Raw genomic sequence first — 57671 nt, 5'->3', positions numbered from 1 at the left:
CCCCAGCGGTTCAGGCAAAAGTACGCTGCTGAGACTAATCATCGGCCTGCTAAAACCGACTTCAGGTGAGGTCTGGGTCAATGACCGGGAGATTACCCGCATGACTGAGGATGAACTGAATAAGATCAGGTTGGAGATGGGGATGGTTTTCCAGTATTCTGCCTTGTTTGATTCGATGTCAGTAGGAGAAAACGTGGCTTTTGGTCTCAGGCAGCATACCGATATGCCTGAAGAAGAGATTTGGCGGACAGTGCGACGCAAGCTGCGCATGGTAGGCCTTAGGGGGCAGGAAAATTCCATGCCGAACGAACTGTCAGGTGGTATGAAGAAACGGGTCAGTCTGGCCCGGGCCATCGCCATTAACCCGCATCTTGTCCTCTATGATGAGCCTACTGCAGGACTTGATCCCATCATGTCCAATACGATTGACAGGCTTATTGTCAGCACAAGGCGAATGATTGATGCCACCTCAGTGGTCGTTACTCACGACATGCCGAGCGCTTTCCGCATTGCCGACCGGATTGCCATGATTCATAACGGCAGCATTATTGAAATGGGTACACCAGACAGCATTAAACAGTCAGAAAACCCGATTGTGGCTAAGTTTATCCGAGGGGCAACCGCCCTGCCGGAGAGTAAAGGGAGGGCGAGAGCATGAATACCGAGGCAAAAGTCGGAGCCATCACTCTTTCCGGCCTTATTTTACTAGCCGGAATGTTTGTATATTTAAGCGGCATCAGTTTTGGCGATAAGGGCTATCCCATTAAGGCTGTTTTTGCTCAGGTAAGTGGTTTGAAACCCGGCAATATTGTACGCTATGCCGGCGTCGAGATTGGCAAAGTTACCGATGTTCTAGTATTGCCTGATGGGGTATCTGCTGACATTATGCTTAATCCCGGCGTCAAAATACCGGTAGGTTCTACACTGACTATCGGCTCTGACGGCTTGTTGGGTGAAAAGTTCATAAACATTATGCCGCCCCGGGAAATTAAAGGGTTCTTAGCCCCGCACGATAAAGTCTACGGCGATAATCCCCAGGGGCTAGACGAACTGATGGTATCGGCCAACCAGGTGCTTGCTGAGGTAAAGACACTGGTTAAGGCGCTGAATGATGTGCTGGCAGATGAGAAGGTTAGAGCAGCCCTCAAAGAAAGTGCGTTAAATACGCGGGACATAACAGTGAATCTTAACAGATTAACGGCAACGTTAGCCCTCCTGGCTGAACATAATCAGGGCGATGTGACAACTATGGTAGCTAATCTGAAAGCCATGTCAGGCAGCCTTAAAGACACCGCAGCCCGGGTGGATAAGATGATTGCTAATGTCGATAACAATGGTCAGACAGCGAAAGAGTTGCGGGAAACAATTACCGCGCTCAAGCAAACCAGCAGCCGGGTTGAAAAAATGGCCGCCGCGTTAGAGGGCGTTGTAACAGACACTGAAACAGCAAAAAACATTAAAGAAACTTTGAAAAACGCGCGCGATGCCACCGCCAACGCCAACAAAATGCTTAATAAAGTGGCAGATATAAAAACAGATGCCAATGTTGAAGCACTTTATAATACTGATACCCGTAAGTACAAAAGCAACGCCGATGTTTCCATCAGCACTTCGTCCAGCGACTTTACCGTTATTGGCGTTAGTGATATCGGCGAAGACAGTAAGCTAAACCTCCAGCTAGGCAAAAGAGGTCCGGTTTTTAATCAGCGCTTCGGCATTATTGACAGCAAAGCCGGCGTGGGTGTTGATGCCAAACTTAGTAATCAACTACGCATGTCGCTGGACGTATACGACCCGAATGATGTGCGTGTCAAGTTGCGTACTCAATACCAGGTGGCGCCTGACACCTTTATTGTTGGTCAGTCGGAAGACATGAACAAACGGGATGAGATAACAACTTATTTCGGTGTACGGCGGTCCTTCTGATTTTACTTATTCATTGACACCGCTCAGGGTTGGACATATAATTGTAAGTGCCTGACTGAACAGTCAGACCTTGAAAATAGTGATAATCTCAAGGAGGTCATATAATTTTGGCACAATTTAAATTATCTGGCAGCATGGCCAAACGCATGTCGGCCCTGATTACCGGTGGTATACTGGTAGCTGCCGCTCTTCCAGGCTTTGCCGCGCCGGTTGAACTTACACTTGATGAGGCCATCGCCATGGCTCTTAAGAGCAACCCCGCAATAAAAATCTCCGAATCCGATATGGACAAAGCTAACTGGGATGTAAGCATGGCTAAGGCCGGTAAAGCGCCGTCTGTCACCCTTTCTCACAATGCCAGCCGCTCTAAGACTGCTGAATCTAAAATTCTCGGCACGACAATCCCCAGCAGTATTGGGGATAGATATGCCAACAGTGTTGACATGACCCTGCCTTTATACACTGGCGGCAAGGTCGAGGGCACGATCGAAAAGGCCAAACTTGGTCTTAAAGTATCTGATCTGGGTATTGAAAAAGCTCAGCAGCAGGTTAAGCTTGACGCAACAACCGGCTATTACGGCATACTGCAAACCCGTAATCTTGTTAAACTTAGTGAGGAATCCTTAGATCGTCTCAATGCTCACTTAAAAAATGTCGAGGCTCAATATGGCGCCGGCACTGTAGCCAAGTCTGACGTACTGCGTTCGGAAGTGGAAAAGGCCAAAGCCGAACAAAGCCTAATAAAAGCCAAAAACTCCTATGAACTTGCGGTATCAGGCCTTAACAATATCATTGGCCTGCCGCTGGACACCCAGATTGCTCTTAAAGAAGAATTAAACTATGCAAAATATGATAAGACGCTGGAGGAATGTATTAGCGCTGCCCTGGTTAACCGCCCGGATTTAGCGCAAGCAGCCGCCAGCCTGGACATTGCCAAAACCGAAATTAAAGTGGCTGAAAGCGGCAAAAAACTTACGGTAGCCGCGACTGCGTCCGAAAAATGGAATGACAAGGATTTCCCCGGTACGGATAACAACACTTGGGCCATCGGCATTAATGCCAGCTATAACCTCTTTGACGCCGGTGTGACCAAATCCAAGGTCAAAGGCGCCGAAGCCGGACTTGACAAAGCAACTCAGCAGCTGCGCCAAGCCAAAGACAGTGCTCAGCTTGAAGTCCGCCAGGCCTACCTCAACATGCAAGAAGCTGAGAAACGCATCGAGACAAGTAATGTAGCTGTTACCAAAGCGGAAGAAGATTATAAAATCGCTCAGGTGCGCTATAGTGCGGGAGTAGGCACTAATCTTGACGTTATCGATTCCCAGGTTGCCTTAACTTCAGCCAAGACCGATTACGTTCAAGCCCTGTATGACTACAACACCAGCCGGGCTAAGCTTGACAAAGCCATGGGCGTAACAGTAAAGTAATGTAATTGATCAAGGCAGAACTGGGTTTTCCTAGTTCTGCCTTTTTATATGATGGACGTTTATAGATCGTCACCGTGACTAAAATCCCAGGAATAACATAAAGGAAGAGGACAAGACGGTGTCGAAGTACGTGAGTATCTTAAAGGCCAAGGGAGGCAAAATATGCGAACCAAAGCCGCACTTTTAGCTGTGATACTGTTTGTGCTTGGCATAGCTGCCTTTGGCTGGTGGTCTACCCACAGCCAGGCTGTTTTTGCCCAACTTGAAAGCACGCTGACCGCCGAGTTAACCCAGGCACTGGGCACCCAGGTTGACATTGGACAATTACAAGCGGCCGGGTTGACCTCGGCGGTTGTAAATGATGTGACTATATTTGATAAACAAGGCCGGGAACTGGCCGTTATCAAGCAAGTGACAGTAGAGTATAGCTTGATAAGTCTGGCGCGCGGACAAACAGCCATCAATGCCTTGCGCAAGATTACTCTTACCCAGCCTAACGTCATTCTGGCAGAAGCAGCTGACGGCACGTGGAATGTTGAATGCTTAAAACAAGAAACCAAGCCAAATGGACCCACCTTTAATGGCAAAGTTGTTGTTGAACAGGCAACTGTCGATATCAGAGCTCAGCGAGGTACCTGGCAACTCGCTGGTGTTAATGGTTTGCTTGCCATCAAAGACAGTCAGGCTATCGATGTAAAACTGGCAGCAAGCCACAATGATTCACCTGTGAGCATACAGGGTTTTATTAACATTGCCAAGAACAACCTGTCTCTGACAGTCAAAGCTGATAAATTGAATCCGGCAGCTTACGAGAAGCTGCTTCCGGCCGGCTCAGACCTTACATTTTCCGCAGGCTTGCTAAGTAATGTCGAGATTACCGTAGCCAGGAGTTCGACAGGGCTGAGTTATGCAGGTGAATTCTCGCTGGATAATTTAGCAGCCAACACCTCTGGCATAACTGTTGAAAAGGCACAAGGCCGGGTAAGCTTTACCAATAATAATATTTACATACTTGGCAGCAGCGCCCTTGTGGACAGCCAACCGGTTACCGTACGCGGCAAAATTGGCATAGCAGGTGACCAGCCAGTCTTTGACTTGAGCGTAGCCTCGCTGGGCTTCGACTCGGCAGCTGTTAGCCATAAGCTGCCTTTCTCTGGAGTTGTTGCTTTTAATGCTGCCATTACCGGAACACTGAAAAAACCGATTGTTACGGCTGACCTTACTGCCAAAGACAGTGTGGTCTCAGGCTACAGGCTGCAGGATGCCAGTGCCAAAGTCAAATTTGCCGATAAAGTGATAACGATTGATGAGTTTACCACCCAAGTGATTGGCGGTCAGGTACACGGCCAGGGAATATTTGATACAACTACAGAGCGCTATCAAGTGCAGCTTACTGCCAGCAATATCGATACTGCCGCAGTCAGAGACTTACCTGTTGCTCTAAGTGGCAGAGGGGATATCACAGTATCGGCTAGCGGACAAGGCAGCGATTGGAAGGCAATCAATGGATCAGCGGCGATAACACTTGCCGACGGCCAATTGGAGGGTGTGTCCTATACCAAAATGACCGGGCTTGTCGAACGTACCGGCAGCGACACTGAAATTAAACACTATGACATCCTTCTGCCCTCCGGTCTTGTTACGGCAGAAGGGATGATTCAGGATAATAAACTTAATATAAAATTAAATGGCTATGGCATTGAATTAGCAGAACTTCCGTTTGCATCGGTAAAAAATATCAGTTTTGCCGGTAGCGCCGGCTTTGAGGGCGAACTAACCGGTACAATAACCCAGCCTCAGCTCAATCTCAATTTTAACGCTGCCGGTCTTACCATGAATCAGCAACTTTTAGGTCAGGCCAGCGGTGTACTCAAAGCCTCGCCTGGCGCAGTATCTCTCGAACAGGTAGCGCTTACTGACGGGGCTGCCAAACATGAAATTTCTGGAAAGATTATACTTAGTGGCGTCCAACCGGATGTCAGCCTTACACTCGTGACCCGTTCAGCCAGGGCAGAGACCTTTGCGCGGCTGATTATGCCTGACCTTGCATTAACCGGTAATCTTGAACATGAAATGAGGATAAGCGGACCACTGGATAACCTGGCAGTTCAAGGGAGGATGAAGTTATCTGAAGGCAGTCTCGCGGGATATCTTGTTGCGAAAGCTGAGGGTACCTATGAGCGGCACAATGGCGTTACAACGGTAAATAACCTTGCTATAGACTCGCTTAATACCAAGATCAAGCTGTCGGGAACAGTATCTCCTGATAATAACCTTAATTTTGTCGTATCGGCTGAGAATATTGATGCTGCCCGGTTAAAAACAGAATATCCTTATCCTGTGTCCGGTATATTTAATCTAACAGGTCAGGTAACAGGCAGTATATCAAGTCCAGTGGCCAGCGGCCAACTAACTTCAAGCGGAGTCTTGCTGAATGGACAGGAATTAAAAAATATCTATGCCAATCTAAGCTATGAGGATGGCCAGGCCGATATCAAAGAACTGCGTTTTGCTCAAGGGCAGGGCAACTATGTTTTTAACGGGGCTGTTGATACTAGAACCCACGGTGTGGATGGATTACTAAGAGTCGAGGGTGGCGAACTAGCCGGTATATTGGCGATGGCCAACATGCCTGAACGCCGTATTCGTGGCAAACTTAACGGAGAGATTGCTTTAAACGGCAGTATTAGTAACCCTAACATCGTGCTGCGAGGCTCTATAGCAGGTGGAAAAATAAAAGAGTACCTGTTCGATACTATTGACATCGACGCAGAGCTCAATAATAAGGTAATTACCGTCAATAAGCTTATGGCTAAACAAGGTGTTGATGGGGTGCTTGCCGCTAAAGGTCAGGCCAATTTAAACGGAAAGATTGATTTTGAGGTGGGCGGCCGTTCTATCGATACAGGCATCCTGACAGCGCTGTTTGATACAACAGTTGAAACTAAAGGGAAGTTTAGCTTTACTGCCCAAGCGAGCGGCCTTACAGCTGATCCCAATGTGGCTGTGTCAATGGAAGTACAACACGGCAGTGTAGCGAACGCTGAATTTGATAATCTATACGGTCTGTTAATCTATAACAAAGGCAGCATCCATGTGAACCAGCTGTTTGTGGCGCGAGGACCATATAAAGCAAGCGCTTATGGCATAGTGCCATTAAAAGCCTTAAACAGCCAAGGTCGCAGTAAAGCCGATATTACTGATACAATGGACCTTAAACTGCGGCTCGACAATGCCGATCTCAGCATACTGCCTATGCTGACTAAAGATGTTGCTTGGGCTACAGGTCCTACAACAGGCGAGATTGCTATCGGCGGTACACTCTCGCAACCTACTCTGGACGGTCACTTAACGGTAGTGAACGGAACCATTAAACTAAAAGCGCTGAATGACCCTATCCAAAAAGTAGGGATTGATATTCAGTTTAAAGATGATAAAATAAACATAAACGCTTTTGATGGGGAAATGGGCGGCGGTTCCTACTCTATGAGCGGTTCGGCTAAGGTAAACGGTTTAGCGTTTGACGACTATAACATCATGCTTGCATTAAACCGCTTAGGAGTAAAACATAAATACTTTGCCGGTCCTGTAGACGGCGTTTTATCAGTAACGAGCAAAAATTCCAAGCCGTACATTTATGGAAGACTCACTGTCGACAATGCTACTGTCAATATTCCGGCTGTGCCTGACAGCGGTGAAATTGCTTTTGATGCCGGCTTGGATATTGAATTGGTTGTGGGTGATAAAGTCCGGATGTATAACCCATATCTGTATGATTTCCTGGCTGAGGGAAAGGTTAAGTTTTCCGGAACACTGCAAAACCCGTTGGCTTCAGGACGTATTGAAGCACGGCGCGGTACGGTGAGATACCTGACTAACCGCTTTACTATTCTAAATGGCAGTGCTGAGTTCACTCAGTACGGCTCTATTGTACCGATAATCAAGTTACAGGCTGAAGCCAAGCTTGAGCGCACCACAATTAATCTGGCCATTAACGGCCCGGTCACGTCAATGGATCTTAAACTGACATCTGAACCGGCCATGAGTCAGCAGGAAATCATGTCGCTGTTAACCCTGCGCGGCGGCTACTTCTCGAAAAACAATTCTTCCGAGCATAACAGCACTTTTGGGCGCGATGAGTTGGTCAGCCTGCTGGATGCAGGCCTCCAGATGCGGTTTATCGCCGAAGTCGAAAGTGCCCTCCAAGATACTTTAGGGGTTGATGAATTCCGGTTGGTGCGAACATCACTGTTTGATACCAGAAGCAAAGGTGCACGGGATGACCAGTCTGACAGCCAGTTCCAAGGGTATAATATTGAGATTGGTAAATACCTGACAGATAAGTTTTTAATAAGTTATAGCATGGGTCTTGACCAGCATAATAGCAGTATCGGTTTTCGTTACGACTTGACCAGAAGTATTGGGATAGGTGGCTCCTTCGGCGGCACCACGAAAAGTCTGTTTACTGTTGAGACCAGGTTTTCTTTTTGAATAACGTAAAGGGATTGATACAAATGGTACTCAGTCAATATCTGGCTGAATTGAAACATATCCGTATAGTAACGCCCGAAGAAGAAGCAACTCTTTGGCAAGGATATAAAGAGGGCGGCGACCTTGCCTGTCGCCGCCGTCTAATAGAAAGCTATCAGCCATTAGTCTTTAAAACAGCGATGCACTGGCGACTGCCGGAGGCTACTATGCTGGATATGATCCAGGAAGGGACAGTCGGGCTGATCGAAGCTGTCGAAAACTATGACCATACCCGGGGGGTTGCTTTTAGCCTGTTTGCCGTGCACCGCATCCGGGGACGGATTATTAATCACCTAACCCGCGAAGACAATAGTCTGCTGCGGATTGACAGCCCGCTGGCTGCCGACAGCAGCCAGGCGACAATTGCTGATTTACTCATTGACGCACACGCTGAGGTGGCTGCTCAAGCTGAACATAATTACCTTGTTGAGCAGCTAAGAACAGCTATGGAACGTCTTCCTGCTAAGGAGCAGCAAGTCTTAAGCAGTGTTTATCTTGAAGACTGCGAACCCAAGGAAATTGCCGCAACCATGGAATTAAGTGTTTCGCACGTCTACCGCTTGCAAAAGCAAGGAATTCGCCGGTTGCGCGGGATGCTATCCAAACTAATGGGTAACTGGTAGGGAAACTGGCGATAAACGCCCATCTGCTTCGTTGCTCCTGCGGGTTGCTTGCTTGCGTACAAACTACGTACGCGGCGCTGCACAATCCTCGTCGCGCCTCGCATCTGAACATTTCTCGCCAGTTTCCGTAGAGTAAGGTAGCGTGTTTTAACAAACACGCCGAGGTAATCTCAAAAACTTAGCAAAACAGTCAAATCAAGTCGAAATACGTAGCATCAAATGGGCAATCGCGATATTTGCCCGTTTTTGCCTATTTGCTGATGACCAAAATCTGGCCTCTTCCCAGGACTATAATTAATGTTTATAATAGGAGTGGTGAATGTGGCGGATTGTAAACAAAATATTAATAGGCATCTAAACTCGGCTCAGCAGTGGCTTTCAGAGGCTGAAGAGGCTTTTGACAAAGATAGTGATATTCGCGGCGAGCTTAACTTGTTTTTGGCTCAGGCCGAACTTACTCATGCCAAAGAGGTTAACAGGTCCCGGTATTGGCGGCATAGATACCCCGTTCTCCGGCACAGCTTGGCCATCGGCCTGGCAATTGCTATCGCCGCCGGCGGGATGACTGCCAGTTACATGTGGGGAATAAGCCGCCACAACACCCAAAGGCCGCTGCAAGTTGAACAGTCAGTCCCAGGGGTTGAGAATGGACCGACTCAACTCAATGCTATTTCCGGAACAATAACGTCAGCAGCATTGCCTTTGACACTGGCATCTGAATCTAATGTCAATAAGGCTGCAGTCGACAAGGGCCATACTGCTGCCTCACAGCAGCAGCCTGCGCTGCCGGCAGCGGATGAACAATCGAGATCATCTTCAGCGGCAGATCAAACCAAAGAGGTACCGCTGACGCCTGATGAGATTAACAAACTTATCCGCTTAGCCGGAAAATCGTTGCGTGGACAGTAACAAATAGATAAGGAGGTAATGCATGAAGAACATTAAATGTTGTAAGATTTTTATTGCGGCAGCAATTGTTTTAAGCATGGCCGTAGGGTTGGTTTTGCCTGTTTACGCGGCCGACGTTGAAGGCAAAACGGCTACAGCTGTAACAGTTACCGGCATTAGCCAAGTTGCTGAGAGCACTGTTATGGGCGTGGTAAAAACCCGGCCGGGTGATACTCTGACGGCTGAAAAAATAAAACAAGACATGCAGGCTATTTACGATTTGGGGTACTTTTTTGACGTTGTTGCCAACTTTACTGAAGTGCCTGAAGGCGTGAAAGTAATATACACCGTCATGGAAAACCCGAAGTTAACCGACATTGTTGTCAAGGGCAACAGTAAACTGTCTGCCGATAAAATTAAAGAATTAGTGACTACAGGCAAGGATGGTGTCTTAAACACTAGGACACTGAACACCAACGTCCGTGCTATTGAAGCGTACTATCATGACAAAGGCTATATCTTGGCCAAAGTAAGTGATGTGGCGATGTCGCCGGGCGGGGTGCTGACCCTGACGATTAACGAGGGCTCGCTGGAAGGCATTGTCGTCAAAGGCAATGAGAAGACCAAGACCAATGTTATCACCCGTGAAATGAAGGTTAAGCCTGGTGAACCTTTCAACGTAAAGGACGCTCGTCGCAGTATGCAAAAAGTGTACAACCTTGGCTATTTTGAAGATGTTAACATGAAGCTCAACCCAGGCAAGGATCCTAACGCTGTTGTTCTTGAGACCAGCGTTGTTGAGCAGAAGACCGGTACTTTCTCAATCGGCGGCGGTTATAGCAAGGCCGATGGCCTGGTAGGTATTATTGAACTGGGCGACAATAACTTTAATGGCAAGGGTGATAAAGTTAAGCTCCACTGGGAGTTTGGCGGCGCCAGCAACAAAAACTATGAGGTAAGCTATACACGTCCATGGCTTGACAGCAAACAGACTTCGCTGAGCTTTAGCCTATACAACATGACCAACGAGTATAGCAATTATGACAACAACGGTGACCGGGAATCAAGCTTTGACAAAAACCGAAAAGGCTTTGATGTTACTCTGGGCCGTCCGCAAGGTGAATATGTTCAAAACTATATCACTTTCAAAAACCGCAAAGACACATATGTCGAGCATGTTGAAGGTCCTATAGATTATTCGAAGGATCCTGTATATCTCAAAGACAATTTTGGTTTGACCCGCAGCGTCACCCTGATGCGCGTATTTGATTCGCGGGACAACGTATTTAGTCCTACCGAAGGAACCCGGGTATCGCTTTCGGCTGAATTTGCCGGCAAAGTATTCGGCGGCGATTTCGACTACAACAAGTATACTGCTGAAGGCCGCAAGTACTACAAAGTAGGCCGTGACCACGTAATCGCAGCTCGTCTTACTGCCGGTTATGCTGATGGCAAGATGCCTGAGGCCGGTCAGTTTTCTGTCGGTGGTGCTGATAATTTGCGCGGCTACAAAGATAATGAATTCAAAGGTGACAAAATGCTGGCAGGATCTGTTGAATACCGCTTCCCAGTAGCCAATAAAGTGCAGGGGGTAGTTTTCTCCGATATCGGCAACGCTTGGGACGGCGAAGGGTACAAGCTTGACGATCTCAAAGCCAGTGTCGGTGTAGGTATTCGTGTAACCACACCGATAGGACCGATTCGTATCGACTATGCAAAAGGCGACCAGGGTGCTCGTACCCACTTTAGCTTTGGCGGTCAGTTCTAAATAGTTGCAGCTAACGAGTCAGGCCTGTGGCCTGGCTCGTTTACTAGGAGGAGGTGCGCGTTATTACTGTAAAATACCCGCGTCACATTCTGTATCTAAGCCTTGTGGTACTGATGCTGCTTGTTCTATTGCCGGGCACCGGGCTGGCTGCGTCGGAAACAGTGGATAAAATCACAGTGACGATTACAGCTGCTGAGCCGCCGCCAGACAGAGTGGCCAAACGGATGACAGCCAGTGTTACGACAGTTGGCGAGCAGATGCTTGTTGGACGAACCATCGGCGATGTAGCGACAAATCAGAGTAGTTATGAAAAACTGGTGCGGGAGATATTTGACCGGGTTCTTGTCGGCTATACAGTTGATCAGGTCAGTATTACGCCAGGCACTACCACCCGTATTTTGGTGGCTGTGATGCCATGGGGTGATGTTGTGCGCGACGTTTCTCTTGAAATTGACCTTAGTGGTCTGTCACCGGATGTAGTGCAGTTAATAAAAAAAGACATGGGTAAAGTGGAAGACCAGGTTGCCAGTGTTTTGATAGGCCTGCCTGTAGACTCGGTAGAATGGGCTGGCGGGGTATCGAAGGCTGTTATCCGGGAATTATTAGCAAACCAGTTGCCGGAATTCCGGAGTAATCTGGAGATTGCTGCCGGCCAGAAAACGAATATTAAACTTTCACTGGTTCCCATCGGACCGGTGATTGATAATGTCCACATCGCCTTGCGATCACGTACTATACCAAACGTCCTGCTGGCAGAGGCCAGCCCCTCTGTCAGGGGGGCGGCAGGGATGTTGCGTGGTTTGCCGGTAGCTTTTGTTGAGAGACATAAAGACTATTTTTCTGCTGAAATAACTTCGGTTGCTGCAAGGCATCCGGTAGCCAGTCAATATGGTTTAAAATTGACTCCGGTTGTTCATCCGGGAACAGATACAGAGATCATTCTTAATGCGGAAACCACCAAATACCGGGTTACTCTGGAAGGAAGCCTGGATATGGGCCGGCTGGAAGATAACACCTCGGCAAAACTTCACTTTGGTAAATTCACTGGCAGCCGGGATGAGGCTTTCTTGGAAGTCAAATTTCTGCCTGATAACCTGACCTGGGAGTTTGAACCAGGGTGGGGTCATAAATTTACTGAAAATACATTGGCCGGTATAAGGTATAACTTCTCTGATAAAGAAAGTACACTATGGGTCAATCACTACGTTGGTTCTAACTGGACTATCCGTTTTGAGCACATGCCTAAGTCAGAGTATAACGAACTGGGTGTAAGGTACAAACTGCATGATTTCCTCAGTGCCGAGTATGTTATTACTGAAAAAGAAAACTGGCTGAGACTTGTGGCTAACCTATAAGACTTGCTGAATAAAGAGCTGCCTGTTATAATTGTTACAGTAGAGGAGAATTTATTGCCAAGTGGCAGGAAAGAAGGGTCAAAAGTGTTTAAAGACAAAAAAGTGGCCAAATTTGTGGCTGTAGCCGTAGTTGCAGTATTTCTGCTAGGTGTATTCGGTATGGCAATCTCACAAAGCTCCATAGGTCATGCTGCCGGTGCAGGCACTGCATCCAATGTTGGTAAAGTGAATTATCAGCGATTGATTAATGAAACCCCGGAACTGGCTAAATTCAAAGAGACCATGCAAAATGAAGTTACCCAGGCACAAAAAGATTTCGACGAAAAATCTAAAAACATGAACGATAAAGAAAAACAGGATTACAGCAATCAGCTCCGCGAACGTCTGTCGCTTAAAGAGCAAGAGCTTAAAGCCCCGATTTTCAGCCAGATTGACGCTGCTGTTAAAGCAGTCGCTGATACCAAAGGGCTTGCCGTAGTACTTGATGTTAACAACATCGTATATGGTGGTCAGGATATCACCGACGAGGTAGTGAAGAAACTTAGCGGTAAATAATTAAACAATCCCGGTTGTTTTGAGCCGAGCCGGTTTAGCCTGTGCTCGGCTCTCCACTACTTTACTATAATTAAGAATTGTTATAAATGCGCAGATAGGCGTTTAGACGATTCGTCTAGAGAGGGTGATTTGGTGTGAAACTAACAACACCAATAAGGTTTCTGGCAACCCTGATCCTTGGTGCCGTTCTCCTAACAGGCTGCGCCCGCTCGATACCTGAAACCAAGTCGCCCGAAGCGCCTCAGGTTGGCGTTATTGACATGGATAAAGCCATTAAGGCTCATCCCAAACACCAGGAATGGCAAAAACTTAAAGAGCAGGCTGCCACCCTGAATCAGCAACTGGCCGCGGAGGCCGGTAGGACTGCTGGTGTTACCCCTCAGTTGCCGGCTATGAATCTGCCGGGGAGTGCCGAGAGCGGGCTTAGGGCAGCTGCTGAGCAGGAATTTAACGCGAAAATGGCGGCGAAGCAGCAGGAACTTCAAACTCGCCTTGCCGACAAGGCGAATAAAATCCATGGCGAACTCTCCTCTACGCTTAAGACCTATGCTGAGCAACTTGATAAGGAATATCAGCCGCAGCTGTTTAACTTGCAGTTGAAACTGCAGACTGTCCGTATGGATGAAAAAGAATCTGCAGAAGTTAAGAAAGCACTTGACGGCGTCAAGGCCGAGCAAGCCAATAAACTGGCTGTGCGAGAAAAGGAACTGGTTCAGAAGATGGATGCTGCCCTGACTCCTGACAAAGCCGCTATCGAGCAGGAACTTGCGGCCTATGCCAAAGAGTTGAACTCTGAAATCAGCAATAAAATGGCCGCACAGACAGCCAACATGGCTGGCCAGAGTGCGCAGTCAACTATACCGCCGGCAACATCTGCCAGTGTCAGCGCCCTTGAACAGCAGTTTACCAGGAAACAGCAGGAGATTAGTGCGATTGAGGAATATATCCTAAATGATATCCGGGATAAAGCGGCCAAAGTGGCAACTGAGCGCAGCCTTGATGTTGTATTGACAGGTCAGAGAGTAAATGTGAGCGCAGTAGATATTACCGATGCGGTTATTGCCGCGATTAAGAAATAATCAGCCTGCGTATACTATGAGCAATGTTGAAATACTGAGAGAGCGGCGATCCCCATCGCCTGCTTTTAAGGTTCCGAAGGAGGATTTTGTGATGAACAAGCAAATTAGAATGGCGTTAGTATTAGTACTGGTCTTTGTCGCTGCGTTAGCATTGGCTGGATGTAACACCGGCCAAGCGACGATTGGTGTCCTTGACGTAAATAAGGTAATGTCTGACAGCCCCAAAGTAAAACAACTCCAGGAGCAGCTTAATGTCAAAGGTAAAGAATTGAGCGATCAGCTAGAAAAAGAAAAAGCCGGTATCAGCGCTGAAGAATTCCAAAAGCGTCAGGAAACCGCTTATGGTGAATTCCTCAAGGTTAAGCAAGACCTGGAAACTCAGATTGATAACAGCATCAAACAAGCCATTGATCAAGTGAGCAAAGATAAAAAACTTGGTGTAGTGCTTTACAAAAACAGTGTGGCGCAAGGCGGCACTGATATAACCGATGCTGTAATTCAGAAAATGCAATAAGCAGGGGGCCGTTTTGTGAAAAAGACGTTAGTTGAGATTGCCGCCCTGCTTAACGGTACCGCCGCCAATGCTGGCGGCGTAGAAATCACGGGTGTCACCAATATTGATGATGCCGGTCCCGGTGATATTACCTTTGCTGTGCCGCCGCATATTGATAAAGCAGGAAAATGTGCTGCAGCAGCCGTAATCATTCCAGATACCGTCGAATCATTTTCCAAACCGGCTATCCGGGTGGCTAACCCCCGGATAGCCTTTACCACGTTACTGAGCCTATTCACACCTAAGCCTAATGTACCTCCCGGCATTCACCCTGCTGCGGTAGTAAGCGCCACAGCTAAACTGGGAACTAATGTGGCTGTTATGGCCCATGTTGTCATTGACGATAACGCGGTGATCGGTGATAACACGATTCTGTATCCTCATACCTATATTGGACAAGATGTTACTGTCGGCAGTGATGCATTGATCTACCCGAATGTTACAATTCGGGAACATTGCCAGGTGGGCAGTCGGGTTATTATTCAGAGTGGTGCTGTAATCGGCAGTGATGGCTTTGGTTTTGTCACCGTAGGTGGCAGACACCAAAAAGTACCGCAAGTGGGCAATGTAATTATTGAAGACGATGTCGAAATTGGTGCTAATACCTGCCTTGACCGGGCTACTACCGGCAGCACTGTTGTTAAACAAGGCACTAAAATCGATAATTTAGTGCACTTAGCACATAATGTAGTAGTTGGTGAAAACTGTTTCTTTGTCGCTCAAACAGGGATTGCCGGCAGCGCCAAAATAGGGAATAATGTAACCTTTGCCGGCCAGTCAGGCAGTGCCGGACATTTGACTATCGGCGATAATTGTGTCTTTGCCGCCAGATCGGCGCCGATCAATGATATACCTGCCAATTCCTTTTACGCCGGTTTCCCAGCCCGCCCTCATAAAGAGTGGCTGCGTTCTGAAGCAGCCATTGGCCGGTTGCCTGATCTGATCAAGAAAATTCGTGAGCTTGAACAGCGTCTGGCTGAAATTGAAAAGAAATAATATTACTGAGGTATACGCCGCCACGTATACCTCGTTTTTTTTGCCCACAAATTGGCGGGAGCCGATTAGCAGGATTTTTACGCTTGACAGGGAATTAATATAGATTGATAGCACACCATACAATTTTAGTGAGGAGAACAATTATGAAAAAAACAATTTTGGCAGCTGTAGCTTTGCTTTTGGCAGCGGCTCCCGTATATGCCGCCCCATCCATTAATGGCTCGACAGGTATTATCAATACTCCCTCGGCTGATGTGTTGCAGGAGGGCCAGTTTTCACTGGGATATTATCACCTGAAAGAGGGCGGTGTTGGTAGTTTTAACATCAGCCTGGCAAATAAGCTGGAAGTGGGTGTAGCCGGATTCCGCTATGACAGTGATAGCAACAAAGAAAATCAAACCTACTTTAATGCCAAATATGGTCTTGTGCCAGAGACCGTTCTTACCCCAGGCTTAGCTATTGGTATAGAGGACGCTGGTAATCGTGACAAGCGAACTTATTATGCCGCAGCCAGCAAAGCGTTGCCGTTCGGTTTCCGCATCCATGCCGGTGTTGGTGATGGGCGTTACAACGGTGTATTTGCCGCTGTTGAAAAGACCATTAACCCTGTCGGCATTATTACCGGCAGCAACGCATTTCCGGCTACGACCCTCATTGCCGAGTGGGATGGCGACCGCATGAACTATGGCGCACGCATGTCAATCGTTCCCGGTCTTAAAATCGATGCCGGCTGGCGCCACAGCGAAACTTACTTTGGGTTAAGCTACACTTATTAGGAGTAGCGATATGCAATATCATTTTGTGAAGTGCCTAAGCAGACTGGTATGCCTGCTGCCAGCTAAATTGAGGCGGGGTCTAGGCTGCCTGATAGGCAGGTTATGCTGGCCGCTGGTTCCTGCCAAAAGGCGTAAAATGGCTATTGACAACATCTGTCACAGTCTTGACGTGGATGAGCGCCAGGCATACGCGCTTGCCAAAGCCAGCGCGGTGCGGTTTGGCCCTATGTTTATGGAAGTCCTCTATATGCCTTGCCTGACCAAGGATAACATCGGGCAGTATGTCAAACTTAGCGGACGTGAACACCTTGAAGCAGCCTTAAAAATGGGGCGTGGGGCAGTACTAGCCACAGCCCACAGCGGTAACTGGGAATTGCTAGGGGCTTCACTTGCTATGCATGGTTTCCCCCTGGTTGCTGTTGTTCAGCGTCAAACAAACCCTGCAATGGACAGTTTTATCAATGAATATCGTACGAAAGCCGGAATGCATGTGACCTATAAACAAGGAGTACGGGAAATGGTTAAACTGCTTTGTTCAGGTAAAATTATCGGGCTTCTCATGGATCAGGACAATCACCAAGATGGCGTGTTTGTCGAGTTTTTTTCCCGGCTTGCGTCTACGCCTCAGGGAGCCGCGGCGTTAGGCAGGCTGAATAACGCTCCGATAGTCCCGGCCTTTATTACCGCTAACCCGGACGGCACTCACACGGCAATCATTCATCCCCACATAGTAGTGGAAAAAACAGCAGATCGTGACTATGATATTCGTATTACCACGCAGCGCTTGACACAGATTATTGAAAACCATGTCAGACAATATCCGCATGAATGGTTTTGGCTCCATAACCGCTGGAAGACGCGGCCGCCTGCGATGTAACAGCTAAGAGTAGTATAAATGAGTGAGTAAAGAGATTGCGCTATATTAGCCGCAATCTCTTTTTTATTTTTTTTACAATATATACAAAAACGTAATTATTGATATACTTATGGACAATAAAATGATATACGTGATATAATATACACCAGAAATGAGGTGACTGAATCCATGCTGACACAAAAAAATAAAAAGTTTAATTTCATTAAAAGATTGTTCAAAGATTCAATTCAACGCGATATTCTGACGCTACTCATTGTTAGCGTACTCATAGGCTCACTGTTGGCTGGTTCGGTCTCGATGGCCGCGAATACCTATTTTTCAAAAACCCTGTCCAATCTTGTGGGCGACTATGGTGAATATGACGTTATTGTTCAAGTCAGAGAAGAAAATCGCCAAGATGCGGCTGTTCACATTGAAAAGATAGTAAATGAGGTGTTTCCAGGCGGTAAAGTTAAAGAAGGTCCGACCATTACCGGTAAGACGCCGTTCTTTGTTGCTTTGCCTGACCAGTATAAAACTAAAAAAGTGTACGAAGATCTGGCGAAAAGCTTCGGTAGTACCCCTGGCGGCGGCAGTGTCGGCGTTATGACTGAGCCGCGTTTGACTGTGCGTGGTGTGCCGGAAGGGGCAAGAAATATGCTTATGGAGCGCATCATGCAGATGGATGGCGTCCGCTTTGCTTTCCGTGATGGGTCATCTGTAGGCGTAATATTAAGCTCGCTTGACAAATCGTCCTCTGTCAACGCTGCTATTAAGTCTGTTTTAAAAGACTATCAGGTAATCGAAATCAGCTTTCCGGTAGGCAGCGAGCCTTCCAATCCAGTGCGACTGGGAGAAGCGATTGCCGGGGCAATGCAGAAAGATCTCCGGCTTGAATATGCCGAGAACGTGTCTGTCGATGGCAAGAATGACGACATGACATACATGGTCAGCACCATGCTGGAGCTTAAGCGTTTCCTGCAGGCGTATGCATCTCAGGTAACAGTCACCCCAGGCGCCGGTACTGAACTGGCAAAAGGGGATATTGTTGTCTTTCAGGGAACGGCTAATACAGCTCCGCAAGCTGGCAATGCACCAGCAAAAGGCAATGTTGTTGTAGAAATTACAGCAACCGTTGCTAACGGTACAGCCGAAGGCCGTATCACCGAAGGAGATGCCGCCTGGTTTACCAGCCCGGCAGGAAAAATCCAAGGTTACAAACTAGAAAAAAATGTTGTAGGCGGGCACCTAGTAACAGCCTCCTACAAAAACCCGCGTCAGGAATTGGGTAATGCTCTTACAGAAACAGGAAAACTTGTTGCTCAAATCCCCGGTTTTGCCCAGGATACTAAGAGTCTCAGCTCAATTGCCCTTGGCGCTCTTGATAACTATGGCAGCGGCGTTGCTGCCTTAGATCAGACGCTGTCCAGCCTACAGGTGGCTGGCGGCACGATTCAGGCAGCTACCAGCGGGCTTGCCGGCATCGATACCAGCAGTATCCGCAGCCAGATTGACAATTCATCCCGTTCGATCGGCGGCCTGGCCGGTACCTTGCAAGTACTGCGTATTGTCAATGGTGATGTTGGCTCAACGATCGCTACGCTTAGTGGAGCTCAGCAAAACCTGAGCAGCTTAAGTTCCAATCTGGCCCAGTTGGATAGTGTGGCGGCTAACGCCCGTCGGGCCAAATCAACGATAGATAACATTGTTAACAATGGACAAAATACGATTGCCACCCTGAGAGCCTTCGACGTTGCCGGCGCTAAAACAAGCCTCACAAGTGCCAATACCCGCCTGGGGGCACTGCAGGAGCTTAATGTACCAATGGTTACTGCCCAGGTACAATACCTGGCCAGCGCTGTGCCGAACCTTAAAGACGAGGAGATTAACCACTCAATCAACTTGTTGGATAAATTTATTGCCGGACAAGTAATTCCCGGTGCGCGAATTCAGATTCTGACTACCAGCAGTATTGACGTTAACGCTGTGACGCCTGTTGTGTATAAGCAGGCAGGCCATAATAACGTATCGCTGTATTCGACAGCGCTGGGGGTAATCGAACCTGACCCGCGCGGCGAGCTGTATCAGGTGCTTACTGAAGTCAAGAGCATTCTGGCCGGTATGACAGCCACAATTGTTACCATCTTGTTTCTGGGGCTTGACCACACTGCGATTATGACAGTAATACGCCGTAAGCGGTTGAGTAAAAAGATACCTGCTACCGGTTGGCGCAGAGCAGTGGAACGGCTGACAATTACTTTCAGCGCCCCTGAACGCCTCTATGGTATGGGCGTGGGCGCGGTAATGCTGACAGCTATGTTTATTCTAGCTGGTGGCGGCATTCCATATCTGCCGTGGATTGGCGTGCCTTTACTGGGCGCAATGCTCGGTCTGTTGGTTGCCTGCTATACTGAAAAAATCAGCCCGATTGCCGGTGAAGAAGTCATGGCCGGCGAGGCATTAGGCTTGTCAATGGACGAGGTTATGCGGGAGATTGTTATCCCGAGCGGTCGTCCTGGTTTAATGCAAAAACTAAACCAACGTAAAGTAAAATTTAAATAAAGAGGGGGTGAGCTGTGTGCTTAACATCCAAAACCTATATAAACAGTTTGGCAGCATTGTAGCTGTGAACAACTTGGATCTGTCGGTAGCTCCAGGAGAAACAGTAGTGATCATGGGACCATCTGGCTGTGGTAAGTCAACAACGATCCGGATGATCAACAGGCTGATAGAACCTGATAAAGGTTCTATCCTGTTTGACGGAGAGGATATTATCCAACTAGATGATAATATCCTAAGAAACATGCGTAAACGCATTGGCTATGTCTTTCAGCATTTCAATCTGATCAATCGCCTCAGTGCCGTGGAGAATGTCATGCTGGGCTTAGTCATGGGAGGCCAGTCTAAGGAGGAAGCCTATGATAAAGCGATTGCGGCATTAAGCAAAGTCGGTATGGAGCAATGGATCGATCAAAAGCCCGGGCAGTTATCCGGCGGTCAGCAGCAGCGAGTGGGTATCGCCCGCGCTCTGGCCTTCGAGCCTGAGCTTATGCTGTGGGACGAGCCCACAGCCTCGCTTGACCCCATGTTGGTTAGAGAAGTGCTAATCGTCATGGAAGAACTGGCTAAGTACCGGGCCGCCACTATGCTGGTGGTTACCCACGAAATTGCCTTTGCCCTGCATGTCGCTGACCGCATTGTTCTCATGGAAAAGGGAGCTATAGTTGAGTCAGGGTTACCCAGTCAGGTATTTGTAAATCCGGCTTCCCACGTTGGCCGCCAGTATAAGGAACTTATTGAGTATCAGCTGAGCACCAGCGCCAGCACACTGGCCGGCAAACGTATAGCATAATAAAGTAGACTTAGCTTCAGATGGGGTTTTAACCCCACCTGAAGGTTAGTCGCCCTTATCCAGGGACTTAGCCGCTCGCCTGTGCCCTTTGGGTATAACTCCCACTTGTAGAAGAGGGAGTCTTAGAGCGGGTTAGTCATCGGATAGACCTCCAAACAAAATCTAGTACTTGCACAAAGCTGCAAATTCCTGTAGAATAAATTGGAATTAGACAACTCAGGAGGAACCTTAATGAATCGCCAAACCACAGTAGCTTCGCGCGTAACCTATACCGGCATTGGCCTGCACTCTGGTCGGGACGTGACCATCGCCCTGAATCCGGCCCCTGCTGGCAGCGGCATTGTGTTTGTCCGTACTGACCTTGCAGGCTTGCCGCGAGTATCAGCCCAAGCAGCCAATGTAACAAATACCATGCGGGCTACTACCCTAGAGCAAGGAGAAGCCAAAGTTTTTACAGTGGAACACCTATTGGCTGCTTTTTATGCAATGGGGATTGATAATTGCCTGGTGGAAATATCATCTGTTGAACCGCCGGTCGCTGATGGCAGCTCCCTGCCTTTCCTTACACTAATTGAGTCAGCAGGTATTGCCTGTCTGGAGGAACTACGACAGCCGCCTATTGTCATTAAAGAAGCCCTAGCAGTGCGTCATCCTGATAAATTTATCGCCATCTTACCCTATGACGGATTTCGCATTACGTTTACCTCGATAAACCCGCATCCCTTACTGGGGGTTCAGTTTGGCGACTACGAAATTACTCCTGAAGTTTTTGCCCGGGAACTGGCTCCGGCCCGTACCATCGGCTTTATGCACGAAGTCGAGGCGCTCAAAGCCCAAGGCTTAGCGCTGGGGGGAAGCCTGGAAAATGCAGTAGTATATGATGACAGTAAATGTTTAACGCCGCTTAGGTTCCCTGATGAACTGGTACGGCATAAAATTTTAGATGTAATTGGCGATTTAGCGCTGGCTGGCCGGATTAATGGTCATGTCATCGCGGTAAAGTCAAGCCATGCACTTAATACTACGCTGGCAAAACACATTATTAAAGTATAGACCGTTTAGGCGAGGCTATATCAACGGTCTAAGCAAGTACGTGATTGATATGAGGAGGCGCTTTCCACATGATTCTGACCGCAGCCGAGATTCAAGAGATTATTCCGCATCGTTACCCGATGCTGCTAGTTGATCGTATCGTTGAGCTTGAGCCAATGAAACGGGCGGTAGGTATAAAAAACGTAACCATTAACGAACATTTTTTTATGGGACATTTCCCTGAGAAACCTGTCATGCCAGGAGTGCTTATTTTGGAGGCAATGGCGCAGGTTGGTGGTGTGGCCATGCTGTACCCCGAAGAATACAGAGGTAAACTGGCTTTTTTCGCCAGTATGGATAGGGTTAAGTTCAGAAGACCTGTTACGCCTGGCGATCAACTCTATATGGTGGCCGAAATCATCAAGCTTCGCGGTTTAGCGGGTAAACTATGGGCGGAGGCTTTTGTTGATGGTCAAGTTGTGGCTGAAGCTGAATTTATGTTTGCTCTCTCATCCAGATAATGCTCGTAATACTGATATAAATACTGAAAATCGCTTGATAAACGGTAGTAATGCACGTATTTAGGTAATTTAGGCTAAATATGCCTATATTTAGCATGTCGTTTTTCGACTGCTCAGTCGGAATATATATAACAATAAACGACATACGATACCTGCTTGTATAGTTCTAATTTAGTGGGGAGTTGATTTTGATATGAAACCCGAATCGGTTGTAATACCGTTACGTAAAATACATGAAACTGCAGTTGTCCACCCCAACGCCCGTATCGGCAAAGATGTAGAAATCGGGCCATATGCTGTTATTGGTGAACATGTGCTCATCGGAGATGGGACGCAAATTGGTGCTCATGTGGTTATTGACGGCTGGACCAGTATTGGCCGGAATTGCGTTATCTTCCCGAGCGCGTCCATCGGCGGTGAGCCGCAAGATCTGAAATTCCGTGGCGAAAAAAGCTACGTGTTTATTGGAGATAATACTAAAATCCGCGAGTTTGCGACAATTAACCGCGCTACCGGCGAAGGAGAAGAGACCCGGGTCGGTTCTAACTGCCTCCTGATGGCTTACACCCATGTTGCCCACAATTGTGTTGTTGGCAACCATGTAGTTATGTCCAATGCGGCAACACTGGCAGGCCATGTGGTAGTAGAAGACCGTGCTGTAATCGGCGGTTTAGCCGGTGTGCACCAATTCGTAAAAATTGGCCGTAATACCATGGTCGGCGGTGCCTCCAAAGTGGTTCAGGACATTCCGCCGTTTGTTATTGTTGACGGTCATCCGGCTAAAGTGTGCGGGTTAAACAGCGTAGGTATCTCCCGCGCCGGTGTGAGCGATGTTGCCCGCCGCAATCTTAAGAAAGCCTACAAGATTCTTTACCGTTCAGGGCTCAGTCTGGCACAAGCCATTGCTGTTATGGAACAGGATCTTGAATCCTGTGAGGAAGTTGAGCATATGCTGAGGTTCCTACGCAACGCTGAACGTGGTATTTGCCGCGGACGCAAGGACCTTAACGATTAAGGTATATGTAGGCGCTGCTCAGCAAAACCTATAGGCAAACGACTTAATAACTATAGTATAGTGCAGGACGCGGTCAGGCCGCGTCTGCTACATAAGGTGGGAACCAGGATGAATACCATAGGACTTATTGCCGGTGTTGGCCGGTTGCCGGTTGAATTTGCCCGTGCCGCTCGCGGCATGGGTTTTGCCGTGATAGCTATAGCTGTAGCGCCCGGTGTAGATAGTGAGTTAGCCAAAGTAGCTGATAAATTCTACACAGTTGGCCTGGGTGAATTAGACACGCTGCTTAAGATCGTAAAACAAGAATCGGTGCAGAAGATTACCATGTTAGGTAAGGTAACTAAAGAGCACCTTTTCAGCGGCGCAGCGCGGCCTGATGCCCGAATGCAGAAACTTCTCGCCGGGCTTAACGATTTGAACGACGACACTGTAATGTTGGCTTTAGTGCGGGAGTTTGCAGGAGAAGGCATCGGTGTTCTTGATCAGACAGAACTCATCCGCCAATTGATGCCGCCAGCAGGTGTACTTACCAAGCGTCAGCCTGCTCCTGAAGAGCAAGCCGACATGGAGTTTGGCCTGACAATGGCCAGACAGATTGGTGGCTTGGACATTGGACAAACAGTCGTTGTGAAAAACCGGGCGGTACTGGCTGTTGAGGCCATTGAAGGAACTGATGCCTGTATTCGACGTGGCGGTCAGTTAGGCCGGGGCGGTGTTATTGTAGCCAAGGCCGCAAAACCTAACCAAGACATGCGCTTTGATGTTCCCAGCGTGGGGCCTGATACTCTTAAAGCCATGATCGAAACAGGCGCAGTTGCACTGGTTATTGAGGCAGGGAAAACGCTTTTAGTGGATCAACAGCAGGTTGTAGCCTTAGCAGATCATAATGGCATTACCATAACAGCCATGTAGTAGATACAGCAGGAGGAAATCCATGAAAATTATGCTCTCAGTTGGCGAAGCGTCTGGCGATTTGCATGGTGCCAGTGTAGCCAATGCCCTGAAACTTTTACAGCCGGATATTGAACTTTTTGGGATGGGCGGTAAGGCAATGCAGGCCGCCGGGGTTAATGTTATTTATGACATAGCCGGCCTGGGAGTTATTGGTTTTGTTGAGGTAATTAAAAATCTGGGCAAACTGTTTGAGTTGAGAGATAACCTTGCCGCGCTAATGGACAAAGAGCGACCGGACGTGCTTGTCATTATTGACTATCCGGATTTTAATATGAGGCTCGCAAAAATTGCAAAGGCAAAAGGGATTCCGGTAGTGTCGTATATTAGCCCGTCAGCATGGGCGTGGCGGCGCGGCCGGGCTAAAGAGGTGGCCAAGACAGTAAACAAGGTTGCGGCCATTTTTCCCTTTGAAGCCGATGTCTACCGTGAGGCTGGCGCTGATGTCACCTTCGTTGGTCATCCCCTGGCAGATATCGTAAAACCAGCGCTTAGCAAAGAAGAAGCGTACCGGTACTTTGGTGCCCGCCCTGACCGGCCGGTAGTTTTGCTAATGCCAGGCAGCCGTGAGCAGGAAATCAGCAAACTTTTGCCGGTAATGCTGGAGGCAGGTGAGTTAATTGTCGAAAAGTTGCCCGACTGCCAGTTTTTTTTACCCGTTGCCTCGACAATTTCCCGGGAAATGCTACAAAATATCATTGATAGCCATAATGTGAACGTTACCCTGACAACTGAATACACCTATGACTTAATGGGCCTGTCTGATGCTGTCATTGCTGCGTCAGGAACCGCTACCCTGGAAACCTCGTTAATGGGAGCACCCACTGTCATTATCTACAAGATAGCGGCTCTCACATATTTTCTGGGGAAATTTTTAATTAAGATACCAAATATTGGTTTGCCGAACATCGTTGCCGGGCGGAGGATTGTGCCGGAATTGCTGCAAGATGCCGTCAATCCTGGCTCGATTGCAGCTGAGACTGTAAAACTTATTGCCGATACGGCAGTCAGGGAACAAGCATTAGCAGACTTGGCCGAGGTAAAAGCGAAGCTTGGACAAACCGGTGCGGTAAAAAGAGTCGCTGAGGTCATACTAGAAGTAGCGTCCCTATCAAACCGTGAGGTAACTAAATGAAACTCTACTTACGTCTGTTAAGTTATATTAGGCCATATATGACCCGGTTTGTAGTTGCGGTAATCTGCATTCTGGTAGCGTCTGCCGCAAATCTGTTTATCCCCTGGATTATTCAAAATGTGATTGACGATGTGTTGGCTGCCAAAGACATGAAAATGCTTAATACGATTGCCGTTGGCATTGTGGTAGTGTTCTTACTGCGTGGTTTTTTCTTTTTTGGACAGACCTATTTAATGTCATATATTGGACAAAAAGTAGTTATTGATATTCGTGAGGCGGTATATCGCCATTTACAGCGCCTATCCCTATCGTATTATGAGAAACGTCAGACCGGCAGTATTATGAGCTATATAACCAACGATGTGGCAGCCCTGCAAAACGCGCTTGTCGAAAGCGTAATTGAAGCTGTAACAGAATCAGCGGTGCTTATTGGCTCTATGGGGGCCATGTTCTACATCCATTGGAAATTATCCTTGCTGACATTTATTACGCTGCCGCTGGTGGCCCAAGCTATCAGTATTTTTGGTAAACGACTGAGAAGTGCCAGCCGCGTAATGCAGGAGCGAGCTGCGGATATCACATCGATTCTGCAAGAGACCATCTCGGCCGTGAGGGTGATTAAGTCTTTTGTCCGGGAAGACTATGAAATCAGTCGTTTTAGCCGGGAGAATTACTCAAATTTCCGGGCTCAGATGAAGACTGCTCAGCTTGGTGCTACACTAACGCCGATTGTTGAGTTTTTGGGTGCCATCGGTGTTACGATTATCATCTGGTATGGCGGACGCGAAGTCATTAATGGCAGCCTGACTGCTGGTTCACTGATTGCTTTTTTGATTTATGTTGTAAACATTACCAACCCGATTAAACGCTTGAGTCGGGTCTACGGCAATATCCAGCGGGCGCTTGCCGCAGCTCAACGGGTGTTTGAGGTATTGGATACCGAACCTGAGATCAAAGATATGCCTGGTGCTGTGGATTTACCGCCGATTACCGGACGGTTAGCCTTTGAACATGTTAACTTTTCCTATAAACCGGGAGAAGTGGCGATTGCTGACGTATCGTTGGTTGCCGAACCGGGGCAAATGATTGCCATCGTTGGACCAAGCGGTGCAGGCAAAACGACGATTGCCAACCTTATTCCACGTTTTTATGACCCCGAAAGCGGCTGTATAACCATTGATGGCTATGATATTAAATCAGTCACACTAAAATCCCTGCGTGAGCAGATTGGGATTGTTCCCCAGGAAACGGTCCTATTTAACGGCTCGGTATATGATAATATATTGTATGGCGATCTTGATGCAGAAAAAGAGCAGGTTATTGCTGCCGCTAAAGCCGCTAACGCCCATAATTTTATCATGGCGATGCCTGATGGTTATAACACCCATATCGGCGAACGCGGTTCCAAGCTGTCAGGCGGGCAACGCCAGCGCATCGCGATTGCCAGGGCTATTCTAAAAGACCCTCGTGTGCTTATTTTTGATGAAGCGACTTCGGCACTGGATACCGAAAGCGAGAAACTTGTACAAGAAGCGCTTGACAAACTTATGGTTGGCCGCACATCCTTCGTTATCGCCCACCGCCTGTCAACAGTACAACGTGCAGATATCATCCTTGTCATGGAAAAAGGACGCATCATTGAACGCGGCTCCCACACTGAGCTAGTTGTAGCAGGCGGTATGTACAGTAAGTTGTACCAAGTGCAGTTTTCTAATCAGTAAAAATCCGTTTTCACCGATGTTTTTTGTGGAATTCCAATAAAGAGGTAGCGACATGTATCTTATTTACAACATCCTGGCCGTACTATTGGTAATCCTGGCATTACCGGTATTTGCCGTAAGGATTATTCATGAGAAAGGCTTTGCCGAACGCTTGAAACAGAGTCTCGGCTGGCTGCCTGAAGCGACAATGGTCCAGGTGGCCGGTAAAGACGTCATCTGGCTACATGCTGCCTCAGTTGGCGAAATTGTGGCTGCCAGTCCGATTGTTAAGGAGATTCGCCGTGAACTTCCGGGGATGCCTATCCTGATATCGGTAGTTACAGCGGCTGGCTATGACATGGCAAAGCGGATCATCCCTGAGGCTGACGGTATCATCTTTTTCCCCTTGGATCTCCCCTTTCTCAGTCGTGCGGTTATTACTAAGATTCGTCCGCGGGTGTTTTTACTTGTCGAAACCGAGTTGTGGCCTAATTTCCTGAAAGCGGCCAGAGATTTGCGTATACCTGTCATGATGGTCAATGGGCGGATTAGCGAAAAGAGCCTGGGCCGTTACTCCTATTTCAGAAGCGTTCTTAAAGATATGCTTGATACTATAGTAAAATTCTGCATGCAATCTGCTATTGATGCCCAGTATATTACCCGGCTTGGAGCCAACTCTGACCGGGTAGTAGTAACAGGCAATACTAAATTTGACCAGTGCTATACAAAACTGGTCGAAGCAGAGAAAACTGCGTTATATCATGCCTTACATTTGAGACGGTCAGGGGCCATTATTGTGGCAGGCAGTACCCATAAAGGGGAAGAAGACCTGCTGTTTACAGCTTTTAACCAGGTAATTGCAGAATTTCCGGACACGCAGTTCATTGTCGCTCCCCGTGATATTTTACGGTCAGGCGAGCTTGTGGAGCTTGCGGCCAGACATAAGTTTACGTCTGTCAGGCGGACAAAGCTGGCAGAAGGAGAAACTTCAGATCAATATAATATGATTATTATCGACACCATTGGGGAATTGGGGAAGATCTACGGTGTCGCCGATATAGTTTACATTGGTGGCAGCCTTGTTCCCCGCGGCGGGCATAATATTCTTGAGCCTGCTGCTCATGGCAAACCGATTCTGATCGGACCGCACATGTTCAACTTTAAAGACACATATGCCATGCTGTCCGAACGGGATGCCTGCATCACAGTCAGTGACAGCTCCAGCTTGGCCCAGACAATACTTAGTCTTTTGAACAATCCTGCAGAGGCTAAGAAAATGGGCAATGAGGCGCTAGCAATTATCGAAGAAAACCAGGGCGCTTCCCGGAAAAGCGCTTTACATCTAAAAGAAGTATTACAAACTAATGGGTTATTGCAAACCAACTAAGAACAGGTGAAAAGGCGGAACACCATATGATGCATCAGCGTGAAGCGCTACAAGTATATCTATATAAATTAGTGCACGGCGAAAAGCACGGTTTTTTGGCAGCCGTGCTTCTTGTCGTGCTCCGCGCCATGTCGTTCATTTATGGCCTAGGAGTCTCAATAAAACTAGGGATGTGCCGGTTAGGAATCTTAGAATGCAACAGACTGCCTTGTAAAGTAATCAGTTTGGGCAACATCACAGTAGGCGGCACAGGCAAAACCCCTACTGCGCAACGCCTGGCGGCAATCATCCGGGATATGGGATATCGGGTGGCCATTCTAAACCGAGGTTACCGCTCTGGCTGGAAAGGTCAGGTCGGGGTAGTATCTGACGGCAGTAAAATCTATATGACAGTGACGGAGGCCGGGGATGAAGCCTACCTGCTTGCCAAAAACCTGCCCGGAGTACCGGTAATTATTGGCCGCAACCGTTATGTTACCGGTAGCTATGCGGTCAATAACCTTAACGCCGAGGTTATTATCATGGATGATGCCTATCAGCATTGGCAGCTCCAGCGTGACCTTGATATTGTGCTTATAGATACCCTAAACGTTTTTGGCAACAACTTCCTGCTGCCGCGCGGCACGCTGCGTGAGCCGCTCAAAAACTTAGACAGGGCTCACGCGTTTCTCTTAACAAAAGTTGATCAGGCGGCAGACAATGCGCGGGAGACCATCAGGGAAACGTTAGCCAGGTACAATGATCAGGCGCTGGTTGTTGAAAGTACCCATACACCACGGTGTTTTATCGAAATCGAAGAGTGGTATAAGGGTGTCCGGCCGGAAACAGTACCGCTAGACACCATTAAAGGCCACTCTATTTTGCCGTTCTCAGCCATAGGCAACCCGTCTTCCTTTGAAAAGACAATTACCGATTTGGGGGGCATCGTTGTTGGTGCTGTGCAATTTCCTGACCACCACGACTATACCATGGCTGAGATGCAGTGGATTATGCAAAAAGCCGTTGATAACAATGTACGGGCACTGATTACTACCGACAAAGACGCTGTCAAAATTCCTTCAGAGTTTATCCATTCTGAACGTCCGCTGCCGGTGTTTGTGCTATCAATAGAAGTCAGGTTTCATGACGGTTATGCCGAACTCATGGAACTAATAAAAAATGTCACAAAACTTGGTTCCTAATTGGGGGTATTCTGATGAAAATACTGTGTGTAATCCCGGCACGCTACTCGTCAACGCGGCTGCCAGGCAAGCCGCTGGCAATGATTGCCGGTAAACCCATGATCCAGCATGTGTACGAACGGGCAAAGCAGGCTAAACGGCCGGAGACTGTGCTGGTCGCGACAGACCATGAACTGGTCTATAGCGTTGTTAAGGAGTTTGGCGGCGATGTAGTACTGACTTCACCTGATCACCCGACAGGGACTGACCGCTTGGCTGAAGTCGCCGCTAAATATCCTGATATAGATATCATTATCAATGTTCAGGGTGATGAGCCGCTCATAGAGCCGGAAATCATTGACCTTTTGGCCAGTGCCTTTGATGGTAGCCCAGAACTGAATATGGCAACCCTCATGACTGAAATGGATAAAGATGAATACAACCTGGCCAGCGCTGTCAAGGTCGTGGCAAGTTTGGACGGTTATGCACTCTATTTTTCGCGTTCCTTGATACCTTATCCACGGAGTAACAAGCTGCCTGACGGTCCACTGCCAGTCTATAAACATATCGGTATTTACGCATACCGGCGTGACTTCCTCCTTAACTATGCCGCCTTGCAGCCAACGCCGCTTGAACTAACTGAGTCTTTAGAACAGCTTAGAGCACTTGAGCATGGCTACAAAATAAAAGTACTTAAGACAGGTTTTAAATCGATTGGTGTTGATACTCCGGAAGAGCTGGAGAAAGTCAACGCGTATTTCAAAAAGCACCAACTATAAAGGAGGCCGACTCTATGAATACAGTACAAATTCAAAACATTACCGTAGGTGCGCAAAACCCCATTACCCTGATTGCCGGACCATGTGTGATTGAAGAGCCTGAACGTACCCTTAAGATTGGCCGGGCTATCAAAGAAATTGCCGATCGACTGAACATCCCTTATATCTTTAAAGCATCTTACGACAAAGCCAACCGTTCGTCATATAACTCTTTCCGTGGGCCTGGCCTTAAGGAAGGCTTAAGCATTCTGGCTCATATCAAAAAAGAACTGGGAGTGCCGGTTGTAAGCGACATCCATTGCGTGACTCAGATTGAAGCGGCAGCCGAGGTGCTCGATATCCTGCAGATCCCGGCTTTTCTGTGCCGGCAGACTGATCTTGTATATCAAGCAGCCCGGACAGGTAAGGTCATCAATGTAAAAAAAGGCCAGTTCTTAGCGCCGCTTGATATGAAGAATGTCATCGCTAAGATTGAAGAAGCCGGTAATCACAATATCTTGCTGACAGAACGCGGTGCAACCTTTGGTTATAACAATCTGGTGGTGGATTTCCGGGCACTGCCGATTATGCGGTCACTGGGTTATCCTGTCGTATTTGATGCCACCCATAGTGTTCAATTGCCTGGTGGCGCCGGAACCAGTTCAAGCGGCCAGCGCGAGTTTGTCCCCTACCTGACAAGATCGGCAGTAGCCGCCGGGATTGATATGCTGTTTATGGAAGTCCATGACAATCCGCCTGAAGGTAAGTCTGATGCCTGTAATATGCTGTATGTAGACAAGCTGGAAGAGCTATTGAAAGATGTTTTGGCAATCGACAGTGTTACGAGAAAATATAAGTAGAGCCATTATCCTTCAAGGGAGGTATTACTATGCCTATTGAACAAGCACGGGCCTGCTTAGAGCTTGAAGCCGATGCTATCCGCGCGTTGATTCCGCGCATTAATGATCAGTTTGTTGCTGCAATGAACATGATTTTGCAATGCTCAGGCCGGGTAGTTGTTACCGGTATGGGCAAATCTGGGCTTATCGGCAAAAAAATAGCTGCAACCTTGGCCAGCACTGGTACGCCGGCCTTTTTTCTTCATCCGGCCGAAGGCATTCACGGCGACCTGGGTATGGTTACAGCCACTGATATCGTCTTAGCCATCTCTAACAGTGGTGAAACAACGGAGCTCATCAGTATTTTGCCTGCGTTAAAACGTATCGGCGCCCCCATCATTGCGATGACCGGTCGCGAGCAATCTACCCTTGTGCAAAATGCCGATGCTTTTCTTAATGTTGCTGTAGAGAAAGAGGCCTGCCCGCTAGGTCTGGCTCCTACGGCCAGCACAACGGCAGCGCTCGCCATGGGGGATGCACTGGCAGTAGCGCTGCTGTCGGCCCGTAATTTTACGCCTGAGGAATTTGCTTTATATCATCCGGGCGGTGCACTGGGGCGAAAACTATTGCTGACTGTGGAAAACGTGATGCACGGCGGCGAAGACCTGCCGGTGGTAACACCTGATAAAACAGTAAAAGAAGCCTTATTTGCCATTACCGCTCAAGGGCTTGGTGCTGTACTTGTAGTTGAGTCGCTTGAAAGTATGCAGCTGGTGGGGCTCTTAACTGACGGCGATATCCGCCGCAGCCTGGAAAAGGGTCATGAATTCCTGGATAAGCCGGTAGGTGAGCTTATGACCAAAAATCCGCGCACAATTGCTAAAGATAAGCTTGCCGGCCATGCCTTAAACATCATGGAAAAAAATAAACCGCGTCCAATCACCCTGCTTCCAGTAGTTGACAGCCAGTTTCGGGCGATTGGCATTATTCACCTTACTGACTTATTACGTCAAGGAGTGGTATAATGGATAGTGTCTCATGCGCAAAAAAAGTCAAACTACTCATTTTCGATGTTGATGGTGTTCTGACCGGAGGGCATATCATATTTGGCAAAGAAGGCGAAGCTGTAAAGGAATTCTATGCCCAAGACGGACTGGGCATATCCTTGGCTCATAAAGCCGGACTTAAGACCGCGATCATTACCGGACGCGAAAGTGAAATGGTGCGGCGGCGTGGGGCCGAACTCAAAATCGGGGACGTATATCAGGGTGCCATGGATAAGGTGACTGCCCTGCAGGAACTTGTGACAAAACACTCGATTGCCTTAGACCAAATCGCCTATGTCGGCGATGACATCAACGACCTGCCTGTTATGATTCAGATTGGCCTGCCCTGCGCGGTTGCCAATGCTGTGCCTGAAGTGAAGGCTGTAGCTAAATATGTTACCAGCCGTCAGGGCGGTAACGGAGCCGTCCGTGATGTCATTGAGCATATCTTAAAGGCCCAAGGCCTCTGGGATGGCCTTATCGCGGACTATATGAAACCAGAACGATTTAATATAAACCAGTAATACAACGGAAGAGAATTAGAGTTTAGTAGGGGGTGGAGGCTGGGTATATGTCAAATGAATGGCAATATTATATTTGGAAAGCAGCCAGCCGCTTCGCCTGCCTGCTGCCGCATTCAGTGATACTTTTTGCTGGCAAACTGCTCGGTCGCCTCTACTACCGGGTTGCCAGGAAGCAGCGTAACCGCGCCCTTAAGCAGATTAAAGAGCGTCTCAATCTTTCTCAAATCGCTGCTGAATCCATTATCAAAAGCTCATTCCTCAAGCTGGGGCAGACTTTTTTGGAAGTCCTTCAGATGCCGGCTTTGACTAAAGAAAAAGTCAAACACTATGTTACCTTTGAAAATAAGCACTACCTTACCGACACGCTGGCACAGCAAAAAGGCGTAGTATTTTTGACAGGCCATCTTGGCAACTGGGAATGGTTTGGCGCGGCGCTTGCTTTGGAGGGCTTTCCAGTGGCAGACATCGTGAAACGTCAGCCAAATGACCAGCATACCCGCATATTAAACGAACACCGGCAAATGTTCGGCATCGAGATATTTGCCAGCGGCACCAGTGAAATATTAGGGGCCGCCAAAGCGTTAAAAAAAGGGAAGCTGTTGGCATTTTTCGCTGACCAGGATGCTGGCAATGAAGGCGTATTTATTGATTTTTTGGGTAAACCTGCAGCAACTCATCTTGGTCCTGCTGTTTTTGCCCGCAAGTTTAAGGCGCCTGTTGTCCCGGGCTTTATTGTCCGGAACCCTGATGGTACTCACCGTATCCTACTGCAGCCGCCTATTTACTATGAAGATACCGGCAACCCGGATGCCGATTTATATAACCTGACTGAACGCATGACCAAAATCATTGAATTAGCAGTCAAGACCTATCCTGATGAATGGTTGTGGTTTAAAAAGCGCTGGAATACGGAGGTGAAGTCTCCTTGACGAAAAAAACATATTTGGGTATTGCCTTTGCAGTACTCATCCTAGCCGGGGGACTCTACTATCTCTTCTGGGGGGGAACCGCCGGAGACTCATCAACTGATCCCCAGGCAGCCCCGGCTCAGGCCGCTTCTAACCTTACCTTTGCCGGCAGCTCCATTGTTGAGGAGCAGGATGGGAAAAAATTATGGGAACTAAGTGCCGACACCATTGAGGCTGAACCTACTGGAAAAGTAGTCTATCTAAACAACCTAAAAGGTGTGTTTTATCAGGAAAACGGCAATAAAATTGAGATCATTGCCAAGCGGGCAATCCTGGATTCCAAGACGCATGACATTTCTATGCAGGGAGATATCAAGGCCACCGCCAGCGACGGAGCGGTATTTACTGCTGCTGAAGCCCGTTGGTCCGGCGACCTCAAGAGCTTTACCGGCACCGGCGGTGTCACACTGACTCGAAACGGCACCATTATTACCGGTGATAATATCCTGACAGACGCCAATATGGAAAAAGTCAAAGTATACGGCAGGGCCAAGGTAATCACAGGAGGGAAGACTGAGTGAAAAAAATAAAAAAAGTTTCATCGACGGCTGTAATTGCCATGACATTAGCGTTTAACTTAGGAGCAGGCAGCCTGCTTGCCTTGGCGGCACCGCAGCCTACAGCCAAAACCCCTGTTGAGATTGCGGCCGACTCGATTGACTACGACTCAGCCAGCGGCATTATGCTTGCTACCGGTGGTGTCCGTATTACTCAAGGCCAAGCCGTAATGACAGGCGCGAAAGCCGAGTACAATACCAAAAGCCAAGAAGGTCATCTTACCGGCGGCGTTAATGCCGTTAATCAGGATGCCACTCTGACTGCTGCTGAAGTAAAGACATATAAAAACAACACTCATCTGATTGCTATGGGTGATGCTGTACTGACGAAAGGTGATCAGCGGCTTACCGGTCCTAAGATTGAGTATTTCTCAGAGACTCAATACGCATTGGTGCCCGAAAATGGAAAAATTGAAATGCCTGACGGGACAATGACTGCAGATAAAATTGAAGCCTTCATCCCTGAAAACAGCGCTACCGGTACCGGGTCTGTTCATATCGTTAGTCCGGCGCGCAAGCTTGATGCCACCTCAAATACAGCAACCTACTATGGTGATCCCAAAGGCCAAAGCAAAGTAATTCTAAACGGTAACGCCCGTGCCATCCAGGACGGCAATATTCTGACAGGTGAAACTCTGACACTGCGTCTTGATGAAAAAGCCATGGATGCTCAGGGACGTACCAAACTGATCATAACCCCGCAGCAATAAGGTGCAATTGGGGTTTAAACTCTTAATAGTAGCGAGGATGTTTGCGATATGTATATCGAAACCCGCGATTTAGTAAAAACTTTTAAAACCCGTAATGTGGTAAATGGTGTCAGCCTGCGTGTCGAGCAGGGACAAATCGTCGGCCTCCTCGGGGCGAACGGCGCTGGTAAGACAACTACGTTCTATATGATTGTCGGCCTGGAGCGTCCCAACAGCGGCCAGATTTTTATTAACGGCGAAGAAATAACCCACATGCCGATGTATAAGCGCTCACGGTATGGCATAGGCTATCTGCCGCAGGAGGCCTCTATCTTCCGCAAACTCACAGTGGAAGATAACCTTATGGCCATCTTAGAAACAACTAAGCTTACCAAGAGCGAAGCCAATGCCAAGATGGAAAGTTTGTTGGACGAATTTCATGTTACCCATGTTCGCAAACGCCAAGGCTCTGAACTGTCAGGCGGTGAACGCCGCCGTGTGGAGATTGCCCGGGCGCTGGCTACAGATCCTGCCTTTATTCTTTTAGATGAACCATTTGCCGGCGTTGACCCGATCGCTGTATCTGATATTCAGGCCATTATCAGCTATCTGAAGGAACGCGGCATCGGTGTGCTCATCACCGACCATAATGTCAGGGAAACACTCAGCATTGTCGATAAAGCCTATATTCTTAACGAAGGTCAAATCCTGATCGATGGCGACAGTGAGACGATTGCTAACAGCGAAGTCGCGAAAAAGTATTACCTTGGCCACAACTTCAGCTTGTAAGGAGAATTTCATGCGTATACTTGACAAATACATCCTAAAAGAGCTGCTGGGGCCATTTTTTTTCGGTATAGCCGCATTTTCCAGTGTCTTTATTGGCACCAGCACGCTGTTTAGAATTGCTCAATATGTAACTAAATACGGTGCATCAATCCCCACCGTAATCAAGCTGTTCTTATACAGCCTGCCGGGGATCATTGTCCTAACGTTTCCCATGTCCATGCTGTTAGCCGCACTCTTATCTTTCGGACGTCTGTCCGGTTCAAGCGAAGTAACTGCTATGAAATCAGGGGGACTTAGCTTTTACCGGCTGGCTGTTCCGGTTATGATCACTGCTTTTGTGGTCAGCCTTGCAGCCATCGTTCTCAACGAAGAAGTCGTGCCGGCTGCCAATGCCGGCTATAGTAACATTGTGCGCTATGAGATAGAAAAAAATACCCGGCCTAAATCACAAGAGCATATTATTGTCAAAGACGTTAAAGCAGGGCAGATTGAACGTCTGACCTATGCGCAGAACTTTATGGCAGATACCAACACTATGAGTAAAGTATCTGTCCAGGAATTCGAAGCCGGACGCATGGTCAGGATCGAAAATGCCGAGAGCGCGGTATGGGCGGCTGACCGCTGGATCATGTATAATGGTACCATCACTGATCTTGCAACAGATGGCAGAGTGAGCCGAACCCTTAAATTTACCGAACAGGTAATGCCGATTGATAAAAAACCCACTGATATTTCGCGGGAACAAAAAAAGCCTGATGAAATGTCGATGAAGGAACTCAAACAGACTATTGAAGTTTTGAAAAAAGAATACGCAAAAACAAGCAACTATGAAGTCGAACTTTACCAGCGGGTAGCTATTCCGATGGCGAGTTTTGTCTTTGCCCTAATTGGTACGCCCCTGGGGCTGTCCCCGAACCGGTCAAGTTCTTCCATTGGTCTTGGCCTGAGTATTATCATCATCTTCATGTATTATGCAGTATTGACAGTCTCAACCGCCCTAGGACAAGGCGGGGCTATTGCGCCCCTGGCCGCTGCCTGGATACCTAACATAGTTGGTACACTGGCAGGCATCTATTTGATCTATAAGGCCTCACGCTAACGATAGTCTCATTACCTGTAGAGAGGAGGGATATCTATGTACGGTGTAGTGCTAATTGCCATAATTGCTGTTATGGGCGGCGCCATCGCGTATATTGGCGATAAACTAGGTACCAAAGTAGGCAAGAAGAAACTCAGTATCTTTGGTCTCAGACCCAAACATACCTCGATTATTGTAACCATAGTCACAGGTATTCTCATATCGGCGATTACGCTGGGTTTCATGACTGCCGTATCCTGGGACGTCCGAACCGCATTATTTGGCATGGAAGAGCTTAAGGCTGAACTGGTATCCCTAAACAATGAAGTGGATTCTAAATCGAATGAGCTTGAACGCAGCCGCGCTGCCCTTGAAACCAAAACGACGGAATATGTGGCGATAAGTGCAAAGGTCAAAGATACCGCCGAACGCCTGGCGCAGATTATGGTAGAGCTTGATGAAGTCGCTGCCGAGCGTGACAAGGCAGCTGATGCCTTAAGCCTGCTGCAATCAGATTACTCCCTGGCACAGCGTGACTTAGCCAAATACCAAGGAGATATTAAGAATCTCCAGGCAATAAAAAAAGAACTAGACAGCCGTATTGCCGGTCTTAACACAAAGATGAACGAATTAAATACGGCCAAGACAGCTCTCCAGAGTGACGTTGACCGCCTGAACGATTTGACTGTCAGCCTTAAAAAGGGTCTCCAGAGTGTCCGTGAAGGCACCGTAGTATTCCGAACCGGTGAAGTGCTCTCTACCTCAGTTGTGGCCGGAGGTAAGTCGCTGGAGGCTACGACCAGCTCACTGGGTGAGGCAGTATATAAAACCAATGCGCAAATTCTGGATAAACTTGGCGTATCTGACAAAAAACTTGAAGTTCTATGGATTGCCCGTTCTGAGTTCGACCAGGCGGCCGCCTTGATTGCTGAAACTAATCAACCAGTCATTGTCCGTATCTCAACAGTGGGCAATACTGTATATGGTGAACCGGTAATAGGACGGCTTGAACTGTTCCCTAATCACCTGGTGTATAACAAAGGCGCGGTTGTTTACAGTGAAGTCGCTGATGCTTCAGGTAATGCACAGCAGGCAGAGGAAACCGTCATGGTCTTCCTGCAAAAAGTGAATGCCGCCGCTGTTAATCAGGGCATCCTGCCTGATCCCATCCAGGGTACAGTAGGCAGCATGAGCGGCTCACAGCTATTTGAGATTGTTAACAGAGTCAAGCGTTACAGTGGCAAGGTAGAGCTCACTGCTGCGGCCAAGACCGACACCTATACAGCCGGTCCGCTGCAAATCGAAATACGCATTAAAAGCGCACTCTAAATAATTGACAGAATATACCGGGTAAGAATCCTGCTTAGCAAGCAGGATTCTTTGTTTTTTTGCAGAATATATATCAACATGAAGTTTAGTTATGTAAAGTTCATAACTACTTCAAGATGCAGTTGCTGTATTTGATAAATGCTTATAAATCAAGAGTTTTACCAAAAACTACATGTAGTTAGTAAGGAGGAATTCTTGCAACTGTGTCGAAATTATGTTAACATAAAACCTGCGGAATGCGGCAGGTGCATATCGAGAATAAGCCCTGCGGAGAGGAAGGAAAGATTGAGGAAACGTGGATACTCATTCGAAGCCATCCCCCCTGAACGGGTAGACCTCCCGGTATGTCGGTGGCAACACCCGCAAATTTAAAATATATTAAATTTCAAGGGGGATATCTCGAATGAACAAGAAACTTCTTAAAGTAGCTGTTACAACTGCTCTTACCGTAGCCTTTGCCGTTCCGGCTTTCGCTAACCCGTTCTCCGACGTACCTGCGAAACACTGGGCCTATGACGCTGTAAACAAACTGGCTAAAGCCGGTGTAGTAACTGGTTACGGCGATGGCACCTTCAAAGGTGACAAAACTGTTAGCCGTTACGAAATGGCTTCCATGATTGCTACTGCCATGCAAAAGAACCTCAACAACGACCAAAAAGAAATCGTTGACCAACTGTCCAAAGAGTTCGCTACCGAGCTTAACAGCATGGGCGTAAAAGTAGAAGCCCTTGACAAAAAAGTGGACAACATGGTTAAAATCTCCGGTGACGCCCGTGTTCGTTACGCAGCTCTTGAAAATAATAGTGATGACACCGATTTCCGCGCTCGTGTAAGCTTCGACGGTAAAATTAATGACAACATGAAGTTTAATGCCCGTGTTACTACTGGTGACGTTAAGTACGATGATGCTTTCACTACTAAGAGCTCAATTAATCTTGACACTGCCAACGTAACCTTCAACGCTCTTGGCCTGACCAACACCATCGGCCGTCAAGACATTAAACTTGGCAACGGCTCCCTGATGGACACTCAAATGACAGGTTTATCTTCTAACCTGGGCGGACTGAAAGTGTTTGCCGGTAACATGAAAGACCAAAACCGCATTTATGTCGGCGAATATGGTCTCAACATTGCCGGTGCCAAAATTACTGCCGACTATGTTAAAAACGATACCACGGGTGACGACACTTATGGTGCTAACGCCAGCTTCAAACTGACCAACGGTGTAGCTGCCCTTGGTGAATTCTACAAAACTGACGGTACTGCCGTTAACGCGAATGCTGCCGCTTACGGCCTGAAGTTCAACAAACTTGGCCTGACAGCTCTATACCGTGACGTAGAAGCCGGTGCCCTGCCGCTGTACTCTAACATGCGCATTGATCTGACTCCGGTAGCGAACAACAACGGCTTTAAAGGTCTGGAAGTTCAATACGACAGAGCCCTCGCTAAAAACACCACCCTCAATGTTAAGTACCAAGACTTCGAAGATCAAAACGGCATTGAGCTTGGTGCCCGCACCGCTGCTACCGTTAACGTTAAATTCTAATAAGCATTCCGCAACAAAAGGACGCCCTCGTGGCGTCCTTTTTGTTTTATATGCATATATGTGATATCATCAAAGCGGAAACATTTACAAGGCTAAAGTATGTAGTTATGGAGGGAATGTTTAGTGCCCACAGACATAGTCTTATCCATCGACCCAGGCCGGGAAAAATGCGGAATTGCCGTAGTACATAAGGAGCACGGCGTCATTTATAAAAACGTTATTACCACTGCTGAACTGATTACGACAGTGACTACCCTGGCTGCAACCTATAATCTAACAACCACAGTCATCGGTGACGGTACTACATCTCATACCGCTCAAACAGCCCTTGCAACTATTAAAACTAACGGTCATAAGCTTAATATAATACCTGTCGATGAACACCGCTCTACTGACGAGGCGCGTACGCTCTACTGGACAGATAATCCGCCCAAAGGCCTAAAACGCCTGCTTCCAACTACCATGCAAGTTCCGCCAGTACCGGTAGATGACTACGTTGCTGTCATATTGGCTGAGCGTTATTTTAGAGAACGATAATATAATTATTGTAAACATTTTTGTGGAGTGCAAAAAATCAATACTTTTTTTTGTAAAATTTTCTTAACAAACAAGCAGGAATATATTCTATCATGTAGAATAACTCAAATATAGGAATAATTTCCATGTCCTATATTTAACTGGGTCTTCACGCCGATCTAAGAATTTGGCGTTAAGATATGAGCCATAAAACCGAAAGAAGAGACATTGAGGAAACATGGACACTCAACAGCCCTCTTCTTAGGTAAGTGCTCAACAAAAAAACAAGAAACCTAAGGAGGCAAACAAAAAATGAAAAAACAAACTGCTCTGGCTTTGGCTGCCGTATTCTCCCTGAGCGTAGCCGGTACCGCGTTGGCCGCTCCTGCTAACCCTTTCGTGGACGTTCCTGCGAAACATTGGGCTTATGACTCTATTAACAAACTCGCTAAATCCGGCGTAATCTCCGGTTACGGCGATGGTACCTTCAAAGGCGACAAAACCCTTACCCGTTATGAAATCGCCGTTATCGTAGGCAAAGCGTTGGCCAACAGCGACAAAGCCGATGCTGAAACCAAGAAAGCGCTGGAAGCTCTGAAAACTGAATTCGGCGTAGAACTGAACAACCTTGGTGTACGGGTTGATAATTTGGAGAAAAACGCTTCCAAGGTTAAGTTCACTGGTGAAGTTCGTGAACGTTATGATTATCAAGAAGACTATGGCAATAAAATGCAAACTCGTCTTCGTTTGAAGATGACTGCTCAAGTAGATGAGAATGTAACTTTCAATGGTCGTTTAGCCAGTCAATCTACATGGGGTAATGCAGATTCAGCAAATCAAGTAAAACTGGATCAAGCGTATATCAGTGGCAAAGCAGCAGGTTTAGATTATAGCTTCGGTCGTCAGCCGATCTTCTTAGGCCAAGGCCTACTCGCTGATGTTAGCGATAACAATGATGGTTTAGTATTAAGCGGTGGTAAAGATGTAAAAGTTACCACAGGTTCTTTTAAGAGAGGCAAGTCTAATTTCGTTGCTGCCAACATAGACGCTAAGGTTGCTGATGACCTCAATGTAACCGTTTCTTACATCAAAGATAAGGATGCTACTAAGGCGTATAAGAGTACTGCAGCAGGCTTAAGCTATACTGGTTTCGGTAAATTCGCAATAAGTGGCGAGTATGGTAAAAACGACGCTAAAAATATCGATGCTAAAGCGTGGATGGCTAAAGTAAAATACGGCAACGCTGGTGCGGTTAATACTGCTGGCGTTTGGATTGGCTACAGAAATGCTGACAAAGATTTCGATCCTGCAGGTTTAAACACGCTTGATTATGGTATCTTGGACGGCAGCATTGGTGTAGTTGACAATGTTAAAGGTTTAGAGTACGGTGTTGAGTATACCGTATTCAAAAACGGTGTATTGACTTTTCAGTACAATGACCTGGAACAAAAAAATACCAAAATTGATAAGAAAAACATCTGCGCTCACCTAGTCTATAGCTTCTAAGATTGAAATTTCTAAAACCGCTAACTTTTGTTAGCGGTTTGTTTTTTTTGAAAATTATTTTTTTGACAATGAAGGAATATAATACATATTGTAGAATATATTACATCAGGCAAATAATGAGAGAACTATGAGGAAACATGGACACTCATATTGATCTCTCCTTAGAAGCTTAAAAAAATTCGTAAAATCTAAGGAGGCAAACACACATGAAAAGACAAACAGCTATGGCTCTTGCAGCAGTATTTGCAATGAGCGTAGCAGGAACTGCCCTTGCTGCTCCTGCTAACCCTTTCACCGACGTTCCTGCAAAACACTGGGCTTATGACTCCATCAACAAGCTTGCTAAATCCGGCGTAATCTCCGGCTATGGCGATGGCACCTTCAAAGGCGACAAAACCCTTACCCGTTATGAAATCGCCGTTATCGTCGGCAAAGCGTTGGCAAACAGCGACAAAGCCGATGCTGACACCAAGAAAACTCTTGAAGCTCTGAAAGCCGAATTCGGCGCAGAACTCAACAACCTCGGCGTTCGTGTTGATAACCTTGAGAAAAACGCCAGCAAAGTTAAGTTCACTGGTGAAGTTCGTGCACGTTATGAGTATTCCGACGATTCAACTACAAACAAGAAAAACTACGAAAAAACCCGTGTACGTCTCTCCATGACTGCACCTATTGATGAAAACGTAACCTTTAAAGGCCGTTTCCACAGCGAATCCTCATGGGGTGTCTCCGGCACTGGTATTGGCCCTGCTCCTGACACTAACAATACAGTTCTTGACCAAGCTTATATCACTGGTAAAATCTTCGATGGCGCTGTGACCTATAACTTTGGTCGTCAACCTAGTTACCTGGGCCAAGGCTTACTGTATGATAACAGCCAAAACAATGATGGTTTAGTAGTAACTGCTGGTAAGGATGTTAAAGTTACCGCAGGTGCTTTCAAGTACTCAACATGGAATTTTGTTGTTGGCAATATTGATTTCAAGCTTAATGACAAACTTAATCTTACCGCTTCTTACCTCGCAGACGATGCAGACGGTGCAGTTGCTACTGGCAATCTGTATAAGAGCACTGCTGCTGGTTTGAAATACACTGGTTTGAAAAATTTCACTGTAAGTGGTGAGTATGCTCAAAACGACTCTGACTGGGCTAATTTAAAAAACGCGGGCGACGCAGCAAAAGCCTGGGCAGGCAAGATCAAATACCGTGGCGCTAAAGCTAGCGAAGCTAAATCCTACGGCGTATGGGTTGGCTATAGAAAAGCTGATGAAAACTTTGACAAAAAAAATGTAGGTACTCTTGATATGGCCAATGGTATGGACGCCGTCTACCTGCTTGAAAACGACAATGTTAAAGGTCTGGAATACGGTTTTGACTACGCTGTGTTCAAGAATGGCATCCTGACCATTCAGTACAACGATCTGGAAGAAAATAAAGGTACTCGCGACAAGAGAAACCTGATTGCCCAACTTGTTTATAGCTTCTAATTAGAAGCAACGAAAACCCGCTAATTTTGTTAGCGGGTTTTTTCTTCTTGGGGGTCATACGGGGGTCAGGCTTGCGTTATTTAAAAGATTGTGCTATTTGTTTCCGTGTTAGGTTTTGCTCTTGATGTCGCTGGAGACAGTTCTTTTTGATAATATGACCTTATAGTGTCCTCAAGAATATTATTTTTCAGCCTATAATAGTGTTTATAAAATATATCTTCCTAATATCCTGCTAGTGTCTGGCAGGATTATTTGCGTATCGTGCCGAAATATGCTAATAAAATACTTCGAAGGAGGAATTTGGTTTGCTTAAAAATAGGTTAGTAGCAACTATTACTCTCACATTGCTGCTGATTTCACTATTAGCAGCTCCGGTATCAGCTCAAGCAGCAGGCGAACTTACTGTTATCGGCAAACTGGCGACAGTTGAAAGAACCATATACGGCGCTACTCAAACGGGAGCATTAATCGATCGGGTAAACAAACTAGAACAGGACATATATGGACAAGAAGCACACACTGCGGTACTGCCACGTGTGGATAAATTGTATAACCATGCTTTTGAAACAACAGAGCAGTCGTCATCGCTTATTACCAAGCTAAACGCGGTGGAGTGGACACTTACCCATAGTGTCAGCAATAGCCCAATAAAGATACGAATTGAGAATCTTGAGAAAACTATGAACGGCAGTCCCACTACAGGGTCTCTGGACGAACGTACCGATAAACTGCTTCGCCTTGCCTATACTGGCGGCCAATTTGAGGTTAATTCCGTGACGATAGCCAAGGATACATTGGTTAAAATCAAAACACTATCTACCTTGAACAGCAAAAAAAGCCGAGCTGGCGATAATGTCGCATTAGCTGTAGCCGACGATGTTTTTATTGACGGTGTACTGGTACTTCCCAAAGGGGCAACCGGTATCGGTAAAGTGGTAAAAGTCCAGCAAGCCGGAAACTTTGGCCGGGATGCCAAGCTTGAAATAACCTTTGATAATCTTGAAGCGGTTGACGGCAGTAAAGTTAATACCTTTCTAGGTGATAAAGCCAAAGAACAGACCAAATCTTTAACCAAAGCAGCCGGTGCCAGCGTAGCCGGTATGATTATCTTAGGACCTGTTGGTATCATTGGCGGTGCTTTTGTAAGTGGCCAAGATGCTAACATTCCTATCGGCAGCCAGATGTACATTCAGACTAAAGATAACGTTGAAGTTTATGGGATTAAAGTAAAATAGTCGGTAAATCCAGTGAAAAAGTCGCCTAATAGCGGCTTTTTCTACATATTACCGGACAAAGCATGAAGGAATGGCGATGGATTTGTCGAATAGATTGTAGAATACACGCCTGTTACCCATAATCTTTTACTAGTAGGAGAATATTAAGCGCTATGGCTAATAATAAAAAAATTATCCTCGGACTATTGGCTTTCATTATAGTTGCTGGCGCTGCTAATCAAAGCCAGGCTCAAGAAACAAAAGCCAAGCAAGCGGCAACCAGTCAAGTTCCGATTGTCATTGAGGCTAATGATTTGTCCTTTAGTGATGAAACAGGAGACATCCAAGCCACAGGCAATGTTGTTATTACTAACGCAGGCCAGCGCATGGAAGCTGCACAAATTAACGGCAATACCAAACTAAGCAAAGTCTGGGTGAAAGACAAAGCCGTACTTTCTCAACAAGGCACAACGATTACAGGTACAAATACCATTTATAATTACAAGCTCAAAACAGGCAGCATGGAAATGGCTAAAGGCCAAGTTGAAAGTAAATATATTTCTGGCAACAATATCAGCATGTTCCCAGATAAATTAACCATTAACAACGGTACAGCCACCACTTGCCCAGCCAAAGTACCTGATTACCATATCAGCGCAGATAAAATCGAAATTTGGCCTGGTGATAAGATGATTGCTTATAATGCCAAATTTTGGATTGGAAATATGGTGATTTTTACTCTTCCTAAATACCAACAATCCTTGAAACCGAATGAGGGGAGCGGAGTGTTTCCTCGCTTAGGTTACGATAGTGATGACGGTGCTTTCATAAAGCAACGCCTAGAATATCCTCTTGGCAACACGGTATCAGCCTATGCTAATCTTGACTACTACTCACGGGCCAATTTTAAACCAAACTATGGACTGATCCATCGCGAAAAAGACTATACCTTTGGTATTGCCCAAGGCCATTTTAGAGATGTTGATAGCAATTGGATAAAGAAAGAACCAGAATTTAAATTTTCCTACAATCCGCATCGTTTGGGCAATCTGCCTATAAGCTACACCTTTACTGCTGCTTATGGTAAATGGAGTGATTCAGCAAAAACAAGCTGGCATCAGGATTATAGTCTTTATCTTAAGCATGACCCGATTAAAATTGGTAGCAGTGCCAACCTCAATTTAGGAACCGGGATTCAGCATGTAAGGGAAAGCTATGATGATTCTACGCAAAATATTTGGAAGTTTGACGCTACCATGGATAAAAAATGGTCTGAGCGCCTCAGTACTTGGGTTGGATATCATTATACCCAGAATAATGACACGCTGTTTGAGTATGATAAAACTGATTTGAGCCGTGAACTGAAATCTGGCTTTACCTATAAAATCGACAAAATGAATGCTATTGGCATCAGTCACAGCTATGATCTGGATAACCACAAGGTTGCCGACGTAGACTATAGCTGGTATCGCAATCTGCATTGCTGGGAAGCCAAAATAACTTATCGTGCTGAACGCGATCAACTTAGATTTGATATTAATACTAGCAAATGGTAATACTCTTTCCTCGTAACTCTGAAAGGAGCCATTCCACTCATGTCTCAGCATCTTGTGAACTATATCGATAAACTCCAAAACCAAAAAATCATGATTATCGGTGACATGGTAGCCGATGTTTATCTTGAAGGTAAGATTTCGCGTATCTCCAGGGAGGCGCCTGTTTTGATTCTTGAACACTCATGTGAGACAGTCGTTCCCGGCGGTGCGGCTAACGCCGTCCATAATGCCGCGACTTTGGGGGGGCAAGTGTATGCTGTTGGCGTGATAGGCGACGACAATGCCGGCCAGCAACTCACCCAAGTGCTGACAAAAAAAAATGTCAACACACAAGGCTTTATCGTTGATTCCTCACGCCCAACAATAACTAAAACGCGGGTTATGGCAGGAGGGCAGGCTACCGTACGCCAGCAGATTGTACGTATCGATCGGGAAAGCAGACAAGCTCTTGTTACTAATATTGAAAATCAACTTCTCAGCTATGTTGAAGAAAATATCAGGAACATGGATGCCGTAGTTATGAGTGACTACGGCAGTTTCACCGTTTCGTCGGCGGTTAGAGAATTTGTCATTGAAGCTTGTAGCAAGGCGGGTATACCCTCGATGGTGGATTCCCGTTACAACGTTATGGCTTATAAAGGTATTAAACTTGTCAAGCAAAACGAGTCTGAAGCTGCCAACGCATTAGGTTTCCGGGTTCTTGACCAGAACTCGTTAATACAAGTAGGTCAGGAAATGCTTGAACGACTAGATTCTGAAGCGGTCTTAATTACCCAAGGACCTGAAGGCATGACCCTATTTGAGCGTTGTGGCTCTATTTCTCACATTCCTGTCAGCAATAAGAGTGAAGTGTATGATGTTACTGGTGCCGGGGACACAGTTGTTGTCACTATGATGCTGGCACTTGCCGCCGGGGCATCGTATTATGACGCCGCGTGTTTAGCTAATTTTGCTGCCGGAGTAGTTGTTCGCAAGCCTGGAACGGCTACAGCTTCCCCGGTTGAACTAAAACGGGCGATTGGAGAGCATCAACCATGACAATTGTCTGCCGTGCTGATATTAGCGCTGTTGCTGCCAATTTAAAAGCCGCTGGTAAAACTGTTGTTTTTACCAACGGCTGCTTTGATATATTACACGCTGGTCATGTCCGGTATCTGAATGGTGCCCGGGCGATGGGGGATTGCCTTATTGTTGGTCTGAATAGTGATGACTCTGTGCGCAGCCTAAAAGGCCCCACCCGTCCGGTTAACAGCCAGGATGACCGGGCCGAAGTATTGGCGGCGCTTAGAGCCGTGGATTATGTGGTAATTTTTCAAGAAAAAACAGCTGAAAACATCGTTGCTGAAGTAAAACCAGATGTTTATGCCAAGGGTGGAGACTATAGCATAAAAGATTTACCTGAAAGCTGCATAGTGGAAGCCTATGGTGGACGTATTGTGCTGATACCTGAAGTGCAGGGACGGTCTTCAAGTAATATCATCAAGAAGATTAGCGGCCAAGAAGTTTAAATGACTAAACTACAGGAGGCAGTCTCTTGACTTATAAAAATATTCTTATCGTTAAACTCAGTGCTATAGGCGATGTGATTCATGCTCTACCGGTTGCACCCGCTTTAAAAAAATGCTTTCCGCAAGCGAGAATAACATGGGTTGTGGAACAACCGGCCTATGACCTTTTGACAAACAACCCGTATATTGACGAGATAATTACTTTTGAAAAGGCAAAGTTTAAGTCTTTCACAGGATTTTGTCAGTACGCACCAGGATTTATTAGTGCTCTGAGGCAACGTCGATTCGATCTGGCGCTGGATTTACAAGGATTATTTAAGAGTGCCGCTATATCTTTTCTTAGTGGAGCACCCCAACGGTTGGTATACTGCAATGCCAGAGAGTATAGTGACGTAATTGGCAAAAAAACATGTGGGCCAAACCAAAACGGTCACATTGTTGAACGATGCTTAGACGTTGTAAGAGAATTAGGCTGCAAAATTGATGAGCCGGAATTTATGATAAATATAAGCGCAAAAGAAGCGGAGTTGGCTTGTGCAATCTCGAAACAAGCAGGACTAGATATAAATAGGCGGTACGTTGTGTTGATACCTGGAACGAATTGGCCTAATAAATGCTGGTCTACGGATAACTTTGCTAAACTAGCAGATAAGGTATTCGAACATGAAATAATTCCGGTTTTCGTCGGTGGAGGCGCCGATAGACTGGCAGTAGATGAAATTATCAGCAAAAGTACTGTTGTGCCGATAGATCTAGTGGGGAAAACATCTCTTAAACAATTAGCTTATATTATAAGAAACTCATGCGCTGTTGTTGCCGGTGATACAGGACCAATGCACCTGGCGGCAGCCTTGAACACCCCGGTGATTGCCTTGTTCGGTCCGACCGATCCAAGTCGCAATGGGCCCTATGGTACACAGCATATCGTTCTAACGGCAAACCGCTCGTGTCAAGGTTGTTGGCATCGCAAATGCCCAAAAGAGATAGACTGCTTGTCAGATATTAATGCAGAGCTAGTATATCAAGAACTGTTAAAAATTGTTGGTTAAGTTTCTGAAAGTAGGTTGTAGATATAAGATGAGTCTTAGTGTATTAATATTAGCCAAAAATGAAGAACAAAGAATTGCCGATTGTATAAAGAGTGCTAGTTTCGCAGATGAAATAATAGTTATAGACGATTACAGCACAGATAATACTGTAACAATAGCAACCGAACTTGGTGCTCGGGTAGTTCAGCGGGGCTTGGATGGCAATTGGGGCGAACAGCAGACCTTTGCAATTCTGCAAGCAACCACTGATTGGATTTTTTTCCTTGATGCTGATGAACGGATTAACCTACCGCTTCGCGAAGAGATCGAGAAGGCCGTGGCTCTGAATGAGCGCGTCGCCTACCGGACTCCACGTTTGAATCATCTTATGGGATATCCACTGCGGCATGGTGGCTGGTATCCAGATTATGTTCCGCGCCTTTTTCCGAGAGACAGCGTTCGGTTTGAGGGGCTGGTGCATCCGGCTCCTGTATATAGTTTGGCACTTAAAACCTGTAAGTCTCCGATTATCCATTATACCTATAGTAGTTGGGAACAATACTTTAACAAACTGAATGTGTATACCAAACTAGCTGCTGAGAAAAATGCCCTGAAAGGAAAACAGGTGAATTTTCTCGGTGATATTGTGCTTCGTCCAATGTTTGCATTTATTAAGCTGTATATTCTTCGCGCAGGCTGGCGGGATGGAAAAGCCGGTTTCATCCTGGCAGTTTTTCACTATTTCTACACCATGGCTAAATACGTGAAGTTATACTATATACAAAATCCAGGGAGTTCAGAGCGTGAAAATCGGAATATTTGAGTCAATAATGACACCGGCTGGGCATGAAATAGATTTTGATAGAATGCTGGTTAATGAACTGGTAGGAATAGGACATGACGTTAGTTTGTATGTCCCCCAAAATTATGTTTTTAAATATGACTACGGAGTGCCGGTACACTTTTTACCCGGTCAGGGTGTAAGCTACGAAGGTGTCTCCGGTCTTAAGAAAGCATGGTTATCTGCTAAGCGGGAGTTTAACCGTCAAAGATGGTTTAAAACGTTATACGAGTATGCTTGTAACGGTCAAGTCGACGCCATCATCGTACCAACAGCAACCTATCGGTATCTGCGGGCGGTGAATATAAATGCAATTCGCAAGTCGCCTATTCCTGTAATATTTGTCATGCACGGCATTAATCCCAAAGAGGCGCCTAAGTTTTTCAAGGAGATGGAAAAACTACAAGAGTGCCCCAATATTAATGCTGCGGCACTGCTATTTACTGAAGATGTTTTTGGAAAGAAACTATCCAAAGTTCATTGTATAAAGCCACCGGTATTTACTCCACGTGACATTGAGCATGAGCGTACTGCGAATGATAGTTCAACCGCAAAGCTAACGCTTGGGTTTTTTGGGCAATACCGCAAAGAAAAAAACTTAGATGTTTTTCTAGATACTTTGTTATCGTGCAATATCGATACCGAGTATGAGATGATTATCCAGGGAGCTACCGTCAAACCAGAAGACGCTGCTGACTTTGCCCGCATTGAACAAAAATACAAAGCAAACTTGCAACTCGAATTTTGGCACAAAGCCCTTATTGGCCAGGAGTGGCAGCAGGCTATAGCCAGTGTAGACGCACTTATCATGCCTTATTCTGCTACGCGCTACCGCTACCATTGGTCAGCTATGTTGTTCACAGCCATAGGCTTTAATAAACCGGTAGTAGCAGCTGCGGATATTAATCCTGAAGTATTCGAGAAATATGCCATTGGATTGACTTTTCCCGCGAGTGATAATAAGGCTTTACAAAATACATTAGAGCAGTTTATCAATACCTACAATGAGCGGAAAACAACGTACGCTTCTGAGTTGGCTAGAGCAAATCAAGAATACTCGCCGCGGATGTTTGCTCAGAAGCTTGTTGAAATTGCATCTAATGTTCAGTAAACAGAGATTAGTGTGAACGAGGTATAACAGTGTATCAAAAAATTTTAATCATCAATCTTATGTATATAGGCGATTTGCTGTTTACAACGCCGCTTATCCAGAGCTTGCGCACTAATTTTCCAGCGGCACATATCGCGATGTTAGCAGATGCCAAGAATGCAGATGTTATAAAAAATAACCCCAATTTATCAGAAGTGATTGCCATAGATAAAAAAGGGTATCATAATAAGCTAGTTAATTATATTGGTCTTATATCAGATATTCGTAAGCAAAAATATGATTTGGTAGTCAACCTTCACGCCAATGAACGAGCTACGGCTATTGCGGCATTTAGCGGTGCTAAGAACATTGTTGGCTTTGCCGCTAAAGGGTTTGGTATGTTCTTCAACCAGGTTGTTGAAGAACGAAAGGATATCCACCAGGCAGATGCTTATCTGGAAGTTTGTAAGGCAATAGGTGTAAGGATATTTGATGCCCACGGCTTAGCGCTATGGGTAGATGACCAGTCGCAAGCTAAAGCAGATGACCTATGGCATACAGCGTTTGGCAGGGATACAACAGCAAAACCGGTAATCGGATTGAATTCAGGTGGTAGTTGGCCGACAAAACGTTGGACTAAAAGTGGGTTTGCCGCATTAGCTGATAAACTACTGAGTGAAGGATTTGGAGTCATCTTTTTCGGCGGCCCCATGGATGTTGAAGATGTTACAGAAATACGCCAACAGATGTCTAACCGCAACCACAAGCGTTTAGTCACAGTTACCGGAAAAACAACCCTGTTAGAGATGGCGGCGCTAGTAAAAAAATGCGCCGCATTTGTCAGTGGTGATTCAGGTCCTATGCACATTGCCGTCTCGCAGAAAGTTCCGGTAGTTGCTATTTTTGGTCCATCAGACCCGCGTCGATATTCACCATACCACCAGCCTGATGCAGTTATATTATCAAATAAAGACTGTCTTGGTTGTGGCGAGCATAGTTGTGTTGAGCATGGGTGTATGGTCGATATAACAGTGAATGAGGTTTGGCAAAAGTTAGTTAAAAAGCTATAGTAGCCTTTACATATTTTTTTGCGGGTTTAGGGATTCAGCTAAAGGGGTGTTTGACTATAACGACTGTAAAAAGAAAGCTATCTATAATCGAAATGATTTCGATAAGTAAAGAGTGGGGCGGTATCGAACAGCATGTCCGGGATGTTAGCCAGTCGTTAACAGCAAACGGACATAAGGTTAATATAGTAACTCGCCCTGTAGAATTATTAGTACAGGAGTTTTCTAAGGTCTGTCCGGTTAACGTTCTACCTATACGCAGCGCTATTGATATTGAAACCATTTGGAAGCTAGCTGGATTGATCAAGAAAGAGCAAGTAGACATTATTCATACTCATACAAGCAGAGATTCCTGGCTTGCCGTTTTTGCCGTACGTTTAGCCGGTAGAGGTAAAGTTGTTACTACCCGGCATATGCCGTTTCCGGCCAAGACCGACGCTATTCATATATCGCTTTTCAGACGGATTTCGGCTGTAATTTGTGTATCAAATTTTGTGAAACAACGTTTTCTCGCTAATAAGCCAGCGCTTGATCTGAACAAAGTGCAAGTTGTTTATCCGGGTATTGATATTGAGCGGTTTTCTACCTGCCAGACAGTCGATATCCGTGCTCAACTAAACCTCACGCCAAGTGAATTTGTTGTTGGTTTCGCTGGGCGTTTAACCAAAGAAAAGGGAGTCCATGTCTTAATTGAAGCAATAGCTAAGATTAACAACCAGGGTAAGTACTGCCGTCTACTAGTTGCAGGCGGGGTAAATCCTAACACTCCGGACTATCTTAACCAGTTACGCAGTCAAGCAGACAACCTAGGAATCAGTCACCTCGTCGATTTTTATGGATTTACCACCGACATTGTCAGTGTAATGCGGAGTATCAACGTCTTAGTATTGCCTTCTGTTATTCCTGAGACTTTCGGACTTGTTTTGGCTGAAGCCATGCTTGCTGGTCGTCCCGCCATATCAACTCGCACAGGAGCGCAGCAAGAGGTAATTCAAGACGAACAAACCGGCTTTATTATACCGCCTGAATCAGTAGACGCTTTGGCTGAGGCAATCATTAGGCTGATAGACAATCCGAAGCAGGCTGAAGACATGGGAAATAGCGGTAGAGAATATGTGATAAGCCACTTTAGCAAGAATGCGATGAGAGATAATTTGGAAGACGTCTTTTTACAATTGCTATAAGGGAGAACTCATGAACGATTTAGTTTCAATAGTTATGCCGGCTTATAATGTACAAAACTACATAGGGAAAAGCATTGAATCGATACTTCTTCAAGGTTATAAGAACTGGGAATTGATTTTGATTGATGATGGTTCAAGTGACGAGACCTTAAAAGTTGTTGAATCGTTTGCCTGCGATGACAATCGAATTCATATATATCGGCAATTAAATTCAGGCGTATCAAAAACCCGCAATCGTGGCCTCGATTTGGCAAAAGGACGATATATTGCTTTTCTTGACGGCGATGATTTTTGGGAAAGTTCTTTTCTTGAAGAAATGATCGCCAGAATAGATCAGTCTAGAGCTCCGATGGTCTACTGTGGTTGTGTTAGTTTATATCGAAACGGTAGCAAAAAGTTACATAGCAAACGATTTAGCTACGCTAAAGGAAATATCTTGCCAGATGTACTGTTGGGGCGTGTTTCTATTGCGAATGGGGCGGCCTTGTTTATAAAAGACTTTCTTATCGATAATAATCTTAAATTTGCAGAGGGTTGCCGAAGTGGAGAAGATTTCGAGTTTTATATAAGAGTTATCTGTTTAACTCATGTGGATGTTGTTGAGAAAGATTTAATGGTGTATGTACAACGCTCTAATTCAGCATGCAATTTGCCTTGGAATTGGAATTTGATTGATAAATACTACTCACTACAACGAGTTAAGTATTTTATTACCGGTAATTACAACAAAAATGATAAGCAGATTGTTATGCATGCTTTGGATTTACAAACCGGCCAATGGATATATCGTTTTTTATGGAAAGCGATTAAATATGGCTATAAAAAAGAAGTAATAGAGTTGCTTAAGGACGAATTATGGTATAATCCGCTGAAGCAAATCTCTCTAGAAGAGTCGCGATATAAGGATAAATTAAAAATTAAGATTATATTATCAAAAAACGAACGTATATGGAGTCTAATTAGTTGTTTTAGATAGTTGATATAGAATCAAAATAGGCGGTGCACATGAAAGTATTAGTAATTGGGCCGGATTATTTTAATTACACATCAAGTGTAACTTGGGCTTTAAACAAACTAGGACATAACGCTATTGAAAAGACCTGGGTTGGTTTTTATGGAAATTGTAATTATATAGCCAAGAAGCTTAGTAAACTGGGAATTAGTTCATTCAAGAGACAATATTACCGTGACTGGAATGAAAAACTTATTGATCATTGTAAAAGCTACAACCCTGATATCTGTTTCATTATCAATGGAGAATGGATTTTTGATGAAACAATGGCAATGTTTAAACAAAAAGGTATCAAGTTAATCCTATATCTTATAGACAGTATTATTCGACTGCCGGAAAACGAAAGTAAGTTATATTTTTATGATAGGATTTTCTCTTTCGAACCCAAAGATCAAGATTATATAGCTAATAAGTTCTCACTAACTTGCTCCTATTTGCCGGTTGGGTATGATCCCCGATTTTATTATCAGGATAATAGTGTGAAACAAGATATTGATATTTCATTTATTGGGGCTAATACCCCTAATCGTCTTTCACTTTTGCGTGAAGTTGCAAATCATGCAAAGAACAATGGACTGAAGCTTGCCGTTTATGGACATTACTGGAGTGATAAATATTGGTGGAAGAAAGAAAAAATTGTTAAGAAAATTGATCCATTACATCTTTTTATTGAGAATAGAAAAATACCCCCAAGTATAGTTGGGAGTGTATATAGACGTTCAAAAATTTGCTTAAATATTCATATACCTGAGCATGAAGGAGTAAATCCACGCACTTTCGAGATTTTAGCCTGTGGCGCCTTTCAATTAATTGACACCAGAAAGGATATGAAAAAATTTCTTAACAATAATGAGCACTTAGTGTCTTATCTCAATAGCCGGGAACTAATAGAGAAAATTGAGTATTATCTTAATAATTACAATGAAAGAAAAGTTATTGCCAGCCAAGGTTGTAATTATGTTGAAAATAATTATTCAGTAATATCTACCATAGCACGAATCATGGAGCAAGTTTAGAAAATTAGAAGGAGTGTCTAAATGAAGGATAACTATTATTGCTGGGGGAGAGCGGAAGTGCTCGACTTAGTACCCAATACACCGCAGAATGTTTTGGAGTTAGGTTGCGGTGAAGGGATATTTGGTTATTTAATTAAAGAAAAGTATGGCTCTTTTGTAACTGGGATTGAGTTGTGCCCAGAAGCAGCAAAAAAGGCTGAGAATAGGTTAGATATTGTACATAACACAACTATTGAGAATTTCGATTTTACTACAGATGGTAAATACGATCTAATTGTTGCCAATGATTTGCTGGAACATCTTACAGATCCATGGAGTTTAGTTAATAAATTAAGAGACAATCTTAATGATGATGGATATTTTCTTGCTAGTATACCAAATATTAGGCATCACAAGATATTTACCGAATTGTTTATTCAGGGTAACTGGCAATATGTTGAGAGTGGATTGCTAGATAGAACTCACCTTCGCTTTTTCACCAAGAAAACAATGATTGATCTTTTCCAAAATAACAACTATGTAGTTAACTCTGTTCATCCTATCAATATTGATCGTATTAAAAACAAACATTTTTTGAAGAAGATTTTAAAAGTTTGGTTACCTGACTTATACACATTACAATTCGTGATTATTGCCCAAAAGTTGAAATAAGGAGCACCTTTAATGACCGCATTGGCACTGGCTCAGAGTATTTTGGTTACCGGCGGGTCAGCTTTATTGGCAGCCATAAGTTAGGGCATGTGTTTCCTCTTTAAATATTGAAATACCCTACTGTAGCAGAACTTACAGTAGGGTATTTTTATTGAATAAATGCTCCTGTACTAATTCTCCACCAGGCTAACCCTCGCATGGCATCAATAGCTTGCCTTTGTTCGGCAAAATCCGGCTTTGACAAGGAATTTTTATTATTCACTGCCAATGTCTCAGTGTTTTCAGAATCAATCTCACCTATAGCTGTATCTGAGATCCAGAAGGCATAATTGGAGCCAAACCGGCTTCCCTTTGTCAGACTTTCACCCACTGAATGATATACAAAGTCTTTCGGAGCTATCAGCTCGATGAGAGTAGGTTCGATGTCGATATGAGATCCAGCAACGTGAGCGGCAAATAGATTCTTGTGAATTCCTGGTCCATATAAAATGAAGGGAATGGCATAACGTTCAAACATCGAAGGGGTTGGTGTAATGTTTACCCGGTCGGCATGGTCTCCTGTAACGACAAACAAACTTTGTGGATACTTTTGGCGCATGTCTTCGATAAATTTGGACAAGTATTTATCAGCGTACCAGAAATGACCTAGCTTAGTAATTAGATCGTTGTCTGTTTTGGCTGAACCGCTTAAACCCGGGGTAACTATACTATCACTAAAACCTTCTGATTGAATATTTACTGTGTACGGTGGGTGGTTAGAGCTTGTCAGAATAACATTGAAACTAGGCTGCTCACCTTTAAACAGGTTATTGAACCCTTCAATGAAATATTTATCTTCGCTTCCCCATGAATTGCCGGAAGCATATGTAAAATCACTGCAGGAATAAAAATCATCAAACCCCTGAGCTAATGTAAATTCCTTGATGCGCTGCCATGAAGCAAAACCGGCATACCAAAAACGGGTTTTGTACCCCAACTTCTTCATTTGGGCGGCAAGCGAAGTAGCATAAACAGTCTTATATGACTCTTGCTGATAGTTAGGATAAAGGTTAACCTCTGGGAAGCCGGTAATAATTCCGTTAATTCCAGCCATCGTACCTGTACCTGTCGGCAAAAAAGGTTTTACAAGTACAGCATTATCTTTATCGAGAATACTCTTCATTCCGTTGGCGATGTTCAAATCTTTGAACTCTGGCAGCAGCGGCCACTCAGCGTAACTCTCACCAATAATCAAAAAGATATGAGGTGGCTTAGGGATTATTGCCCCTTGAGCTTCTTTCCTGAAATAATCCTCAACATTTGTTGTGTCAATATCTTTACCTGCCAATAGTGTGCCATATTTCTTTACTTGTTTTGGATCAATATTTAGTTTCGCGGCTTTCTTCAGTGTCTCATGGGCAGAGTATGCGCGGTAAAGTGCTTGAATGTCATCTAAAATAGCTTCGTTAAGAAAATTATCTTTGGTAACAACGGCATTCTCCCAGTGAACAGAATTTGTGTAGGTCAAACTGCCGCCAAAACGGGTGAAGATCATAAAAAAAACTATTCCCGCTACTAAGGCAATCCGGAAGGCAATATTTAATGAACGGTTTGATAATTGCGGTAAAGCGAAGGTTTGAGTTTGCAATAATCTCTTTAACAGTTTGCAAAGAATAAGCGAGATGCATATGATAGAGAAAAAACGTAGCGGTAAGTTATACTCATGCATAATGGTAACAAATAAGGCGACTGCATCATCTTTGAAGGTATTAAAGAGAAACTGGTTAAATGCCACATGGAATACTTCGTAATAAGGAATCCTTATGTGTAGTAATAGTGTTAGAATAAATATATAGAAATAACCTAAAGTGGATCTTATTTTCTCAAGTTTGTCATTTTTCGATATGACAACTAAGACTGTGCTAAACAGAAACGACAGCAAGACTACGACACCGGCGCTTTTTAAACTGATGCGAAAGCCGTAGATCAGGGCAAGCCAGATATCATATATAGCGGTTGCCGAATCTAAATATTTATTGAGATACAAAATAAAACTCACACGGAATAAGCAGAAAACAGCAAGTATAAATACATATAACTTAAAATCTTGCTGAATCTGCTTAAAGAAAGTTTCCCATCTTGACATGTGTCTCAAACCCTTCCTTTTATTAGGCGATCATAATGAATGCTCCTAATAACAATATATCATAAAATCTTTTTAGATTTTAACATTATTTTAACATTGACATAACAAATGCCTTTATTTCATCTGTTTGCATTTAAATATGACAAAATAGTCCTCTAGTAG

Annotated in this window: 51 protein-coding genes (1 of these 51 running past the window's edge); 50 read left to right on the top strand and 1 reads right to left on the bottom strand. The window is 45.7% G+C overall.

Annotation, left to right across the window (positions count from 1 at the left end; genetic code table 11):
- From VN447_RS14770 to VN447_RS14525, 50 genes are all read left to right on the top strand, one after another.
- A protein-coding gene (locus VN447_RS14770) for an ABC transporter ATP-binding protein (RefSeq protein ID WP_325526110.1) crosses the window boundary here: on the top strand, positions 1-658 show its 3' portion. It extends 101 nt beyond the left edge of the window; 658 of the gene's 759 nt are visible here — the last part of the coding sequence; its start codon lies off the left edge, out of view; it ends in the stop codon at positions 656-658.
- Entirely contained in the window at positions 655-1926 is a 1272-nt protein-coding gene (locus tag VN447_RS14765; protein WP_325526109.1) for an MlaD family protein, read from the top strand. The genes VN447_RS14770 and VN447_RS14765 overlap by 4 nt, the downstream gene beginning before the upstream one ends.
- 107 nt (positions 1927-2033) lie before the next feature.
- Entirely contained in the window at positions 2034-3353 is a 1320-nt protein-coding gene (locus VN447_RS14760; protein ID WP_325526108.1) for a TolC family protein, read from the top strand.
- 162 nt (positions 3354-3515) lie between these two features.
- Positions 3516-7844 carry a translocation/assembly module TamB domain-containing protein gene (locus VN447_RS14755; RefSeq protein WP_325526107.1) on the top strand — a complete coding sequence of 1443 codons (4329 nt, stop codon included), beginning with the start codon at positions 3516-3518 and terminating at the stop codon, positions 7842-7844.
- A 23-nt stretch (positions 7845-7867) separates the two neighbouring features.
- Complete coding sequence (locus VN447_RS14750; protein ID WP_325526106.1) at positions 7868-8506, top strand: sigma-70 family RNA polymerase sigma factor; 639 nt, start codon at positions 7868-7870, stop codon at positions 8504-8506.
- Between the two features lie 321 nt (positions 8507-8827).
- Positions 8828-9415, top strand: coding sequence for a hypothetical protein (locus VN447_RS14745; RefSeq protein ID WP_325526105.1), 588 nt, complete (start codon positions 8828-8830; stop codon positions 9413-9415).
- A 22-nt stretch (positions 9416-9437) separates the two neighbouring features.
- Entirely contained in the window at positions 9438-11162 is a 1725-nt protein-coding gene (locus tag VN447_RS14740; protein WP_325526104.1) for a BamA/OMP85 family outer membrane protein, read from the top strand.
- 53 nt (positions 11163-11215) lie between these two features.
- Positions 11216-12517: a hypothetical protein gene (locus VN447_RS14735; RefSeq protein ID WP_325526103.1), complete on the top strand. Its 1302-nt coding sequence runs from the start codon at positions 11216-11218 to the stop codon at positions 12515-12517.
- Between the two features lie 84 nt (positions 12518-12601).
- Positions 12602-13072, top strand: coding sequence for an OmpH family outer membrane protein (locus VN447_RS14730; RefSeq protein ID WP_325526102.1), 471 nt, complete (start codon positions 12602-12604; stop codon positions 13070-13072).
- A gap of 134 nt (positions 13073-13206) precedes the next feature.
- Positions 13207-14151: a molecular chaperone Skp gene (locus tag VN447_RS14725; protein ID WP_325526101.1), complete on the top strand. Its 945-nt coding sequence runs from the start codon at positions 13207-13209 to the stop codon at positions 14149-14151.
- A gap of 91 nt (positions 14152-14242) precedes the next feature.
- On the top strand, positions 14243-14665 hold the full coding sequence (locus tag VN447_RS14720) for an OmpH family outer membrane protein (RefSeq protein WP_325526100.1): 423 nt from the start codon (positions 14243-14245) through the stop codon (positions 14663-14665).
- Positions 14666-14680: 15 nt separating this feature from the next.
- A complete protein-coding gene (gene lpxD, locus VN447_RS14715; RefSeq protein WP_325526099.1) occupies positions 14681-15700 on the top strand; it encodes a UDP-3-O-(3-hydroxymyristoyl)glucosamine N-acyltransferase in 1020 nt (339 codons plus the stop codon).
- A 143-nt stretch (positions 15701-15843) separates the two neighbouring features.
- Positions 15844-16476 carry a YjbH domain-containing protein gene (locus VN447_RS14710; protein ID WP_325526098.1) on the top strand — a complete coding sequence of 211 codons (633 nt, stop codon included), beginning with the start codon at positions 15844-15846 and terminating at the stop codon, positions 16474-16476.
- Positions 16477-16486: 10 nt separating this feature from the next.
- A complete protein-coding gene (locus VN447_RS14705; RefSeq protein ID WP_325526097.1) occupies positions 16487-17353 on the top strand; it encodes a lysophospholipid acyltransferase family protein in 867 nt (288 codons plus the stop codon).
- A 168-nt stretch (positions 17354-17521) separates the two neighbouring features.
- Complete coding sequence (locus VN447_RS14700) at positions 17522-19894, top strand: hypothetical protein (RefSeq protein ID WP_325526096.1); 2373 nt, start codon at positions 17522-17524, stop codon at positions 19892-19894.
- Positions 19895-19910: 16 nt separating this feature from the next.
- Positions 19911-20684, top strand: a complete 774-nt coding sequence (locus VN447_RS14695) for an amino acid ABC transporter ATP-binding protein (RefSeq protein WP_325526095.1) — start codon at positions 19911-19913, stop codon at positions 20682-20684.
- A gap of 231 nt (positions 20685-20915) precedes the next feature.
- Positions 20916-21737: a UDP-3-O-acyl-N-acetylglucosamine deacetylase gene (gene lpxC, locus VN447_RS14690; protein WP_325526094.1), complete on the top strand. Its 822-nt coding sequence runs from the start codon at positions 20916-20918 to the stop codon at positions 21735-21737.
- A 68-nt stretch (positions 21738-21805) separates the two neighbouring features.
- Complete coding sequence (gene fabZ / locus VN447_RS14685) at positions 21806-22237, top strand: 3-hydroxyacyl-ACP dehydratase FabZ (protein WP_414714916.1); 432 nt, start codon at positions 21806-21808, stop codon at positions 22235-22237.
- A gap of 193 nt (positions 22238-22430) precedes the next feature.
- Positions 22431-23252, top strand: coding sequence for an acyl-ACP--UDP-N-acetylglucosamine O-acyltransferase (gene lpxA, locus VN447_RS14680; protein WP_325526093.1), 822 nt, complete (start codon positions 22431-22433; stop codon positions 23250-23252).
- A 108-nt stretch (positions 23253-23360) separates the two neighbouring features.
- Entirely contained in the window at positions 23361-24164 is an 804-nt protein-coding gene (locus VN447_RS14675) for an LpxI family protein (protein WP_325526092.1), read from the top strand.
- A 22-nt stretch (positions 24165-24186) separates the two neighbouring features.
- Entirely contained in the window at positions 24187-25338 is a 1152-nt protein-coding gene (lpxB, locus tag VN447_RS14670; protein WP_325526091.1) for a lipid-A-disaccharide synthase, read from the top strand.
- Positions 25335-27059, top strand: a complete 1725-nt coding sequence (msbA, locus tag VN447_RS14665; protein WP_325526090.1) for a lipid A export permease/ATP-binding protein MsbA — start codon at positions 25335-25337, stop codon at positions 27057-27059. The genes lpxB and msbA overlap by 4 nt, the downstream gene beginning before the upstream one ends.
- 52 nt (positions 27060-27111) lie before the next feature.
- A complete protein-coding gene (locus VN447_RS14660; protein WP_325526089.1) occupies positions 27112-28425 on the top strand; it encodes a 3-deoxy-D-manno-octulosonic acid transferase in 1314 nt (437 codons plus the stop codon).
- A gap of 26 nt (positions 28426-28451) precedes the next feature.
- Positions 28452-29606, top strand: a complete 1155-nt coding sequence (lpxK, locus tag VN447_RS14655) for a tetraacyldisaccharide 4'-kinase (protein ID WP_325526088.1) — start codon at positions 28452-28454, stop codon at positions 29604-29606.
- 14 nt (positions 29607-29620) lie between these two features.
- Positions 29621-30364: a 3-deoxy-manno-octulosonate cytidylyltransferase gene (gene kdsB, locus VN447_RS14650; protein ID WP_325526087.1), complete on the top strand. Its 744-nt coding sequence runs from the start codon at positions 29621-29623 to the stop codon at positions 30362-30364.
- A gap of 14 nt (positions 30365-30378) precedes the next feature.
- Positions 30379-31203 carry a 3-deoxy-8-phosphooctulonate synthase gene (gene kdsA / locus VN447_RS14645; RefSeq protein WP_325526086.1) on the top strand — a complete coding sequence of 275 codons (825 nt, stop codon included), beginning with the start codon at positions 30379-30381 and terminating at the stop codon, positions 31201-31203.
- A gap of 29 nt (positions 31204-31232) precedes the next feature.
- The gene (locus VN447_RS14640) at positions 31233-32207 is read left to right on the top strand and encodes a KpsF/GutQ family sugar-phosphate isomerase (protein ID WP_325526085.1); all 975 of its coding nucleotides are present in this window, start codon (positions 31233-31235) and stop codon (positions 32205-32207) included.
- Complete coding sequence (locus VN447_RS14635; RefSeq protein ID WP_325526084.1) at positions 32207-32752, top strand: KdsC family phosphatase; 546 nt, start codon at positions 32207-32209, stop codon at positions 32750-32752. Before VN447_RS14640 ends, VN447_RS14635 begins: the two co-directional genes overlap by 1 nt.
- 47 nt (positions 32753-32799) lie before the next feature.
- Positions 32800-33681 (top strand): lysophospholipid acyltransferase family protein, encoded by an 882-nt coding sequence (locus VN447_RS14630; protein ID WP_325526083.1) that lies wholly within the window; start codon positions 32800-32802, stop codon positions 33679-33681.
- Positions 33678-34241, top strand: coding sequence for an LPS export ABC transporter periplasmic protein LptC (lptC, locus tag VN447_RS14625; protein WP_325526082.1), 564 nt, complete (start codon positions 33678-33680; stop codon positions 34239-34241). Before VN447_RS14630 ends, lptC begins: the two co-directional genes overlap by 4 nt.
- Positions 34238-34987: an LptA/OstA family protein gene (locus VN447_RS14620; protein WP_325526081.1), complete on the top strand. Its 750-nt coding sequence runs from the start codon at positions 34238-34240 to the stop codon at positions 34985-34987. The genes lptC and VN447_RS14620 overlap by 4 nt, the downstream gene beginning before the upstream one ends.
- 48 nt (positions 34988-35035) lie before the next feature.
- On the top strand, positions 35036-35755 hold the full coding sequence (lptB, locus tag VN447_RS14615) for an LPS export ABC transporter ATP-binding protein (RefSeq protein ID WP_325526080.1): 720 nt from the start codon (positions 35036-35038) through the stop codon (positions 35753-35755).
- Between the two features lie 10 nt (positions 35756-35765).
- Positions 35766-36854, top strand: a complete 1089-nt coding sequence (locus VN447_RS14610; RefSeq protein WP_325526079.1) for an LptF/LptG family permease — start codon at positions 35766-35768, stop codon at positions 36852-36854.
- A 36-nt stretch (positions 36855-36890) separates the two neighbouring features.
- The gene (locus VN447_RS14605) at positions 36891-38162 is read left to right on the top strand and encodes a DUF3084 domain-containing protein (RefSeq protein ID WP_325526078.1); all 1272 of its coding nucleotides are present in this window, start codon (positions 36891-36893) and stop codon (positions 38160-38162) included.
- 403 nt (positions 38163-38565) lie between these two features.
- On the top strand, positions 38566-39708 hold the full coding sequence (locus tag VN447_RS14600; RefSeq protein WP_325526077.1) for an S-layer homology domain-containing protein: 1143 nt from the start codon (positions 38566-38568) through the stop codon (positions 39706-39708).
- A 123-nt stretch (positions 39709-39831) separates the two neighbouring features.
- The gene (locus tag VN447_RS14595; RefSeq protein ID WP_325526076.1) at positions 39832-40245 is read left to right on the top strand and encodes a pre-16S rRNA-processing nuclease YqgF; all 414 of its coding nucleotides are present in this window, start codon (positions 39832-39834) and stop codon (positions 40243-40245) included.
- A 291-nt stretch (positions 40246-40536) separates the two neighbouring features.
- Positions 40537-41730, top strand: coding sequence for an S-layer homology domain-containing protein (locus VN447_RS14590; protein ID WP_325526075.1), 1194 nt, complete (start codon positions 40537-40539; stop codon positions 41728-41730).
- 206 nt (positions 41731-41936) lie between these two features.
- Entirely contained in the window at positions 41937-43217 is a 1281-nt protein-coding gene (locus VN447_RS14585; protein ID WP_325526074.1) for an S-layer homology domain-containing protein, read from the top strand.
- A 305-nt stretch (positions 43218-43522) separates the two neighbouring features.
- A complete protein-coding gene (locus tag VN447_RS14580; RefSeq protein ID WP_325526073.1) occupies positions 43523-44452 on the top strand; it encodes a hypothetical protein in 930 nt (309 codons plus the stop codon).
- 152 nt (positions 44453-44604) lie between these two features.
- Positions 44605-45987, top strand: a complete 1383-nt coding sequence (locus VN447_RS14575; RefSeq protein WP_325526072.1) for an LPS-assembly protein LptD — start codon at positions 44605-44607, stop codon at positions 45985-45987.
- A 39-nt stretch (positions 45988-46026) separates the two neighbouring features.
- Positions 46027-47025, top strand: coding sequence for a bifunctional heptose 7-phosphate kinase/heptose 1-phosphate adenyltransferase (locus VN447_RS14570; RefSeq protein WP_325526071.1), 999 nt, complete (start codon positions 46027-46029; stop codon positions 47023-47025).
- A complete protein-coding gene (rfaE2, locus tag VN447_RS14565; protein ID WP_325526070.1) occupies positions 47022-47495 on the top strand; it encodes a D-glycero-beta-D-manno-heptose 1-phosphate adenylyltransferase in 474 nt (157 codons plus the stop codon). The genes VN447_RS14570 and rfaE2 overlap by 4 nt, the downstream gene beginning before the upstream one ends.
- A 26-nt stretch (positions 47496-47521) precedes the next feature.
- On the top strand, positions 47522-48544 hold the full coding sequence (gene waaF, locus VN447_RS14560; RefSeq protein WP_325526069.1) for a lipopolysaccharide heptosyltransferase II: 1023 nt from the start codon (positions 47522-47524) through the stop codon (positions 48542-48544).
- 28 nt (positions 48545-48572) lie between these two features.
- Positions 48573-49346, top strand: coding sequence for a glycosyltransferase family 2 protein (locus tag VN447_RS14555; protein ID WP_325526068.1), 774 nt, complete (start codon positions 48573-48575; stop codon positions 49344-49346).
- On the top strand, positions 49327-50475 hold the full coding sequence (locus VN447_RS14550) for a glycosyltransferase (protein ID WP_325526067.1): 1149 nt from the start codon (positions 49327-49329) through the stop codon (positions 50473-50475). The genes VN447_RS14555 and VN447_RS14550 overlap by 20 nt, the downstream gene beginning before the upstream one ends.
- 29 nt (positions 50476-50504) lie before the next feature.
- Positions 50505-51524 (top strand): lipopolysaccharide heptosyltransferase II, encoded by a 1020-nt coding sequence (gene waaF, locus VN447_RS14545; RefSeq protein ID WP_325526066.1) that lies wholly within the window; start codon positions 50505-50507, stop codon positions 51522-51524.
- 50 nt (positions 51525-51574) lie between these two features.
- Complete coding sequence (locus VN447_RS14540; protein WP_325526065.1) at positions 51575-52705, top strand: glycosyltransferase family 4 protein; 1131 nt, start codon at positions 51575-51577, stop codon at positions 52703-52705.
- A gap of 10 nt (positions 52706-52715) precedes the next feature.
- Positions 52716-53681, top strand: coding sequence for a glycosyltransferase family 2 protein (locus tag VN447_RS14535; protein WP_325526064.1), 966 nt, complete (start codon positions 52716-52718; stop codon positions 53679-53681).
- A 29-nt stretch (positions 53682-53710) separates the two neighbouring features.
- Positions 53711-54733 (top strand): CgeB family protein, encoded by a 1023-nt coding sequence (locus VN447_RS14530; RefSeq protein ID WP_325526063.1) that lies wholly within the window; start codon positions 53711-53713, stop codon positions 54731-54733.
- A gap of 21 nt (positions 54734-54754) precedes the next feature.
- Positions 54755-55384 carry a class I SAM-dependent methyltransferase gene (locus VN447_RS14525; protein ID WP_325526062.1) on the top strand — a complete coding sequence of 210 codons (630 nt, stop codon included), beginning with the start codon at positions 54755-54757 and terminating at the stop codon, positions 55382-55384.
- A gap of 148 nt (positions 55385-55532) precedes the next feature.
- Here the strand turns inward: VN447_RS14525 and VN447_RS14520 are convergent, their stop codons facing one another.
- Positions 55533-57509 carry an LTA synthase family protein gene (locus VN447_RS14520; RefSeq protein WP_325526061.1) on the bottom strand — a complete coding sequence of 659 codons (1977 nt, stop codon included), beginning with the start codon at positions 57507-57509 and terminating at the stop codon, positions 55533-55535.
- Positions 57510-57671 lie beyond the last annotated feature (162 nt).

It is taken from the genome of Sporomusa sp., from assembly GCF_035561155.1.
Lineage (GTDB): Bacteria > Bacillota > Negativicutes > Sporomusales > Sporomusaceae > Sporomusa.
Note: the sequence above shows the minus strand (reverse complement) of the source record. Positions and strands in the feature narration are given on the sequence as shown.

Bases quoted from the DNA above. Each gene is read 5' to 3' on its own strand.
- lpxA (WP_325526093.1), top strand. From the start codon at position 22,431: ATGAAACCCGAATCGGTTGTAATACCGTTACGTAAAATACATGAAACT.
- VN447_RS14575 (WP_325526072.1), top strand. From the start codon at position 44,605: ATGGCTAATAATAAAAAAATTATCCTCGGACTATTGGCTTTCATTATA.
- VN447_RS14585 (WP_325526074.1), top strand. From the start codon at position 41,937: ATGAAAAGACAAACAGCTATGGCTCTTGCAGCAGTATTTGCAATGAGC.
- kdsB (WP_325526087.1), top strand. From the start codon at position 29,621: ATGAAAATACTGTGTGTAATCCCGGCACGCTACTCGTCAACGCGGCTG.
- VN447_RS14520 (WP_325526061.1), bottom strand. From the start codon at position 57,509: ATGTCAAGATGGGAAACTTTCTTTAAGCAGATTCAGCAAGATTTTAAG.
- VN447_RS14530 (WP_325526063.1), top strand. From the start codon at position 53,711: ATGAAAGTATTAGTAATTGGGCCGGATTATTTTAATTACACATCAAGT.
- VN447_RS14605 (WP_325526078.1), top strand. From the start codon at position 36,891: ATGTACGGTGTAGTGCTAATTGCCATAATTGCTGTTATGGGCGGCGCC.
- VN447_RS14700 (WP_325526096.1), top strand. From the start codon at position 17,522: ATGCTGACACAAAAAAATAAAAAGTTTAATTTCATTAAAAGATTGTTC.
- VN447_RS14640 (WP_325526085.1), top strand. From the start codon at position 31,233: ATGCCTATTGAACAAGCACGGGCCTGCTTAGAGCTTGAAGCCGATGCT.
- VN447_RS14600 (WP_325526077.1), top strand. From the start codon at position 38,566: ATGAACAAGAAACTTCTTAAAGTAGCTGTTACAACTGCTCTTACCGTA.
- VN447_RS14755 (WP_325526107.1), top strand. From the start codon at position 3,516: ATGCGAACCAAAGCCGCACTTTTAGCTGTGATACTGTTTGTGCTTGGC.
- VN447_RS14535 (WP_325526064.1), top strand. From the start codon at position 52,716: ATGAACGATTTAGTTTCAATAGTTATGCCGGCTTATAATGTACAAAAC.
- VN447_RS14765 (WP_325526109.1), top strand. From the start codon at position 655: ATGAATACCGAGGCAAAAGTCGGAGCCATCACTCTTTCCGGCCTTATT.
- VN447_RS14555 (WP_325526068.1), top strand. From the start codon at position 48,573: ATGAGTCTTAGTGTATTAATATTAGCCAAAAATGAAGAACAAAGAATT.
- lptB (WP_325526080.1), top strand. From the start codon at position 35,036: ATGTATATCGAAACCCGCGATTTAGTAAAAACTTTTAAAACCCGTAAT.
- fabZ (WP_414714916.1), top strand. From the start codon at position 21,806: ATGATTCTGACCGCAGCCGAGATTCAAGAGATTATTCCGCATCGTTAC.
- VN447_RS14610 (WP_325526079.1), top strand. From the start codon at position 35,766: ATGCGTATACTTGACAAATACATCCTAAAAGAGCTGCTGGGGCCATTT.
- VN447_RS14750 (WP_325526106.1), top strand. From the start codon at position 7,868: ATGGTACTCAGTCAATATCTGGCTGAATTGAAACATATCCGTATAGTA.
- VN447_RS14720 (WP_325526100.1), top strand. From the start codon at position 14,243: ATGAACAAGCAAATTAGAATGGCGTTAGTATTAGTACTGGTCTTTGTC.
- lpxK (WP_325526088.1), top strand. From the start codon at position 28,452: ATGATGCATCAGCGTGAAGCGCTACAAGTATATCTATATAAATTAGTG.
- rfaE2 (WP_325526070.1), top strand. From the start codon at position 47,022: ATGACAATTGTCTGCCGTGCTGATATTAGCGCTGTTGCTGCCAATTTA.
- VN447_RS14630 (WP_325526083.1), top strand. From the start codon at position 32,800: ATGTCAAATGAATGGCAATATTATATTTGGAAAGCAGCCAGCCGCTTC.
- VN447_RS14660 (WP_325526089.1), top strand. From the start codon at position 27,112: ATGTATCTTATTTACAACATCCTGGCCGTACTATTGGTAATCCTGGCA.
- lpxB (WP_325526091.1), top strand. From the start codon at position 24,187: ATGAAAATTATGCTCTCAGTTGGCGAAGCGTCTGGCGATTTGCATGGT.
- VN447_RS14740 (WP_325526104.1), top strand. From the start codon at position 9,438: ATGAAGAACATTAAATGTTGTAAGATTTTTATTGCGGCAGCAATTGTT.
- VN447_RS14675 (WP_325526092.1), top strand. From the start codon at position 23,361: ATGAATACCATAGGACTTATTGCCGGTGTTGGCCGGTTGCCGGTTGAA.
- VN447_RS14525 (WP_325526062.1), top strand. From the start codon at position 54,755: ATGAAGGATAACTATTATTGCTGGGGGAGAGCGGAAGTGCTCGACTTA.
- kdsA (WP_325526086.1), top strand. From the start codon at position 30,379: ATGAATACAGTACAAATTCAAAACATTACCGTAGGTGCGCAAAACCCC.
- lpxC (WP_325526094.1), top strand. From the start codon at position 20,916: ATGAATCGCCAAACCACAGTAGCTTCGCGCGTAACCTATACCGGCATT.
- VN447_RS14590 (WP_325526075.1), top strand. From the start codon at position 40,537: ATGAAAAAACAAACTGCTCTGGCTTTGGCTGCCGTATTCTCCCTGAGC.
- VN447_RS14570 (WP_325526071.1), top strand. From the start codon at position 46,027: ATGTCTCAGCATCTTGTGAACTATATCGATAAACTCCAAAACCAAAAA.
- VN447_RS14705 (WP_325526097.1), top strand. From the start codon at position 16,487: ATGCAATATCATTTTGTGAAGTGCCTAAGCAGACTGGTATGCCTGCTG.
- VN447_RS14635 (WP_325526084.1), top strand. From the start codon at position 32,207: ATGGATAGTGTCTCATGCGCAAAAAAAGTCAAACTACTCATTTTCGAT.
- VN447_RS14710 (WP_325526098.1), top strand. From the start codon at position 15,844: ATGAAAAAAACAATTTTGGCAGCTGTAGCTTTGCTTTTGGCAGCGGCT.
- msbA (WP_325526090.1), top strand. From the start codon at position 25,335: ATGAAACTCTACTTACGTCTGTTAAGTTATATTAGGCCATATATGACC.